Genomic DNA, 57,036 nt, shown 5'->3' with positions numbered 1-57,036 from the left:
CAGTGCGAGCAAACTGTTATGACCCAATTCCAGCAGCAAGATTAAATCCCCGTCATACTTCGTGCTGTAGCGGCGTTGGCTGCGTTTGTTCGCCCCGGTCACTTACTACAGTAAGCTCCCGGGGACTCGCATCCTTGCCGCCTTACCACAGTCCGAATTATTTAGGGGATTAAATCCCCGTCATACTTCGCACTGTAGCGGCGTTGGCTGCGTTTGTTCACCCCGGTCACTTACTACAGTAAGCTCCCGGGGACTTGCATCCTTGCCGCCTTGCCACAGTCCGAATTATTTAGGGGATTAAATCCCCGTCATACTTCGCACTGTAGCGGCGTTGGCTGCGTCTGCTCACCCCGGTCACTTACTACAATAAGCTCCCGGGGACTCGCATCCTTGCCGCCTTGCCACAGTCCGAATTATTTAGGGGATTAAATCCCCGTCATACTTCGCACTGTAGCGGCGTTGGCTGCGTTTGTTCGCCCCGGTCACTTACTACAGTAAGCTCCCGGGGACTCGCATCCTTGCCGCCTTGCTACAGTCCGAATTATTTAGGGGATTTCACTACTGAGCCGATAAACAGGTCTCGGGATTTCACTACTAAGCCGATAAACAGGTCTCGGGATTTCACTACTGAGCCGATAAACAGGTCTCGGGATTTCACTACTGAGCCGATAAACAGGTCTCGGGATTTCACTACTGAGCCGATAAACAGGTCTCGGGATTTCACTATTGAGCCGATAAACAAGTCTCTGGATTTCACTATTGAGCCGATAATCAGGTCTCGGGTAGGTGCTATGAGATGGCGGCAAAAGTTATGCAGATTAACGATAAAATAAGCGCCTTTTTAGGCGCTTTTTTAATGGATCTTTTGTACAAAATGCGTACATAATCGCCAGCGTTGAAATTCGACACATATCACATAACGAGACGCAGCCCACAAGGCTGACATGTTTATTTCAATACTGGCTACTGGGCATGAAACTTACACGGCGTCACTTTTTGTTGGCAACCGGGGCAACCGTCCTTTCGATGACCACAGGCAAACTGTTTGCCCGTGATGACATCATCCCATTATGGCCTGACGATCCGCCGGGTGGCGGCGGGCCGTCTGGACTCTTGAAAGTCAGTATGAACGGCTCCTGGACAAACATTGTTTCTCCAGCCATTCAGCGCTTCCGGCCAGAAAATCCGAATGGCGAAGCGGTGATTGTGGCTGCTGGTGGCGGCTACCGCTTTATCGGCATGGGGCGCGAAGCCTGGCCCGTCGCGCGTTGGTTAAATGCTAATGGCTATACCGTTTATGTGTTGAGTTATCGCTTGCCGGGGGAGAAGTGGCAGGCGGGCAACCTCGCACCCTTGCAGGATGCGCAGCGCGCCATTCGTCTGGTGCGTTCAATGGAACGTAAAGTGCACTTGCTCGGTTTCTCTGCCGGCGGACATCTGCTGGGTATGGCGGCGGCACGCCCTGATTTCACCACCTATCCTGCGCAGGACCCGCTTGACCAGATCCGTCCAACGGCCGATAGCGTTGGCCTGATCTACCCGGTCATCACCCTTGAAGCGCCGTATCAGAACACCAAGACGCACCTGATGATGGTAGGCGATCACGCGACACCCACTCAGGAAGCGAACTGGTCAGTGCAGAATTATGTCACCCGACAATATCCACCGACGTTCCTCGCTCAGGCGGAAGACGATCACACCTCAAATCCCCATAACACTGAGATGATGCGCGATGCCTGCCGTCGTATGCAGGTGCCGGTAGAGTTAATTGAACTCAGCAGCGGCGGGCACGGGTTTGGTTTGGGTAAAGCGGGTTCGCCTGCCGCACTGTGGGATCAGGCGTATGTGCGTTGGCTGGATCTGCACAGTTAACCGGGCAGAAGAACATATTATCCGAAGAGACTGACCACAAAAGAGTTACCTGGTGGTCGGCCAGATCTGCTGGTCCTGTGCCCGGTTGTGCCTTTATGCGCGTCTCGCAAATGGGCGCATTACGTCAAATTAAAATACCGGTCCGGCTGATGCGGTTCCGGCAGCGGGAAATCGTTATTCATCGCCTTCAAATTACGCTCGATATTGACGCAAAGCGCATCCAGCGGCAGATGATTAGGCGCAGTGCCGAACGGATCTTCCAACTCCTCTGCCAGTGACTCCAGCGACAGGAAGGTGTAGGAAATAAACACCGACACCAGCGGCGTCATCAGATGCAAATCCGCCACCAGCGCAAACGGCAGCAGGGTACAGAACAGATACACGGTGCGGTGCAGAATCAAACTGTAGGCAAACGGGATAGGCGTGCTGGCCAAACGATCGCAGCCTCCCAGATATGCCGACAGCAGATTGAGATTCTCATCAATGCTCTGCCAGACAATATCCGAGACTAATCCTTCATCGCGCCGCTGCGCTAACCACTCGCCCATACATAACAGCGTCTGCGATGTCGGCATGGGATGGCCCAGCACCGCGCGTTGCCATTTTTCCGGTAGCAGCCTTGCTAAGTCAGCCTGCGCATCGGTTTTGCGCAATCGGTGTTTCAACGCCCAACTGAATGCCAGCTGCAATCCAATAAACTCCTGCACCTGTTCTTCACTGACGCCACGAATCGTTTTTATCTGACGCAGCAGCGAGCGTTGGGCGATATGCATATTGCCCCACAGCGTGCGCGCCTCAATAAAGCGCGCATAGCTGGCGTTGTTGCGGAAGCCAAGAAACACCGCAATCGACACACCAATCAAGCTGAACGGTGCCGTGGTGAGGTGAATGCCGAAAGTGGAATACCAGGGATAACCGATGATGGCGATCACCGACATCAGCAGGTTGAGTGACAGGCGAAATATAATGCTTACCAGTACCGAGCCATGCCAGTCGAACAGCCGGAGGAACCAGTGTTGATGAGGACGTACGATCATTTTTGCGATGGTGTTTTTTATGATTTAGTCGGGACAGGTTACGCCCGTCATTGCTGTATAAGCAATGCGAAAATCAGGTGTTTTCACCACAAGCATAGGCGATATAAGTAGTTTTTATCTTTATAAATCAACCTTCTAAAAACACTTTGAACAAGTTGTAAAATTCTTTGCGTTATCTCTTCGCGGTCCCTTTCTCTAAAGTTCATTCCAGCAGCACAACACACAAATTTAAAAACACTTTAGAGGAATACATCATGTCTAAACTCGACCTGCTCGACCCACAGAACTCAACCCTGATCTTTATCGACCACCAGCCGCAGATGGCCTTCGGCGTCGCCAATATTGATCGCCAGCAGCTCAAAAATAACACCGTCGCTTTGGCAAAAGCGGGCAAAGTTTTCGACGTGCCGGTGATTTATACCTCTGTAGAAACCGAAAGTTTTAGCGGCTACATTTGGCCAGAACTGTTGGCGGTGCACCCGGAATCGAAGCCGATTGAACGTACCTCGATGAACTCGTGGGAAGATGCCAAATTCGTGGAAGCAGTGAAGAAGACCGGTCGTAAGAAATTGATTATTTCAGCGCTTTGGACGGAAGTTTGTCTGACTTTCCCGGCCCTGATGGCCTTGAAAGAGGGCTTTGAAGTGTATGTCGTGACTGACACTTCAGGTGGTACCAGCGTCGATGCCCACGAGCGTTCGATTCAGCGCATGGTGCAGGCCGGTGCGGTGCCAGTGACCTGGCAGCAAGTATTGTTGGAGTATCAGCGCGACTGGTCACGCAAAGAGACTTACGATGCGGTGATGGATCTGGTGCGTGAGCACAGCGGCGCATACGGTATGGGCGTGGATTATGCCTACACCATGGTGCACAAAGCGCCACAGCGTCAGGCTTGAATTACGACCGGCGCGGCAGGCTGTTTTTCAGGGCATCGATAAACAGCCGCAGTGCCATTGATTGATGCTGGTTAGGCGGGAACCACAATGCCATCCCCGCCGACTGCACCCGCCAGTCGGCGAGCAGTTCCACTAACTGACCCGATTGCAGCGCCGCTTCGGCGTAAAGCGACGGTACATAAGCAATGCCCAATCCGCTGATGGCCGCGCTGGTCATCAGCGCGTTATTGTCCAGCGTAACTAAGCCCGGCACATCGATCTCACAGCTATCTTCCGCCTTTGCATACTCCCAGCGATAGCGCTTGCCGCTTGGCAGACGATGGCGAATGCACTGCTGTTGCAGCAAATCCTTCGGCTGTTGCACTGGCGGGTGCGAGGCCAGATATTCGGGGGAAGCGATAGTGATAAAGTGCAATGGACCTCCCAGCGTAATCGCCACCATATCCTGCGGCACATCTTCCATTAACCGAATGCCGGCATCGAAACTGGCTGCGGTGATATCCACCAGCGCACCCTGTGCGGCGAAGTCGAGCTGGATATTGGGGTAGTCGCGACAGAAATCTGGCACCACTTTTTCCAGTAGGATGCTAACTGCCGCATCGCTGGCGCTGATGCGCAGGGTGCCTGCGTGCTGCTGGCGGCGAGCGCTGACATCGTGCAGCACTTCATCCATTTCATTCAGTAGTGGAGCGAGGCGATCGATTAACTGTTGCCCGGCATCGGTGAGCGATACGCTGCGGGTCGTGCGCTGAAAAAGCTGTACCCCCAGATTCTGTTCCAGCGTTTTCACCAGATGGCTGAGTGAAGAGCGCTTCAGGCCGAGCATCTCAGCGGCACGCCGGAAGCTGCGCTGCTCACCCAGCGTTTTGATGGCCTGTAGTTCATGCCAGGAAGGTCTTCTCATTGGTGGATTTTCCTCACCAGGTCATGCGCGATTAGGGAGATTATGACCACCAGTAAAGCGATCTATTATCGGGTTTTCAACCGGAGGACGACAAAATGAAAACCTGGTTAATTACCGGTGCCAGCAGTGGGCTGGGCCGTTTAATGAGTGAAGATTTGCTGGCCCGTGGCGATCGCGTGCTGGCCTGCGTGCGCCGCACCGAGGCAATGACAGATCTTCAAGCGCGATACGGCAAACAGTTACAGGTCATAATGTTGGATTTGGCGAACACCGCCAGCATCGCGCCAGCCATCGCGCAGGCATTTGCCAACGTTGAGCGCGTCGATGTGGTGGTGAGCAACGCTGCTTATGGCCTGTTTGGTGCCGCGGAAGAGCTGAGCGATGCGCAGATTGATCGCCAGATCGCCACTAATCTTACGGGCTCCATTCAGCTGATTCGCGCCGTGATTCCATTGTTGCGCCAGCAGGGCGGCGGCCGCATCGCGCAGATTTCCTCGGAAGGTGGGCAGGTGGCTTATCCCAACTTCAGCCTGTATCACGCCAGCAAGTGGGGCATCGAGGGATTTGTTGAGGCGGTACGGCAGGAAGTAGCCAGCTTTGGCATCGATTTCCTGCTGGTGGAGCCGGGGCCAACCGCCACGAATTTCGGTGCCGGGTTGGATATTGCCGAGCCGCTGAATGCTTATCACGACTCGGCTTCAGGGCAGCTGCGCCGCGCGATCTTGTCGGGTGATTTCGCGATTAAGGGGGATGCCGCGAAATCTGTCTCAGCCATGATCGCCACACTGGATCAGCCTGCCATGCCGCTGCGTTTAGCGCTGGGCAGCACAGCGTATGACAACATTGAGGCCGCACTGGAACGGCGTCTGGCTGAGTTACGCGCGCAAAAAGCCGCCGCATATGGGGCGGATGTTTAATCCAGCAGTTTCTGCAATACGGTAATGTGGCTCTGCTGATCGAGTTGGGTGGCGGTCAGCAGTGTCACTTTTTGCTTTTCCATCCGCTGTTTCAGCTCGGCGAGTACTTCGTTTTGTTGTAACTCGGCACGGTACTGCTTTTCGAAATGGGCGAAATCAATGGTTTCGCTGTGTAGCGCTTTACGTAATGCGGCAGAAGGCGCGATCGCCTTCAACCACGCATCGCAGTGCAGATCGGCTTTTTTCATGCCGCGCGGCCACAGCCGATCGACCAAAACCCTGTAGCCATCCTGCCTGCTGATCTCGTCGTAGACCCGTTTCACATCAACCATTATTGCGCTCCTTTACCGCACATTGTAGCAGGCAGGGAGTGCGCATCGCTGCCACACTTAGCGCACATTCCAGCTATGCACCGACAGTAGCGGCGCAATGTATTGCGCATCTGCCGCGATAACTGATGAACATCTAGATAAGGAGAACAGCAATTATGCAAGCGATGATCCTGAAACAGCCTGGCGGTTTAGAGCATTTGCAACTGGCGGATCTGCCCGATCCGGGTAAACCCGCCGCCGGAGAGATCCGCGTGGTGATCCACGCGACGTCACTCAACTTCCACGATCTGCTGGTGGCAGATGGATCGATTCCCACCGAGCAGGATCGCATCATGATGGCAGACGTTGCGGGCGTGGTCGAAGAGGTCGGGGCAGGCGTCACGGAATTTAAGCCCGGTGACCACGTGGTGTCTTGCTTCTTCCCGCAGTGGCAGGACGGCTTACCCTTTGTGCGAGTGGGCAATTTCGCGCGCACGCCCGGCGATGGTGCAGACGGCTTTGCCGCCGACGTGGTGGTACGTCCGGCCCATCACTTTACGCTCGCCCCGCGTGGCTGGCGCCATGCTGAAGCGGCAACCATCACCACGTCCGGGCTGACGGCCTGGCGCGCATTGGTAGGGGATGCACAAATTAAAGCGGGCGATACCATCGTCACGCTGGGTACTGGCGGCGTGTCGATCACCGCACTGCAAATCGCCAAAGCGATGGGTGCACGGGTGATTGTCACCTCTTCGTCGGATGAGAAGCTAGCAAGGGCGCAAGCGCTCGGTGCCGATGCGGGCATCAACTATCGCAGCACGCCAGAGTGGGGCAAAGCCGTTCAACAGTTGACAGATGGCAAGGGTGCAGATGTGGTGATTGAACTCGGTGGACCGGGCACCATGGCGCAGTCGATAGAGGCGGTGCGCGTCGGCGGTCATATTGCGCTGATTGGTGTACTGACCGGGCGCGAAGGGGTGATCCCCACTTCATTATTGATGGCAAAACAGGCGCGTATTCAGGGCCTGATTGTCGGCCATCGTCGTCAGCAGCAGGACTTTGTGCGTGCATTAGAGCAAACCGGTATTCATCCAGTGATCAGCGACAGCTACGGCTCGTTGAGCGACCTGCCTGCGGCGTTTAAACATCAGCAGTCAGCAGGACATTTCGGGAAGATTACGGTGGAGTGGTAATAAGGTGAGCCTGTTTCCTCTATGAGGAAACAGGCTTCAGCACATCAGTAGTAATCACCGTGGCGGTAATCCCATGACGGGAAGATATCCGACAGCAGCGCCATGATTTTATCGACATCAAGGCCTTTGCGGATCAATACCGGGCACGGCGTGATTTTACGCTCGCCGTTTTGCTGCGGGATCAAACGACCTTCGCTATCCACCATCGACACCATTACGCCCTGCTCGTAGCGCACTTTATTTTCGTCGTTGGGCTGAATAGACTTCACGTAATCATTGGCTTCAATAATTAAATCAGCACGCGCTTCAATACGTTCGCCAATACCCTCAACCAGACCACGGTTTCCCTGACCCGATGGGTTGGCGGAACTGGCGAAAGAGAATTTCCCGTGCTCTTCCCACAGCGCTTTCGCAATATTTTCGCCTGGGCGGCCGAATTTAATCACGAAGCAACTGGTCTGGCGGCCATCCATCATCAGCTCTTTTGAACCGTCAGCCGGAATACGCGCCAGCGCATCTTCGCGCCACGGTAAAATACAGCCCAGCAAAATATCCTGATCCCAATGCTGTTGATAAAGCTGATCAATTTCCGGTGTCAGTTGTGCCAGAGAACGCAGCTGCTCAAGCGAGCCACACAGCACTACGCCTGGCTTGTTGCGCTTGCGCTGCTTGGCTTCGAACTTACGCTCTAACCCGGCTTTATCGGAGGTCATGATGATATAACCCACTTTGGTTGGGCTGACGATCATACCGCCGTCCTGGGACAAAATCTCGATGGCTTCAGGTTGTAACCCGCCATTCCACGTTATTTGTTTACCGCTCATGGATCTACCCTATCTGCGTATCAATAGATGACGTACAGGAATATTACCTGCAATGAAATTAAGGAATTAATTAACCGGGTATTAAGTCTGGGTTAATTATTTTTGCAAAACCATGCTGGCGATAATAGTACGATATTTAAAAGGTTTGCAACTGATGAAAATAACGATGGAATGTATAGGGTTAATTTAAAATAACACGCGGGAATTGTAGTGTTATTTAAACAAGGCGCTGAATAAGTCTTTCAGCGCCAGGGTTAATTAAAATATCAGAGCGTGTGCCACACCGCGCAGCGCAATGCCGAGGATGATGCCCGGCACGGCGAAACGGAACAGACGCGGGAAACGACTCGACAGGCCAAGGAAGATACCAATCCCCGGTAAATCAAAGGTCTGAATAAACCAACCCGCCGAGGCGTTGATGTTGTGCGCACTGTATAAACCTTTTTCGACCAGCCCGGCTACCACGCCGTAGTAGGCGGTGCCGCCTGCCAGGCATTTGGTCAGTGCAGGCAGAATATACACTTCAGAGATGTTGAATCTGTCCAGCAGCGGAGAAACCAGCCGGGTAAGCATCTCAATGCCACCGGATTCTTTCAAAATCCCCACCACCGACAGTGAGAGAATCAGCATCGGCAGCGATCCCAGCGCCAGACGAATCGCGTCCGCACCCGCGCTGTTGATGATGGCGATCAGTCCCATTTTGCTTTCATTATTCGCAACGGCTTCATCTTCATTGAGCAGCGCTGCATCCGAGAGCTTGCGCCCAAAGAAATGATAAGTGGCTGCTGCGGCCAGCACGCCGCCGCAGATGGAGATGAGTATTGCGGCACTCCAGTTGAGCCCGGCAGGAATCAACGGATAAAAAGCGTTGGCTTGCCCCATGGCAAACAGCATCGCCAGCGTGGCCGCCATATGGCGATCGGAAGTGCCGCGTTTTTCCATAATCGCTAATGCCGCTAACGGCGCGGCGAAACTGACAAAGTTCAGCTGGATCAGCGCAAATAACGCCAGTCCGGTAATACCTAAAGGTTTTAATAACGGTGTGGAATGACGTACCACAAAATCCAGCACGCCTTTCACTTCCAGATATTTCATGATGAATAACATCACCACCATGATAGGAATAAGCGTGTACAACGCGACATCCACCGAGGCTTTGCCTGCAGACATAATTATGCTGATGATATTCATGCGGTTGCCTGAACCTCGAACCACGGCTTAATACCGGTAAACATGTTGCTCCCCTTGCTTTAAAAACGCATAAAAATGCCAGCGCGAAGGGCGCTAGCTAAGGGATAAATAGTATCCCGGTGGTGTAAACTTGAGTAGTGAAGAAATTAAATTTTATCTTGCAGGAAATGGCAGGGTGAAATAACCGTGCGCCGACGTTTGTGCGGCGCACAGAAATATTATTCGACGTTTATTCGCTTATCTGACGAATATTACGCGCGGTGCTCTGCAATAATTTAAATGCATCATAACGGTGCTGATGCAGCGGCGAAACTGACGGCTCAGGATGCCAGCGCTTTTCATCAGTGGTCATGTTGGCCATCGCCGAGGTGACGTCGGAATATACGTCACTGGCGGCAGCGGCAAGAATCGCTGAACCCAGTAATACCGGCTCAGGGCAGTGGGTGGATTGCACAGGAAGCTGGCAGCTGTCCGCCAGCAGTTGGCGCACCAAAGAGTGTTGCCCCGCACCGCCGCTGATGACAATCGACCGCGTGACGATACCCTTGCTGGTTTGCGCCTCAATGATTTGGCGCAGACCGTAGCCGAGGCTGCACAAGCCGGCGATATACAGTGCGATCAGACTCGCTTCATCGTTGTCCATACCCAGACCGCAAATCACCGCTCGCGCGTAAGGGTCGCCAAAAGGTGCACGATTACCCGCAAATTCCGGCACGATATGCAGACCTTCGACTAAATCCACCGTTGCTGATTCACTGCGAGATTGCTGCAAAGCCTGTTCCGCAAGGTACACCGGCAGTGAAAGGCCAGCGGCATCGGCGGCCTGCTGTGCACTCGCGGCGGCTGGATGCATCTCCAGCAGGCGATCGATGGCGGCGCCTGCCGCGCTTTGTCCGCCTTCACTCAACCATAAACCTGGCACCATCGCCGAGTAATACGGACCCCACACACCTGGCACAAACGCGGCTTCACGCGTCGGCGTCATGGTGCAGGACGAGGTGCCAAACACATAAGCGAGTTTATCTTCCGGGCTGCCATCTGCGCCCAGCGTACCGACGCCGCCTGCATGGGCATCGATTAACCCGGCGGCCACTGGCGTGCCTGCGGGTAAGCCAAAGTCGGCGGCGGCCTGCGCGGTTAAACCTGTGCCGCACGGTGTGCCTGGCTCGACGATCTGCTGTCCGATACGCGCAAATTTCTCCTGAGCGAATTCCGGCAGGCCAATGGCACTGAAGTAGTCGGCATCCCAGCGCTGCTCATGCGCAAGATAGTTCCATTTGCAGGTGACGGTGCAGGATGAGCGCGCCGTATCGCCTGTCGCGCGCCAGCTGAGGTAATCGGTGAGATCGAAAAAGTGTGCGGCGTTCTGGAACGTTTGCGGGTTGTGGGCTTTCAGCCACAGCAGTTTTGGCATTTCCATCTCCGGTGAGATGCGTCCGCCCACGTAGTCGAGCACCGGATGTTTCGTCGCGTTGATGGCATCGGCCTGCTGCGTCGCGCGGTGATCCATCCACACAATAATATTGCGTTCTGCCTCTCCGTTTGGGCTGACAGGCAACGGTTGCCGCTGTTCATCGATCACCACCAGCGAGCAGGTGGCATCGAAGCCAATGCCAGCCACCGCAGCGGGATCGATAGCGGCAGTGGTCACCGCCTCGCGCACGCAGTGACTGACCGCCTGCCAAATCTCATTGGCGGATTGCTCAACCACATGACCGTGGGCACGGAAGGTGGTGATGGACTGTTTTGCATGGCCTAACAGATTTCCCGCGCGGTCAAACACGCCCGCGCGAGCGCTGGCCGAACCAACATCGACACCAATCAGATATTTTTCGTTACTCATGCTGCTGCACCTCGGTTGGTTACAGGTCAACGCTGTTGGGGAGGATAACAATATCGCGCACTGTGACACCCGGCGAACGTGTCACCATAAACAGCACCGATTCCGCCACTTCAATGGGCTGCATCAGGCTGCCATTGGCCAGCGCGTCCTCCAGTTTCTCCTGCGGCCAGTCATCGAGCAGGGCAGTGACCACCGGGCCCGGCAGCACCGCACCGACGCGCACACCATGCTGCGCCACCTGACGACGGGTTGAATGCACAAAAGCCTGCACTGCAAATTTGGATGCGGTGTAGATCGGTTCCCAGACCACGGGCACCACGCCCGCAATCGAACTGGTGAAAATGATGTCACCCGATTTCTGCGCGATCAGATGCGGCAGCACCGAACGCACGCAGCGAAAGGCCGCGCTGGTGTTGAGTTTCAGTACGCGATCCCAGATATCGGGATCGCCTTCCGCCACTGGCCCGCCAATGTAGGCACCGGCGTTGGCGTGGAAAATATCGAGGCGGCCCGCCAGCTTGAGAATGTCGTCGAGAATCCCGTCAACCTGTTTGCCGTCCATCAGGTCAATTTGCAATGGCAATGCCTGAGGACCCAGTTCCGCCACCAGCTGCTGCAACTTGTCGCCATCGCGATCGATCAGGACGACTTTAGCCCCGGCCTGCAGCAGCACTTTGCTGCATTCCAGACCGATACCGGAGGCAGCACCAGTAATGGCGGCAACTTTTCCGTTGAGTGGGTTATGCATGGAGAAGAGGTTCGTGTTCATCTTATAATCCTTTATCAATGGCGTTTTAGGTGGTGCTCAATCGATGAAGCACAACTATCACCCCGACTTTTAACCAGCAACAAAAAGCGCAATTATGGGATGGGTTCTGTGACGGGGATCGGCAAAAACAAGAAAACCACCATTTATGACCTGGCGGAACTCACCGGGGTTTCGGCGAGTGCGGTGAGCGCGATTTTGAGTGGTAACTGGAAGAAGCGACGCATCAGCGCCAGCACCGCGGAGAAGGTGAGTCGGATTGCGCAAGAGCAGGGCTATGCGCTGAATCGACAGGCCAGCATGCTGCGCACCACGCGCTCGAAAACCATCGGCATGATCGTGCCCAAATACGACAACCGTTATTTTGGCTCAATCGTGGAAAGTTTTGAGCAGATGGCGCGCGATCGCGGCCTGTTCCCGGTGATTACCTGCACGCAGCGCGATCCTGATTTGGAACTCGAAGCGGCGCGCACCATGCTCTCCTGGCAGGTGGATTACATGGTGGTGACCGGGGCCACCGATCCAGATCGTATCACTGCACTTTGTCAGGCCGCGGGCGTTCCCTCGCTGAATCTTGATCTGCCCGGTTCGCTGGCGCCTTCAGTGATTTCGGATAACTTCAATGGCGCATTGAACCTGACGCGTAGCCTGCTGGAGAAGTGCCCGCAGCCGCTGATTTTTATCGGGGGGCGTGCCAGCGATCACAACAGTAAAGAGCGCCTGCGCGGCTTTTTGGCGGCACATCAGGAACGAGGCATTTCTGTGCCGGAGGAAAATCTGCTGCTGTGTGGCTACGAGCCAGAAAAAGCGCAAACGGCGTTGAAAAATCACTTTCAGCAGTATGTAACGGGCCAATTTGGCCTGTTTGTGAACTCAACCATTTCGCTGGAAGGGGTGGTGCAGTTTCTGCGTGCTGAGGATCTGTTATCTGATGATAAACATCCGGCGATTGGCTGTTTCGACTGGGACCCGTTCGTCGCGCTGCTGTGTAAAGACATCAGCATGGTGAAACAGGATGTGGCAGGCATGATGGAAACGGTGTTCCGCCTGATGGAGAGCGGCGAGCAGGAAGTTACAGTCGTGGAAGTGCCGGTGCTGCAGATGTAGTAAAAAAGGCGGCTTTTCTTATGCACGCCTGAGTGCGGGCCACAGCGCCTCTGCTGCTGCCGGGCCGTCCTCGCGCCGCTACGCGGTGCCTTCGGCTGCAACATTGTGCCGGCCGGAACGTTCGGGTACGGCCGTCCTGGCCTACCCGAACTGCCTGTCGCATCCCTGCGCCTGGCTCCTGGCACAACGTCTCCGCCTCAGCGCTGCGAATAGCCCGTTGCAGCAGCAGAGGCGCTGTGGCCTCAGACACTGTGCCCTTTGTGGCAGTAAAAGCGCTATCGCCTGAGTCATCGTGCCCTTTCAAACAGCGTACACGGATGTTAGCAAGCAGGCTGGTGCCGCTCTGGGGCTGGCATTTCGCAGCGCTGAACGGAATAAGGAAGCCAGGAGAGCCAGCATGGATGCTGGCGAAAGGTGCAGCCGGGACAGGGAAAGTCCCGTCTGCGCCGGTCCGTCAGGCTGACGAGTGAAGTGAAGGTGCCGCGTCAGCGGCGCGAGGACCGCCAGCCCCAGAGCGGCACCAGACTGCGTTATCACCACATGCTTAACTGACAAGCATTACGGCAAATGCCGCCCCATTCATCAACGCATGGTAACAAACTCTTCCGCCGCCGTCGGATGAATCGCCACGGTGTTGTCGAAATCTTTCTTGGTAGCGCCCATCTTCAGTGCCACTGCGAAGCCTTGCAGCATCTCATCCATACCGTTACCGATACCGTGAATGCCGACAATCTTCTCTTCCGGGCCGACACATACCAGCTTCATGCGGCACGGCTGGCGATGCTGGGTGACGGCGGTGTACATCGCGGTGAAGGAAGATTTATATACTTTCACCTGGTCGTCGCCGTACTGCTCACGTGCCTGTGGTTCGGTCAAACCAACGGTACCAATCGGTGGATGGGTGAATACCACGGTTGGCACATTGCTGTAATCCAGATGCTCGTCGGGCTTGTTGTTGAACAGGCGCTCTGACAAACGACGCCCTGCGGCGACGGCCACTGGCGTCAACTCCACGGCACCGGTGTTGTCACCGACGGCATAAATGCCTTTCACGTTAGTGTTCTGGAACTTATCAACGTTGATATAGCCTTTTTCGTTCAGCGCCACGCCAGTCACGGACAGATTGAGATTATCGGTAGCCGGTTCGCGACCAATCGCCCACACCAGGCAATCAACGGTTTGATCATGACCGCTTTCCAGTTGCAGCGTCAGGCTGCCGTCGGCGTTCTTGATCACCGCTTTTGGAATCGACTCAGTATGCAGCGTTGGGCCTTCGGCCTGCATCACTTCTACCAGCGTATCGACAATCAGCGGATCGAAGCTGCGCAGCGGCGCGTGTTTGCGTACAAACAGATGGGTTTCGGCACCCAGTGCGTTGACCACACCGGCCAACTCCACCGCGATATACCCTGCGCCCACTACCGCTACACGCTTCGGCAGTGCATCCAGTTCAAAGAAGCCGTCAGAGTCGATACCGTATTCCGCGCCAGGCACTTTAGGATGGCTTGGACGGCCGCCGGTGGCGATCAGGATGTGATCGGCCGTGATGGTTTCGCCGTTCACTTCCACGGTGTTGGCATCAATAAAGCGTGCGAAGCCTTTGATCACTTCAACGTTGTTTTTACCCAGCACGTTATCGTACGAGGTGTGAATGCGGTCGATATAGGCGCTGCGGTTTTTCACCAGCACTGACCAGTCAAAGTGGTTCACGGTGGTATCGAAACCGTAATCGGGGCCATACAAGTGGATGGCTTCGGCAATCTGCGCGGCATGCCACATCACTTTTTTCGGCACGCAGCCGACGTTGACACAGGTGCCGCCCAGCTCTTTGGCTTCAATCAGCGCGCACTTCTGGCCATGCATCGCTGCACGGTTAATCGAGGCGATACCGCCGCTGCCGCCGCCGATGGCGAGGTAGTCAAAATGTCTGGTCATCCGTTGTGTCCATCTGTTGGAAGAAAATTGGCATAGAGTGTAACGCTGCTTGCGTAAGCCGCGCAAAGGTTCAGCCTATGATTATGATAGGGTTAAATCTACGTTCCGCTAACATGGAAGACATTATGCATCTGACTTTTCTCGGCACCGGCGCGGGTGCGCCGAGCCTGCAACGTAACGTCACGGCGATTGCACTGACGCTGTCGAAACGGGGCGACACCTGGCTGTTCGACTGCGGCGAAGCCACTCAGCACCAGTTTATGCGCTCTGCACTCAAGCCGAGCAAGCTGGAAAAAATCTTTATTACCCATCTGCACGGTGACCACATTTTTGGCCTGCCGGGTTTGCTCACCAGCCGCTCAATGGCCGGGCTGCTGGAACCGATGACGATATATGGTCCGAAAGGCATCAAACAGTTTATCGAGACGGCACTCAGCCTCAGTGGTTCTTACACTGGCTTTCCACTGGAGATTGTCGAAATTGAAGCGGGCGAAGTCCTGGATGATGGCGAGTTCCGCGTGACAGCCTATCCAATGAATCATGTGGTGGAGTGTTATGGCTATCGCATTGAGCAGCATGACAAACCGGGCTTTCTTGATGCACCTCGCCTGAAAGCAGAGGGCGTGCCGCGTGGTCCCTGGTATCAGGATTTGAAAGAGGGCAAACGCATCCAGTTGGAGGATGGGCGTGAGATTAATGGCGCGGAGTATCTCGGTCCCGCGACCAAGGGCAAAGTGGTGGCGATATTCGGTGATACTGGCCCCACCGAGGTGGCGCTGCAACTGGCAGCCCAGGCTGATGTGATGGTGCACGAAACCACCCTTGAGGCATCGCTGGCGGAGAAAGCCAATGGGCGCGGCCACTCCACCACTCATCAGGCTGCAGAAGTGGCAAAGCAGGCGGGGGCGAAACGCATGATTGCCACGCACTTTAGCTCGCGCTATGTATCGAGTGACCGGGAGAGATTGCTGGCGGAGTGCCAGTCGGTGTTTGCTGCGACCGAGCTGGCACGTGATTTTGCAGTGTTCGAAATTTAGTGCTGCAACGCCGGATAGGTGAAGAACAGCAGGTGCGTCATGTTGAACAGGAAGTGGACGCCGGTGGCGACCCATACGCGCCCGCTCCAGTGCCACGCCAGGCCGTAAATCAATCCGGCCAGAGTCGCGAAGACCACTAACATCATCCCGCCAGGGAAATGTGCCAGTCCAAACAGCACTGACGCAATCAACAGCGCCGCCACGCTGCCAATTTTCTGGCGCAGGCGCTGTTGCACATAGCCGCGGAAGAACGCTTCTTCTGCCAGCGAGACAAAGAACAGGTTTGCCAGCATAAAACTGCCGAGCCAGTCCGGCCAGTGTGGCTCAATCGCCAGTCCACCCAGTAGCACGGCGACGTACAGCAGCAGCGGGATCGCCGCCAGTAACAGCAGCCACAGAATCTTGTGCGGCGCAGGAAACTTCTGCGTGCGAAACAGCGTGGGCAATGCGGCCAGCAGCACAAAAGGAATCAGCGCTTTATCGAAGTTGTAGTAGAAGCTAAAAGGCTGGCTATGGGGGCCAACCTGCATTTCCTCGATCTGGCGCAGGTTGTTAAAGCCCGGCAGCAGATGCAGGAACAGGCCGCCGGCAATCAGCACCAGCAACGTCTCGCTGATGAGCAGCACGGCACGGTTGGTGGGATTCTCCACGCGTACCCACGCCAGCAAAGCGATGGCACCTAAAATGGCGAGAGCAGGCCAGTCCAGCACATCCTGGAACAAGCCCATTATCGTCGCCAATAACAGCAGTAGTACGGCAAGGCGTTTGGCAGGCGACAGCACAGTGAGTGCGCCAGCCAGAATGATCCACATAAAGAGTGTCCTTAGAAGGGCAACGGCAAAGAGCGGCCCAGGAGCCGCACCCAACAAGCCGGTTATTCTGGAACGATCTGCGTCACGCTGTAGTGGCCGGTGCCAGCTGGAACCAGCTTCTGATGCAGCCACGGCAGCAGCTCTTCCATCTGCGCTTTCAGCTTCCACGGCGGGTTAATGACGATCATGCCCGATGCAGTCATGCCGCGCTGATCGCTGTCCGGACGCACCGCCAGTTCAATCTGCAGAATGTTGCGGATGTTGCTGGCTTCCAGGTCTTTAATCATGTGTTTGATTTGCTGGCGCAGCACCACCGGATACCACAGCGCGTACACACCGGTGGCAAAGCGTTTGTAACCTTCCTGAATGCCTTTCACCACGTCCTGATAATCGCTTTTCATTTCGTACGGCGGATCGATCAGAATCAGACCACGACGGCTCTGCGGAGGCAGTTTGGCTTTCAACTGTTGATAGCCATCACCACGTGCAACGCGTGCGCGCGCATCTTTATTGAACTCATTACGCAGCAGCGGATAGTCGCTTGAGTGCAGCTCGGTCAGCTCCAGCTTGTCTTCTTCGCGTAGCAGGTAGCGCGCGATCAGCGGTGAGCCTGGATAGTAGCGCAGCGTGCCATGCGGGTTGAGGTTGCGCACCGCAGAGAGATACGGTTTCAGCAGTTCAGGCGCGTCCGGCTGCTGCCAGATGCGGCCGATGCCTTCCAGATATTCACCGGTACGCTCGGCGTGCTCACCGCTCAGCTGGTAACGTCCGGCACCCGCATGCGTATCCAGATAGAGAAACGGTTTTTCCTTCTCCATCAGGGCGGTGAGGATCAGGCTTTCAACGGTATGTTTGAGCACGTCGGCATGGTTGCCGGCATGAAAACTGTGGCGATAACTCAGCATAAAAAAGAGGGGTCCGCGGTTGGATCAAGGGAGATAAAAACATCGTGTGTGGCGCGATTATAGCCGCGCTGCGTAAAAATTGCTGACGTTTTGGCGCTCGCGCTTTTTTCTTCGTCGGTCCATCCTTAGTAGCATTGATTTTCCTGCTTTCTGACCGCATGTTAGAAACATTGCGTCGCGCGAAACCTCGCGCCCGAACTCTATGAAGAAAGGACTGCGCTTATGACCAATCCGTTACTCACCCCTTACACGCTACCGCCGTTTTCCGCGATTAAACCTGAGCACGTGGTTCCCGCTGTGACTGAAGCGTTGAACAACTGCCGCGCTGAAGTTGAACGCGTTGTGGCACAGGGTGCACCTTACACTTGGGACAATTTAGTGCAGCCACTGGCCGAAGTGGATGACCGTCTGAGCCGTATTTTCTCGCCGGTGAGCCATCTCAACTCGGTGAAGAACAGCCCGGAACTGCGTGAAGCCTATGAGCAGACGTTGCCGCTGCTGTCCGAATACAGCACTTGGGTAGGCCAACATGAAGGCTTGTATCAGGCTTACCGCAATCTGAAGCAGGGCGACAGCTATGCGGCGCTGGATATCGCCCAGAAGAAAGCGGTGGATAACGCACTGCGTGATTTCGAACTCTCCGGTATCGGCCTCGATAAAGAGAAGCAGAAACGCTATGGCGAAATCGCGGCGCGTCTGTCTGAACTGGGTTCGACTTACAGCAACAACGTGCTCGATGCCACCATGGGTTGGAGCAAGCTGATCACCGACGAAGCGGATCTGGCGGGTATGCCGGAAAGCGCGCTGGCGGCGGCAAAAGCGCAGGCGGAAGCCAAAGAGCAAGAAGGCTGGTTGCTGACGCTGGATATTCCAAGCTACCTGCCGGTGATGACCTACTGCGACAACGCGGCGCTGCGTGAAGAGATGTACCGCGCCTATTCAACGCGTGCTTCTGAGCAGGGTCCAAACGCCGGTAAATGGGATAATGGCCCGATCATGGCTGAAGAGCTGGCATTGCGTCACGAACTGGCACAGCTGCTGGGCTTTGACTCCTTCGCGCACAAATCACTGGCGACCAAAATGGCGGAAAATCCGGCTCAGGTTATCGACTTCCTGACCGGTCTTGCCAAACGTGCACGCCCGCAAGGTGAAAAAGAGCTGGCGCAGCTGCGCGCCTTCGCCAAAAAAGAGTTTGGCGTTGATGAGATGAATCCCTGGGATCTCACCTACTACGGCGAGAAGCAGAAACAGCATCTGTACACCATCAGCGATGAGCAACTGCGTCCGTACTTCCCGGAAGAGCGTGCGGTGAGTGGCCTGTTTGAAGTGGTGAAACGCATTTATGGCATTACTGCCAAAGAGCGTAAAGACGTCGATGTTTACCACCCAGACGTGCGCTTCTTCGACCTGTTCGATGAAAGCGGCGAGCTGCGCGGCAGTTTCTACCTTGACCTGTATGCGCGTGAGCACAAGCGTGGCGGGGCGTGGATGGATGACTGCGTCGGTCAGATGCGTAAAGCCGATGGCAGCCTGCAGAAGCCGGTCGCGTACCTCACCTGTAACTTCAACCGTCCAGTGCAGGGCAAACCCGCGCTGTTCACCCATGATGAAGTCACCACGCTGTTCCATGAGTTTGGTCATGGCCTGCACCATATGTTGACGCGCATCGAAGCACCGGGCGTGTCGGGCATCAGCGGTGTGCCATGGGATGCGGTCGAACTGCCAAGCCAGTTTATGGAAAACTGGTGCTGGGAGCCGGACGCGCTGGCGTTTATCTCTGGTCACTATGAAACCGGCGAACCGCTGCCGAAAGATCTGTTGGATAAGATGCTGGCGGCGAAGAACTATCAGGCGGCGCTGTTTATCCTGCGTCAACTGGAGTTCGGCCTGTTCGATTTCCGCATGCACACCGAATTCAATCCGGAAAAAGGCGCGCAGATCCTCGAAACCCTGCGTGAAGTGAAAAAGCAGGTTGCCGTGGTGCCAAGCCCGGAATGGGGCCGCTTCCCGCATGCGTTCAGCCACGTCTTCGCCGGCGGTTATGCAGCGGGCTACTACAGCTATCTGTGGGCTGACGTGCTGGCAGCAGATGCATACTCCCGCTTTGAAGAAGAGGGTATCTTCAACCGTGAAACCGGCCAGTCGTTCCTCGATAACATCCTGACGCGCGGTGGTTCTGAAGAGCCCATGGAGCTGTTCAAACGCTTCCGTGGCCGTGAACCGCAGCTAGATGCGATGCTGGAACACTACGGAATTCAGGGATAAGCCTGCTTGTGAATATCGGTTTAATCGATGAATCAGGCGCCGGAGACGGCGCCTTATTACATCTGGCGCAGCGCTGGGGTCTGGAGCATGACGATCAGGCGCTGATGGCGCTGGTACTGACGCCGGATCGCCTTGAGCTGCGTAAGCTGGATGAGCCTAAACTAGGCGGTATCTTCGTGGATTTTGTCACGGGTGCGATGGCGCATCGCCGTAAGTTTGGCGGCGGTCGCGGTGAAGCCGTTGCGAAAGCGGTGGGCATCAAAGGCGGTTATCTGCCGGATGTCGTGGATGCGACGGCAGGTCTAGGTCGTGATGCGTTTGTACTAGCCGCACTGGGCTGTCGCGTGCGCATGCTGGAGCGTCATCCTGTGGTCGCAGCATTACTGGATGATGGCTTACGTCGTGGCTATGAAGATGCGGAGATCGGTGGCTGGCTGCGCGAGCGCCTGACGCTGCTGCATGTGGTGAGCCAACAGGCGTTAAGTGATATCACGCCTGCACCGGATGTGGTGTACCTCGACCCGATGTATCCCCATCGTCAAAAGAGCGCGATGGTGAAGAAGGAGATGCGAGTGTTTCAGTCGCTGGTCGGGGCTGATGAGGATGCCGATGCGTTGCTGGAACCCGCTCGCCGTCTGGCGAAGAAACGCATCGTGGTGAAGCGCCCGGATTATGCGCCGCCGTTAGCGGGAGTGGCAACCCAATCGGCGGTGGTCACCAAAAGCCATCGCTTTGATATTTATCCGCCGTTGGTTTAAAAAACAGGGCCATTACTGGTAATGCTTGTCAGTTAAGCATTAGGTGATAACGCAGTCTGGTGCCGCTCTGGGGCTGGCGGTCCTCGCGCCGCTGACGCGGTACCTTCACTTCACTCGTCAGCCTGACGGACCGGCGCAGACGGGACTTTCCCTGTCCCGGCTGCACCTTTCGCCAGCATCCATGCTGGCTCTCCTGGCTTCCTTATTCCGTTCAGCGCTGCGAAATGCCAGCCCCAGAGCGGCACCAGCCTGCTTGCTAGCATCTGTTTACGCTGTTGGAAAGGGCGCTGTGGCCCGCACCAAAACGCGCATAAGAAAAGGCCGCCATTTTTAGAAAATGGCGGCCTCATTAGAACAGGACCTTAACTGCCAGGCATTAGGCCATTACTGACCCTGTTTTTATTCGTCTTCTTCGTCACGCAGCGGCACAATCAGCATATCGATATGCACGGTATTGATCAGCTGGCGCGCGGATGACATCAACTTGCTCCAGAAATCCTGATGGTGGCCACAGACCACTAAATCCACTTCATATTTCTTAATCGCATCCACCAGCACCTGGCCGAGGTCGCCGCTGCCGCTCAGGGTTTCACTGATCGGATAACCGGCATTGGTTGAAAGCTCTTTCAGCGCAGTATGCGTTTCTTCAGAAATACGCTTCTGCATATCACCGAGGTTAACGTCAATCAGCCCGGTGTAGAGGTCTGAATAGTTCACATCAACGTGGATTAACGAGATTTTTGCATCGTAAGGGCGGGCCAGTGAAACGGCTTTATCAACCAGCAACTGGCTTTCCGGGGAGAGGTCTACGGCAATCAGGATATGTTTATAGGCCATGATAAAACTCCTTCTCAAGATTCTGGGGGCAACCCGTTGTTTGCCTTCACGGCAGGCGTTGTCCTTTGCGCACAATGGCGATGAAGCGCCGCCAGCCATAATTTATGCCATCAGGCGTATGTTGTTATGCTTTGAGTATAGCCAGAGTTGTTAACAAATGCTGCAATCTGCGGCTCGCTTGTGAGGAAGATCAAGCGCTATCGCGATATTCACTCGCGGTGAACGAAAACATCGCTGGAAAAAAATTGAACAGATCTCCTACACTGAAAATGAGTGCCACTGCCGTCTGGGTGACGCGCTCGGGTTCGCATAACAACAATGCAATTCGATTCATCTGTGGCTGGTTAATTTCCCGTGGGGCGTCTACAGCATTTCCCCGCTGCATTCGACGTCATTGCGGCTCCAGCTGGGAGGGGAACATGATCAGCACTATCGCGCTTTTTTGGGCTCTGTGTGTGGTTTGTCTGGTGAATATGGCGCGCTATTTCTCTTCTTTGCGCTCGCTATTGGCTGTGCTGCGCGGATGTGATCCGCTGCTGTATCAATATGTGGATGGGGCGGGATTCTTCACGTCTCATGGTCAGCCGAGCAAGCAGGTGCGGCTGGTACGTTATATTTGGGACAAGCGCTATCGCGATCATCACGACGACGAATTCATTCGCCGCTGCGAACGCGTGCGCAGGCAGTTTGTTTTGACCAGCGGACTCTGTTTTATGGTGGTGGTAAGCCTGGTTGGCTTGGCGATCTGGCATTAATCAGCAGCAATAAAAAAGGGCGACCTGTGTTGAACAGTCGCCCTCTTGTTTACCGATGACGGCTTAGATAATTTTCAGCGCGATCCAGTAGAGCGACCCAGACAGCACAATACACACCGGCAGGGTGAACACCCAAGCCATGGCAATGTTTTTGATGGTACGGCTCTGCAATCCACCGCCATCGACCAGCATGGTACCGGCAACCGATGACGACAGGATATGTGTAGTCGAAACCGGCATCCCGGTGTAACTGGCGATACCAATCGACACGGCCGCAGTGACCTGCGCTGACATGCCTTGCGCATAGGTCATGCCTTTCTTACCGATCTTCTCACCAATGGTGGTCGCAACGCGACGCCAGCCAATCATGGTACCGATGCCCAGTGCTAGTGCCACGGCCATGATGATCCAGATGGGAGCGTACTCAACGGTGCCAAGCAGATCGCCTTTCAGCTTGTTGAGGAAGCGCTTATCGTCCGGAGAGGTCTCTGGCAGTTTCGCGGCTTTATCGGCGGTGTCCGAGACGCACATCAGCAGGCGACGCATCTGGCTGCGTTGATCAACCGTCAGTTGGTCATAGCTATTCAGATTAGTTAGCAGCACCTGAGCACGGTCAATGGCTTGCAGCGCACGGCTGCTGTCGCAATGGAACTCGTGAGGACCGCCCACCGCTTCTTCCGGTGCAGGCACAACAGGTGGTGCCATCTGGATGATATGCGTGAGCGAATCGCTGTGTTGCTGGTAATACTGTTCCAGATGATTCACGGCATCGCGCGTCCGGGTGATGTCATAACCGGAGGCATTCATGTTGACCACGAAACCAGCAGGGGCGACACCGATCAGCACGAGCATAATCAGGCCAATACCCTTCTGACCATCGTTAGCGCCGTGGGAGTAGCTCACGCCAATCGCAGAAACAATCAGCGCGGTACGCGTCCAGAACGGCGGCTTCTTCTTGCCATCGATCTTTTCACGGTCAGCGGGCGTCATATGGATACGCGCGCGCTTAGGCGTGTTGCTCCAGTAACGGCGCAGGATAAAGATCAGCGCACCGGCAATCACCAGACCCACGATTGGCGACAGAATCAGAGAAAGGAAAATATTGACCACTTTCGGCAGGTTGAGCGCATCAACCACCGAGGTGCCAGTCATCAGCGCATTGGTGAGACCAATGCCGATAATGGCGCCAATCAGGGTGTGAGAGCTGGATGCCGGCAAACCCAAATACCAGGTGCCAAGGTTCCATATGATTGCCGCCAGCAGCATGGAGAACACCATGGCAAGGCCGTGCGCAGAACCCACATTCAGCAGTAAATCGGTTGGCAGCATATGCACGATGGCATAAGCCACGCTTAAACCGCCCAGCAAAACGCCTAAGAAGTTGAAAACACCCGCCATCACAACCGCCAATTGCGCCCGCATCGCACGGGTATAAATGACTGTAGCGACTGCGTTAGCAGTGTCATGGAAACCGTTGATTGCCTCATAGAACAATACAAACAGCAGAGCTATAACCAAAAACAGGCCGGTACTGAGGTCAAGACCAGCGAACAGATGTAGCATAAACGTTACGCCATTTTTTGGAGGACATGAACGCGGCGCATTATCTGCGACAACCCGCATGATGTGAAAGGAAAATATAGTCCTTTTTTGTCTTAAATTTGTCATTTGAGCGGCTTCAGAAGACAAAAAGACTGAAAAATAAGCAAGTTACAATATGACATATTTACTGCTTTTTTTTGACGCTGGCGCGAATTGCTGCAAATCTCTACAATCAGCGCCTTTCAATCAGGTGGGTTAAGAGCTGTGGACAAGTTTGACGTTATCATTATAGGTGCGGGCGCAGCCGGCATGTTCTGCGCAGCGCAGGCGGGGCAGTTGGGTCGCCGTGTGCTGCTGTTGGATAACGGCAAAAAAGCCGGACGCAAGATTCTGATGTCAGGCGGCGGCCGCTGCAATTTCACCAATATGTACACCGAACCGGCGGCTTACCTCTCGCACAACCCACACTTCAGCAAATCGGCACTGGCGCGATATACCCAGTGGGATTTCATCGATCTGGTGAATCGTCACAAGATTGCCTATCACGAGAAAACGCTTGGCCAACTGTTCTGCGATGACTCGGCGCAGCAGATTGTCGATCTGCTCTTGAAAGAGTGTGAAGCCGGACAGGTGACGGTGCGGCTGCGCAGTGAAGTGCTCAGCGTGACGCGTGATGAAAATGGCTATACGCTGCAACTCAATGGCTCAGAGGTGCAGGCAGAGAAGCTGGTGATCGCCAGCGGTGGATTGTCGATGCCAGGTCTTGGAGCAACGCCGTTTGGCTATAAAGTGGCCGAGCAGTTTGGTTTGAAAGTCTTCCCGACGCGCGCCGCGCTGGTGCCTTTCACGTTACACAAGCCACTCCTTGAGCAACTGAACACGCTGTCAGGTGTGGCACTGCCGACGACGATTACCGCGCAAGACGGCACATTATTTAAAGAGGCAATGCTTTTTACCCATCGCGGCTTGTCTGGCCCAGCAGTTTTGCAAATCTCCAGCTACTGGCAGCCGGGTGAATTCGTCACGATTAACCTGTCTCCTGAAACCTCGCTGGATGATTTCATCAACGTGCAGCGCGACGCGCATCCCAACCTGAGTTTGAAGAACAGTCTGGCGAAAATTTTGCCGAAGCGCCTGGTCGAAGTGCTCCAGGAGTTGAAGCAGATCCCGGATGTCACCCTGAAGCAGCTCAACAGCAAGCAGCAGGCCGAGTTGGTCACCACATTGCATCAGTGGCGCGTGCAGCCGAATGGCACCGAAGGTTATCGTACCGCCGAAGTGACGATGGGCGGTGTTGATACCACGCAACTTTCCTCCAAAACCATGGAAGCCCGTGACGTACCGGGTCTCTATTTCATTGGTGAAGTGGTGGATGTCACCGGTTGGCTGGGGGGATACAATTTCCAGTGGGCGTGGAGTTCAGCCTGGGCGTGCGCGCAGGCGCTGTAAATCCATGGGCCGCCTTCAGGGGGGCCGAAAATCGCGATATCTCTTTCTTAGTTGGCCAATTTCAACATGTTAAAAATCAAGTTCCTTCTGCCCCTTCTCATTGTGATAAGCGCCATCGTCTGGTGGCTGATGCCGCACTATAGCGACGAAGACAAAGGTTATTACATCGCCATGTTCTGCACCTTGACGCACGACGGGCGCGACAATTCGCCGCAGGCTATGCAACAAATTATTGAAGGCAGTAACTCAGATTACGCATTGCAGAAAATTCATTTCCAGTCGGGTCTTGCCGCTCATCTGCAAACAGTGTGGCAGGATTTGTCGCCAGAGCAGCAGCAAAAGGCACGACAGGAGAGCCTCTCCTGTCGCCAGGCCATGTCAGAGAAATTGCTCCCGGGCAAAGCGGTACAGTGATCAGTGCACCGGCAGCGCTAATACCGCGTCGGTGGTTTTGATCTCAGCGAAGACATCGGCCACGGCTGCCAATGCGTTTTGTTGCAGTATCTTGTGGTCGACGACCTTATTGTCCCAGGTTGCCAAGTCACGCGTTGCGGTGGCATCTTCAGGTATGATCACGGAGTAACCGAGCGGCACGGCATCACGTGCGGTTGATGAGACACACATGTGTGTCATCAGGCCGGTCACGATCAGCTGCTTAATGCCCAGCGCATCCAACTGCTGTTGCAGGTCGGTGCCAACGAACGAGCTGGGGGTGGCTTTGCTGATCACCCGGTCATTTTTGCCCGGTTGCAAATCCTTGTGGAACTCAGCAAAGCGACTGCCTTTGGCAAACAGCGGACCGTCTGCGGCACCAAGATGCTGCGCGAAGAACACCGGCATGCCGTTTTTGTGGGCGAACTCAAGGATACGCTTGCTGTTTTGCAGCGCTTTCAAGCCATCCGGGATCGGCATTTTCCCGCCGGGGAAATACTCGTTTTGGATATCGATAACGATCACGGCGGTCTGTTTGGCGCTAAGCTGCGTGGTGGCGGTTGCACCGCTCATTGTGCGAATGGTTGGCGCGTTATCAATTTTACGATCGTCAGCAACGGCAGCACCTGAAATCGCCATTGCCAATGCTAAGGTTCCTGAAGCAAAAATGTTTCTCATGGCTAATAATCCTTGGTGATTAAGAAGTCAGGGTGACTTCCGATGCCAAGCAGTATGGCGATTCCACCCAGAGTGAAGGAGTACCCTGCATGACAAATAACGTTCACTTTGCGCCAAAGATTGCGCGCGCGGATGCGCCAATTAAGGTCGGAATCGTCGTGTTTGACGACATCATTCCGTTTCACCTTTCTGTGCCTTGTGCGGTGTTTGAGAAGGCGGAACGCGAAGATGGCAGCGCGTTCTACCAATTGCTGATCTGCGCGACACATGACGGGCCGCTGAAAACTAACAGCGGTTTTTCGATTGTTGCCGAGCATGGCCTGGCCAAACTCGCCGAAGCGGATATGGTGGTGGTGCCCAGTTGGAGCGATCCGACAATTGCACCACCAGAGGCTCTGGTGCGAGCATTGCAGCAAGCTGCACAGCGCGGTGCGCAGATTGTAGGCTTATGTCTCGGTGCGTTTGTGCTGGGGGCCGCTGGTTTGCTGCAACAGCAGCGAGCGACCACGCATTGGCGCTGGATGAGTGATTTCGAGCGACGTTACCCTGATGTGGCGATTGACCGTGACGTGCTCTATATCGATGAAGGGCAGATTGTGACTTCAGCGGGTACGGCGGCAAGTATCGATTGCTGCCTGCATCTGGTGCGTGAGCAGTGTGGCGTGGACGTAGCGAACAGCGTGGCACGTATGCTGGTGGTTCCGCCGCATCGGCAGGGTGGACAGGCGCAATATATTGAACAGCCGGTGTATCACTCAGCAGGCAATGACCGTTTTATGTCGGCATTGAGTTGGGCAACAGAAAATCTGCAAAAGGCGCTGACGTTGGAGCAACTGGCGGAAAAAGCGTTGATGAGTCGCCGTAGCTTCACGCGCCGTTTTAATCAGACCACGGGCAGTTGTTTCAGTGATTGGTTGGTGAATCAGCGTTTGGCACTGGCGCAGCGCTTTTTAGAGAAAACCGATCAACCCATAGAATTAATTGCCGAAAAGGCCGGGTTCTCTTCACCCTTGATGTTACGAAGACATTTTAAAAAACATCTGAATACCTCACCATTACAATACCGAAAAACATTTCGTGGTCGCATCTGATATCTGTGTGTTAAATAAAACAATATTGCTCAGGCGTTGAGTTTAAAAATTAGCGTGTGGGTAGTGATATTTTTCTGCATGGGAATGATTCCTGTTACAAACGGGTGGCGTATCACCCGTTTGTAATGTGTTTATATGCACGTTGCATGGATTGAATTAATTATCTTAGTAATAAATGTGCGAAAAATAATCCCCTACTTTATTAACGCATTTCACATTCAATACGCGCGGGGAATTTTCCGCGGTGTGTCACAGGCGCACGAACTTCTTTTTCATGTTCGGTGCGATTAAATCCCTGCTTTCGGCAAATTGAGCAAGGGTCGTCACTCAGCTGGAATACCTGCTGTGTTTCTGCGCTCAGCTGACGCTTACGGCAAAAGAGCGGCGTGCATCCCATGACCTGCTTGAAGGAGCGAGTGAACGATTGCTGGCTTTCAAAATGGTATTTTACGGCCAGGCTGATAATCGGCGCGTTGCTGTATTTCAACTCGCTGACACAGCTCACCAGTTTCTTTTTACGTATATAACGAGCCAGCGTCTCATTGTGATAGCGGGCGAATAATTTCTGTAAATACCATTTTGAATAACCCGATTTTATGGCGATATCATCAATGCTTAAACGCTGATCCAGGTTTTCCAAAATCCATTTTGTCACCGAATCAATAACCCCTTCGTTGTATTTTTGCTGCATCATTGTGGTCCTCCATTAACTGGATACAGTGTAAAATAATTAATCTTTCCAATCATCCGATTAACGTAAAGTTTTATAAGGAAACAACGTTTTTATTATTTGTCATCAAGAACGGTCTTGCTTATCGTGAAAAATAACCCTTTTATGTTGTACTGATGTTGAATATTCCGACTAATACCGCACTTTATTTTTAACTCAAATTCCCCATCCCTTTGCCTGGCTTAACAGTGTGAAATCGAACGGCGACTGGCACAGCGCATCAATACGCCACAGCGACTACCATGCCAAACTGATGGTTTTTCTCAGGCTCAGGAGAGTTCGCATGGCGTTTCGTTTCCCTGTAAAACAGTCACTTGCTGTTATTTTGGCATCAATGGCGCTACTCCAGGCTGCCCCCGCGCTGGCGGCCAACGTCTACGGTGAGCAGTTGGAAGGTTTTCAGTATCCTCATCCCTTGCAGCACTTTAATTTTTCCTCTCAGCAACAGCCGCTAAGCATGGGCTACATGGATGTCAAACCTACCCAGCAGGCCAATGGTCAAACCGTGGTGTTATTGCATGGCAAGAATTTCTGTGGTGCGACATGGGATGACACGATTACCGCACTCAGCCAAAAGGGTTACCGCGTGATTGCGCCGGATCAGATTGGATTTTGCAGCTCGAGCAAACCGGCCAATTACCAATACAGCTTCCAGCAACTGGCCTTGAATACGCATCAGCTATTGCAGCAGTTGGGTATTGATAAGGCCGTGATTGTGGGTCACTCCACCGGCGGTATGCTGGCTACGCGTTATGCACTGATGTATCCACAACAGACGCAGAAACTGGTACTGGTGAATCCGATTGGGCTGGAGGATTGGAAAGCCAAAGGCGCACCGTGGCGCTCGGTGGATCAGTGGTATCAGCGTGAACTGAAGCTCAGTGCGGCTGGCATTAAAAAGTATGAGCAAACTACTTACTACAGCGGTCAGTGGAAGCCGGAGTATGACAAATGGGTGGATATGCTGGCGGGGCTGAACAGCGGACCGGGCCACAAGAAGGTGGCATGGAACTCGGCGCTGATTTACGACATGATTTTCACCCAACCGGTCTATTACGAGTTTAAAGATCTGAAGGTCCCGACGACCTTGATGATTGGCACGGCTGACACCACCGCGATTGGCAGTGATATCGCTCCGCCTGCCATCAAGGCGCAGCTCGGCCATTACAACGTCCTGGGCAAGCAGGTCGCTAAAATGATTCCGGGGGCACGACTGATTGAATTCCCAGGCTTAGGGCACGCGCCGCAGATGGAAGAACCGAAGAAATTTAACCAGATGTTGATGAGCGATCTGGCGCGTCCCCTCTCATCAGCAACTTCTCGCTAATGGGTCGGGGAGCATCACACCAGTAGGGATATGCACGAGATTTAAGGGGGCGTGCTTAGCGCGCCCACAAAATTAGCGTGCCTGCTGTTTCTTGCCGTTCTTGGCTTCATACATGCGCGCATCACTGCCTTCCAGCAGCTGTTCCAGCGATTGCGGGTGATCGGGATCGAACTCCACAATGCCGGAAGAGAAGTGCAGCGCATAGCGACGATCAAGGTCGTTGGTTTGCTGTTGCAGGAAGCGGTCAAAGCGCGCCAGGACACCCTCGGCATCGCCCTGTTGCAGGCCGTTAAACAGCACCACGAACTCGTCACCGCCCAAACGGGCAAAGATATCGGCATGACGGAAGCTCACCTTCATCGCATCAGCAAAGTCCATCAGGGCGCGATCCCCCTCGCGATGCCCCAACGTATCGTTGATGACTTTAAACTTGTCGAGATCGAGGAAGGTCAAACTGGCAGGCAGTTGCTTCACCTGACACTCATTCAACGCGAGTTGGCCAAGCGTCATAAAGCCGCGACGATTGGTGATTTGTGTCAGTTCATCCGAGGTCGCGGTCTGGAATGCCACCAGCTCGGCTTCTGCCATGGCCGCCAAATCGCGCAGCGTATGCATATCATCAGCATTAAATTCACGTGCGTGATGATCGACGATACACAGCGTACCGACTTTAGCGCCAGCGGGTGTACGCAGCGGGCAACCGGCGTAGAAGCGCACGGGATGGTCGGCGGTATTCACGAGTGGATTATCGTGGAAGCGCTCATCTTCGAGGGCGTTCTCCACCACCATCACATCATCTTGCAAGATGGCATGGCCACAGAACGAGGTGTTGCGCGGGGCGGTCGCGCCACTTTGACCAGCGATAGATTTGAACCACTGATGGTCCTCTTCCAGCAGGCTGACGAGCGCCACCGGCACGCCAAATAGACGACGGGCAAGGCGGGTTAAACGGTCAAAACGCTCTTCTGCAGGGGTGTGCAGAATGTTGAGCGCACGTAACTGGGCCAGACGATGTGACTCGTCCGCAGGCAGTGCAGGTGCTTTCATCGCGTTACTCTTTCTTTTGAATTATTCGGGTACGACAACACTGGTGTTTTGGTGCCAGAAAGGCATAAAGCGCTTAGCAGCGATTGCGATGTTCACTGCTAAGCGTAACGAATATCAGAGCACTTTTTGCTCGGCGAGATCAAGGGCAAAATAGCTGAAAATCAGGTCTGCACCGGCACGTTTGATCGCGCCGAGGCTTTCCAGAACCACATTTCGTTCGTCGATAGCACCGGCCTGTGCGGCAAATTTAATCATCGCGTACTCACCACTCACCTGGTACGCAGCCAGCGGCAGAGTAGTGCGCTCGCGGATATCACGCAGGATATCGAGGTAAGCACCCGCCGGTTTCACCATCAGTGAATCGGCCCCTTCGGCTTCATCAATCAGTGACTCACGAATCGCTTCACGACGGTTCATCGGATTCATCTGATAAGTTTTACGGTCGCCTTTTAACGCCGTTCCTGCGGCTTCACGGAACGGGCCGTAAAACGAAGAGGCAAACTTAGTGGAGTAAGACATGATTGCCGTATCGGTAAATCCGGCCGCATCCAATGCCTGACGAATCGCTTTCACCTGACCATCCATTGCAGCTGATGGCGCGATAAAATCCGCACCCGCTTGCGCGGCGACAACAGCCTGTTTGCCGAGGTTAATCAGCGTCTGGTCATTATCCACGCCATGATCGCACAGCACACCACAGTGGCCGTGGCTGGTGTATTCGCAGAAGCAGGTGTCGGACATCACGATCATTTCCGGTACGGTGTCTTTGCAGATACGCGACATACGTGCCACCAGGCCGTTTTCATTCCAGGCATCGCTGCCGGTGGCATCGGTGTGATGGGAAATACCGAAAGTCATCACTGAACGAATACCGGCTTTAGCAATACGCTCGATTTCATACGCCAGACGTTTTTCTGGAATACGCATCACACCCGGCATGGCATTGATAGGAACGTAGTCATCCACACCTTCTTCAACGAAGATGGGGAGAGCCAAATCGCTCAGGCGGAGGTGGGATTCCTGGAACATTTCACGCATCGAGGCGCTTTTACGCAGTCTTCTTGGACGCTGGGTGAGATTGAATTCAGACATGCTCATACAACTTATGCTGGTGAAAAAAGTGGCGACAGTTTACTCCTTTTCGCCGTGCGGGATGAAGGATTGTGTGCGGAAATGAAAACTCCCGCCGGGTGGCGGGAGTGGGGAGCATTACTCGTTGATGTCCGGGTGCTGCTGCACCAGGTTTTTACGTTTCGCTTCTAGCTTGGCGATCTCTTCATCAATATCTTCGATTTTCTGCTCAATATTGTCGTGATGTTCCTGCAGGATTTCGCGCGCTTCTTCAATGTCTGAAGCGGCTGGTGTTGCCCCGCGCAGCGGCTTGTTAGCGGTCTCTTTCATGTAGATACCGGTAATCAAACCAATCACTGCCACCACCATCAGGTAGTAGGCTGGCATATACAGATTGTTAGTGGACTCAACCAGCCACGCAGCGAAGGTTGGCGTCAGACCCGCAATCAATACCGAGATATTAAAGGCGCTAGCTAAGGCACTGTAACGAATGTGCGTCGGGAACATAGCTGGCAGCGATGAAGCCATCACGCCGGTGAAGGCATTGAGGATCACGGCCAGCAACAGCAGGCCAGCAAAAATCAGGCCCAGCACGCCGCTGTTAATCAACATAAACGCCGGAATCGAGCAGGCAAACAGCGCGATACTACCGATGATGATAAACGGACGACGACCAAAGCGGTCACTCAGCATGCCCATCACCGGCTGCACAAACAGCATACCCATCATGATGGCGATAATAATCAGCACGCCGTGATCTTCCGAGTAGTGCAGGTTATGCGACAGGTAACTCGGCATGTAGGTCAGCAGCATGTAGTAGGTCACGTTGGTGGCGATCACCAGACCGATACAGGCCAGCAGGCTTTTCCAGTGCTTGGTCGCGATCTCTTTAAATGACACTTTAGGACCGTCACGTAGACCTTCACGATCGCCTTGCTCAAGCTTATCAACGTGCTGCTGGAAAGCGGGGGTCTCTTCCAGAGCATGACGCAGATAAAGGCCGATGATGCCTAACGGCAGTGCGAGGAAGAACGGCAGACGCCAGCCCCACTCAAGGAATTTCGCTTCACCAATGACGGTGGAAATCAGTACCACCACGCCCGCACCCAGCACGAAGCCGGCAATCGAGCCGAAGTCGAGCCAGCTGCCCATAAAGCCACGTTTACGGTCTGGCGAGTATTCCGCAACGAAGATGGATGCGCCGGTATATTCACCGCCCACCGAGAAGCCCTGCGCCATTTTCGCCAGCAGAAGCAGAATCGGTGCCCAGATGCCAATGGTGGCATAGGAGGGGATCAGGCCGATACAGAAGGTACTGATCGACATGATGACAATGGTGATGGAAAGGATTTTTTGACGCCCGTATTTGTCACCGAGCATGCCAAAGAACAGACCACCTAACGGACGAATCAGGAAGGGTACGGAGAAGGTACCCAACGCGGCAATCATCTGCACGCTTGGCGAAGCATCCGGGAAGAACACTTTACCCAACGCATAGGCGACAAAGCCATACACACCAAAATCAAACCATTCCATCGCGTTACCCAGAGAGGCGGCGGTAATGGCTTTACGTAAACGGGCGTCATCGATAATCGTGACGTCATCCAGCCCGATAGGTTTTACACGCTTCCTACGTATTTTCATGAGGTTACCCTGTATTTGAATTCAAAAGTCCTCAACGCTGCGGACTAGATCAAGCGGAAAGTCCGCGGCGTTGAGAAAATTAAAGCATAGCCGTGAAAAAGCGTTTTTCCCTGGCCTGCCAAAGTAATAATTAGGGGGGTAATTATTATGTACAGCGACAGAGTATACCGTTTTTGTGTGATATTTGTCATGTTTCAGCCAGTAACCGGTCATTTTTTGGCTGAAACTGTGGTTTTTCTCTGCTTAAAATGCAGCAAATAAAATCATGCTCATCACGCGGAAGGCCGCATAATTCGTGGGTTTGCGCACTTAAAGCGGAGGAGTGGACGCAGGCGGTGAAAAAATATTTTTGCTTTGTGACTTAGGGACAAATGCGTTGACTATCAGAGGTATCAACCAGGGGTTGGCGATCAAACCATCAAATCTGCTGACCTATCACGGCTTTATCACCACAGTTGATTGTTGCGCAAATAAATAAGAAAACCTTATCAATAAGCGAGACGGCAAGCTTTGCTTGCCAGCTTGTCATCATTCAGTAATACTCTGCCGCCTGGCTCAGGTGGAGTGTTCATGTCGAGAAAAAACGCCCAATTGTTTGAGAATCCCTGGCTGTCGCAGATCGACAGTGTAGAAAGGAATCTTATCAATTATGCGCCTGCTGTTCGGCGAACTGCTCCTGTTCCTGTGGTTCCGGTGGGGTGGATTGACTGTGGTGAACGCGCTGATGCGCAGTTGGCATTACTGGCTCAGCAGCCTGATGAACTGCTGAAGCGCCTGAAAACCTGGCGGCAAGCAGGGTTACTGACCAGCCAGGCAGCAGAGAGTTTTCGTCAGCTGCAAAGCCTGACGCAAACCAGCATTGCGCGTAATCAACCCATCACGCAGCTTGAAGAGTATCAACAGCTGGTTGGGCAATTAACGCCGACGCTGGAACGTATTAACCAACGACTCAATGCACAACGTCAGCCCGCCAATATGGCCGAAGACAGTCTTGAGGTGGCGCTGCGTATTGCCGAAAAACGCCGTCGCTCAGAGTAATGACCGCAATGGCGCGCCCGTCACCCATCCCTGAATGTCTTCCACCGCTTGCGTAAAGTAAGTGTGATAGTTGCTATCCGCTACATAGCCAAGATGCGGCGTCGCCAGCACGTTGGGCAGCAGACGCAGCGGATGGTCAGCCGCCAACGGCTCATGTTCAAACACATCCAAACCTGCCCCCGCAAGCTGACCTGATTGCAGTGCGGCAATCATGGCTTGCTGATCGACAATCGCGGCGCGTGAGGTGTTAATCAGCAGAGCACCCGGTTTCATCTGCGCGAGTGCCTGTGTATCGATCAGATGGCGCGAGCGCTCGCTGAGCACCAGATGTACGGAGACAAAGTCACTCTCAGCCATCAGTGCCGCGAGCGATGACATACGCTCTGCGCCACATTCGGCTGCACGAGCTTCCGTCAGATTCTGGCTCCATGCACACACGCGCATCCCAAACGCCTGTGCCACTTTTGCCATCTCGCCACCGATTTTTCCCAATCCGAGTAAACCGAGCGTTTTGCCGTGCAAACCGAGCCCCAACGTCTGCTGCCAAGGCCCGTTACTGCGTAGTGACTGATTCTCTACCCCGATATGGCGGGCGAGGCCAATCAGTAGCCCCCAGCTCAGTTCCATCGGGGCCGCGCTACTGCTGGCGGTGCCGCATACGGCAATGTAGCGCTCGGCGCAGGCGTGAAGATCAATCGACGCATTGCGCATTCCTGAGGTCACGACCAGCTTCAGATTTGGCAATCGCCCAATCAATTCAGCGGTTAATGGCGTGCGTTCCCGCATCACCACCAGAATATCAGCATGCGCGATGTGACGGACCAGTTCATCCTGATCGTCATAATGTTGGGTAAGTGCGGTGGTATGAACAGTGGGTTCAAGCGTTGCCCAGTCGGCTAGCGATAAGGCAACGTTCTGGTAATCATCAAGAATGACGCAATTCAGACTCATGGTGTTCCTCAACGAGAAGCGGCTGGCGCCCTTGCTCATTGAGCCAGGCACGGAGCCGGTCATTATCCATCGGACGGGCATAATAATAGCCCTGAATAAACACCACGCCACGTTGTTTCAGATAGGCAAATTGTAGCGAAGTCTCAACACCTTCACCGAGGACGGCCAGTTCCAGCTTATGGCACAAGTTGATAATGGCATCCAGCACCGGTGTCTCCACCTCTAGCCCTTCAATCGCATTTATGAATCCACGGTCGATTTTCAGATAATCCAGCGGGAAGGTCAGCAAGTAAGAGAGTGAACAGTGGCCTGTGCCGAAGTCATCAATCGCCACTTTCATGCCGTGTGATTGCAGGTAACGCAGTTTGCGCGCCACCAGTTCACCATCATCAATCAGACTGCGTTCGGTGAGTTCCAGCGTAACGACCATCTGCTTGTCTTTGATGCGACGGGCAAAGCGCTGAATATCCTGCACGAAATCGGCATGTTGCAAATGGTCTGCCGCCACATTCAACCCAATATGGAAACCAGGTTCAACCTGCCAGCTCTGAATATCCTCTGCCATCAGCTCCAGCAGATGCTGCGTTAACGGCACAATCATGCCTTCGGATTCCGCATGGCTGATGAAAATATCGGGACGAATCATTTCACCGTTGGGTAACTGCCAGCGTAGTAGGGCTTCAGCCCCACTGGCACGTTGCAGGGCGGTGCTGTAGACCGGCTGATAGTGCACGGAGAACTGGCGATTGCGCATGGCGCGGCGGATCTCGTCTGCCCAGGAAATGCGGCGGCGCAGCCAGTTCGCGGTGAGCACCATCAGCAAAATCGAGAAGATGGCTGCCATGGGCAGGAAGATAAACAGCGCCTGGCGCCAGGCTTTGAGCAATTCGGCAGCGGGCACGGTGACATTGACGGTAATCGGATAACGGCTCGATTCCGCCTGGTACGATTCGCTCTTCAGGTAAAGTTCAGGCTCTACGTCGGTCGGCCCGCTGCTAATCAACGCACCACCGCTAAATTGCAGGCTCATCTGGTAACCGCGTGACTCGCCAATCGCGTGCATAAAGTCCATCAAGTACTGGCCATCGATCACCGCCCAAAAACCGGTGCTGTCAGGGAGTTGTCGCACAAACACAACGGCAGGGCGATTGGGCACACCAGACGTGCCACGCACAGAAATACTCCACCAGGCTTTGCCGGTGACGGGAGGCGGTTGCATCATCATTTCGGCCAGCGGGCCGTGGTTCAAACCGTATGCAGAGGAGCACTCGATGTTGTCACCGCGCAGGGTGCCAATCGAGCGAAAGTAGGCATTGAGGGCGCCAGCGCGTTGCAACTGGTTTTCAATTTGTGAACAAGGTTGATAGTGGTACTGACGCAACTGGGTGATCATATCCCAGGCGTTATCACTCATCTTTTCTGCCTGCGTCAGCAGGGTGTTGGCGGTGGAAATTTGCTGCTGGCTCACCGTGTGGCGCGCTTCAATTGCCGTACAAAGGATGCCCAGTACCAGCGGTAATAACCCGGCACAGACAATTAACAGCCAGCCAAAATCGCGATTTCGTTTTTGCGGTGGCACCTGACTTTCCTCGGTCGGTTTAAGCAGCAGATGGTGGGCGGCCTGCGGCGTCAGCAGCATACCACTTCCAGGGGTCGTGCATGTTAGCGTTTTGATTTTCCACCGAACTGACACAGGTCAATTATCGACCCCGCTTTGCGTTTATTGACAATGATTTGCCGTTATTGGCATTTTCGGGCGGGAAAAGCGCTGTGCCACGATGTTAGGCAAGCATTTTGACCTGAAATGAGGCGTGAAAATGGGCAGGGAAATGCTGGAGGCTGCCTTGCTGCGGCAGCGCGCCATTGCAGGAAGAAGAGGCTACTTTTAACGCGGCCGCGATCCTGGTCGCCCAGTACCGAGCAAGGTGGCTAAGCGACTGCCGCCCGGCGTGGTTTCCATCAAAATCTTGGTCACGCTGGTGAGAGGAACGGACAGCAGCATGCCAATCGGCCCCAGCAGCCAGCCCCAGAATATTAGCGACAGAAACACCACCAGCGTGGATAGCCCCAGCCCGCGCCCCATCAGCTTTGGCTCCAGCATATTGCCCAATACCATATGAATGACGCTAAACAGCGCAACGACGAACAGCGCCTCGTAAGTGCCGTTTAACACCAGCGCCTGAATAAAGGGTGGGATACCCGCAATAATCGGTCCGATGTTAGGGACAAAGTTGAGGATAAAGGCGACCACACCCCAGAAAAGCGCAAATTTCACGCCAATTAACGCCAGTACCAGCCAGACTGCCAGACCGGTGATAAGACTGACCAAGGTTTTCAGTGCCAGGTAGTGGGTCACGCCTTTGAATGCCCTGTGTAACCCCGCAATCCGTATTTGTGGATTGACCATCGCATTGCGCATTTTGTAGGGCAAATGGCGCACTTCAAATAGCATAAACACCACGGTGAGGATCAGCAGCAGCACATTGGTCATGGCGCCGGAGAATTGCTTCAGCAAGGTGGTTGCCATATCCATCATCACATTGGGATCGAGCCGCGCTGCCAGCGCTTCGGTGGAAATATTGATATGAAAGCGGGCGGCAAAATGCTGAACAACGCTGAGTTTTTGTTCTAGCATGCTACGAATTTGCGGATAGGTATCACTGAAGTCACTGGCCGAACTCGCCATTACGCCAACCAGCAATAGGATGACAATGAATATCACGCTGATCACCGCGGTGATCGCCAAACCACGCGGCACGCCACGACGCATCAGCAGTGTGACCAGCGGATTCAGCACAATCGCCAAAAAGCTGGCAAGCAGGAAGGGCACTAAAATCTCTGACGCAGCGCGGATGCCCGCCAGAATAATCACCAGCATCGCCATTTTGACCAGCATATTCTGGCCAATTTTTTCCTGTGGCAGATTGTTCATTCCCTCTCCTGAGTTATTAATGGCTCAGAAGAGTGTAGTTGAATGGGAATAAGTGATTGTTTATTTAGGAATAAGCGAGGCGTCAGTGTGCGCTCATCGGTCAGGTGCGCATGAATGCGTTATCGAATCACGAGCGGTTTGATGCCAGGTGCGAATGAATGCGCACCCTACGGGGGGATAAATGTAGGGGCGCCATTTATGGCGACCGGGGGCGTTATTTTCCCTGGCGTTGCATCAGCACCGTGGCACCCAGCATCAAGGTCAGGCTGGCGAAGAGTGTGATGGTGGCCATCGCCATCCCTTGTCCCACCGAACCTTGCTCGAATTGACGCCAGATAAAGATCGCCACCGTCTGCGTGCCTGCGGGTGCCAGCAGCAGTGAGGTCACTAATTCGCGCGAGGCCACAGCAAACACCATCATCATCGCCGCCATTAGGCTGGGGGCGACCAGGGGCAGCACGATCAAGCGCAGAGCCTGCAAGCGTGAAGCGCCATGGACGCGTGCGGCGGGTTCGAGGGTAGGAGCCAGCTGGCGCAATGCGCTACTGACATAGCGTACCGGCCAGGGAAGCAGCAGGCAGCTATAGGAAAGCAGCAGGATAAACATAGTGTTATACGGGGAGACCGGCCAGAAGCCGCGATTCCACAGCAGAATTAAACCGACACCCACCACCACACCTGGCATCGCTGCTGGCAGCAACGCCAATCCATCCATCACCGCCAGCAAACGGGTTTTGCCCTCTGACACGCGCCAGGCAATCAGAAATCCTAGCAGGCCCGTTAACAATGCCGCCCCAAGCGCCAGCCCTATGCTGGTAGAGAAGGCCGCCAGCGCATCACCCTGTTGACTGAATAGTGCGCCGAAATGGCGCAACGTCAGGTTATCCAGATGCAGGCCGCCGGAGAGGGTATTGAGCAGTCCGCTTAGCGTCATGGAGCCCAGTGGCAGAATCACTGCCATCAGCACTGTGAGTACGAAAGGGAGCAACATCAGAGGTAACCAGCGGCCAGCATGGGCTAACTCCTGCACCACGGGTTTGCCATTGACCGCTGTGACGTCGCTACTGCCGGTCAGTTTACGTTGCAGGAACCAGGCCGTCAGTGCGACCAGGCTTAACATCAAGGAGAGCGAGGCTGCACCCGGTAAATCAATGGGCCAGTCTGCCAGTTTGGTTTCGATACCGACGGTCATCAAGGTTAAATGTGCCTGAGTGCCCAGCGCGGCCGGCACGCCGTACTCTTCGATAGCCAGCGTAAAAGCCAATAATACCCCTCCCGCCAACGCGGGTAGCGTGAGCGGTAGGGTCACCTGGGCAAAGGCACGCCATGCTGAGGCACCATGTACCCGGGCAACCCAGGCAAGGCGCTGTCCGCTAGCCATCAGCGATCGCGATACCGCAAAATAGACCACCGGGAAAATATTCAGCGTCATCACCAGCGTCATGCCGGTACTGCTGAACAGCAGGCTGTCGAAGTTGATCCCCGTGAGTTGTTGGAGATAGCCGTTGCGTTGTAGCGCCAGCGTCCATGAGAGCGCCACGATATAGGGCGGTGTCAGGAAGGGGATCAGGAACAGCAGGTCCCACATCGCCGCACAGGGTAAGCGAAACAGGCCGCGCAGTGCGCCGAGCGGTAAGCCCAGCAGCAAGCTACACAGCGCCACACCGCCGCCGATTTTGAGCGTGCCCAGCCACATGGGTACCAGTTGTGGATCTTCAAACAGCGCCGGTAAGGCACTGAAAGCGCCACTCCAGTTCCCCTCACCAAGCTGCGGAAACAGTGCCTGCAGCACAATAAACAGCAGCGGAAGTGCTACCAGCAGCATCAGCGCCAGCAGAATCAATCCATTCAGGGCACGCGACATCATTTACTGTCCGAACAGGGCGCCAAAGCGCTTCAGCACCGCCGAGCGCTCGCTGCTGCCATCGCTATTTGCGGGCAGCAGTTTGATCTCGGTGAACAACGGGCGCTGCGCTTTGATATCGGTACGTGCGGGCATTAACCACGCCTTAGCAACCTGCTCTTGGCCTTCATCCGACAGCACGTAATCGACGAATTTCTTCGCATCATCGGCATGCTGGCTGCTCTTCAGAATCATCATCGGACGCGGTGCGACGACCGTGCCGTTCTCCGGGAAGATCACTTTCACGCTCTCGCCCTGGGCAATGTTGTTATAGGTGACGTAATCCACCGCACCAAACACGGCGGCTTTAGCCCCCTGCAGGACCGGGGTGACCGCTTGGGCATTCGGGCCGCTCATCACCATACCGTTGGCTTTCAGCTGGTCAAACAGCTGCCAGGCTTTTTCGCCTTCACTGTTTTGCAGGCCAATTAACAGGTCGAGTGAAGCGCCCGACAATGCTGGATCGGGTGTCGTCACTTTGTCTTTAAACGCGGGCGCGGTCAGATCCTGCCAGGTTTTGGGTTCCGGCGTACCGCTTTTGGTGTTCCACACAATGCCGAGTGCGGAAATGCCCTGTGCAACATAGTCCGCTGTTTTGAATTGATCCGGTACTTTCGCTGCGTTGGCGCTTTCATACGGCAGCAGCCAGCCACGATGTTGTAAATCTTCTGCGGTATCCCATGAGGCGGAGATCAACACATCGGCTTGTGGATTGGCCTGTTCCGCCTCCAGACGCGCCATCACTTTGCCGGTGGTGGCCTGGAAGATATTCACTTTAATACCGGTTTGTTTTTCAAATCCGGTGGCAAGACTTTTCGATAGCGAGCCCGGACCGGCGGTATACACCGTCAGCGCCTGGGCATCGTTCATCATTATGGCGGAAGTCAAAATCATCGCGCTGATGGCTCCTGTTTTAACTGACTTGAGAGATGGCATTGCGGTCCCCTGAGAGGTGAGTAACGGAAACAATCTGGCCCTGTGCCAGGTGAATAATGCGGTCGGCGAGCGTGTTGGCTTCCTCGCGGTCATGCGTGACATAAACAGCGGTGATGCCCGCGCTGCGCAGCAGATCGGCCATGGTGTGCACCAGGGTTTCGCGCAGATCGCGGTCAAGGTTGGAGAGCGGTTCGTCGAACAACAAAATCGCGGGTTTGGCGACCAGCGCACGGGCAAGGGCAACACGCTGCTGCTGTCCGCCGGATAACAGTGCAGGTTTGCGATCACCAAAATCAGCAAGGCCAACCTGCGCTAGCGCGGCATCGGCCTGTTCACGGGCATCGGCTTTTTTCATGCCACGCATGCGCAGTGGAAACGCCACGTTCTGCGCCACGGTCATGTGCGGCCACAGGGCGTAATCCTGGAACACCATGCCGAGGTTGCGCATTTCCGGCGCATCGCAATGACGTGCAGAGGCAGCGCAGCGATCGCCAATCCACAACTCGCCAGCCGTGGGTTGCAGCAAGCCCGCCAGCAGTTTCAGCAGCGTGCTTTTGCCACAGCCGCTCGGGCCGAGCAACGCAAGGATTTCGCCTGCGGGAATGGTCAGGGAGAGATCGTGCAGAATCGTCAGGTTATTCACTGACCATCTGAGATTTTTCAGTTCGATAGGCACGGCATGCGTCATTGGCCACCTCCTGTGAAGGAGTGGCACTGTGGCACGCGCGCCTGACAGCAAATCAGGAGCATCATAAATTTTCCTTAATACCCAAAATAATTCGGGTTGTAGCAAGGCGGCAAGCGTGTGAATCCCCCGGAGCTGACTGAAGTCAGTGACTGGGGTGAGCACGCGCAGCCAACGCGGCTACGGCACGAAGTATGCCGGGTATATCCTCTTTGGGATTTAATTGCCGGCGAGTGTAAGTGGGCGATATGACGAAATGATGACCATAAATTAGGGCGATCACCGGATGCAGTCGGCAGGAAAAGGCGTATAGTTAGCCTTCTATACAAATATTCAGTCACCCACGAGCGCAATCACTCATGCCTGACCAGCCTGCCGCCGCACCTGAACACGGCCGACTTCGCCTTAACCTTCTGATCCTTTCTATCGTGAAGTTTAACTTCGCCAGTTATCTGACTATTGGCCTGCCGCTGGCGGTGCTGCCGGGCTTTGTCCACGATGGGCTGGGCTACAGTGCCTTCTGGGCCGGTTTGGTGATCAGCCTGCAATACATTGCCACGCTGCTGAGCCGCCCGCATGCCGGACGCTATGCCGATATGTGGGGACCAAAAAAAGTGGTGGTACTGGGATTGGTGGGTTGCCTCATCAGCGGCATCTGTATCCTACTTTCCGCACTCACTGAAGGGCAGGGCGTGCTCAGCCTGATTTTACTGTGTCTGGGGCGCGTGATTTTAGGGGTAGGGCAAAGCTTCTCTGGCACCGGCACTTCACTGTGGGGTGTGGCGCGCGTCGGATCGCTCCATATTGGCCGGGTGATCTCCTGGAATGGCATCGTCACCTACGGGGCAATGGCGATTGGTGCACCGCTGGGTGTGGTGATTTTCCGCAGCGGCGGCTTGCTGCTGCTTTCTGGCATCATTATCGCCATCTGTGTGCTGGCGATTGCGCTGGCGCTGCCGCGTGCGCCAGTGAAAGGCAGCAAAGCCAAACCGCTGCCGTTCCGCGATGTGCTGGGCAAAATTTACGGTTTTGGTTTGATTCTGGCGATGGGTTCTGCGGGCTTTGGGGTGATCGCGACCTTTATCACCCTGTTCTATCAGGATAAAGGATGGGATGGTGCGGCCTTTGCCCTGACGATGTTCAGTGCGGCCTTTGTGGGCACGCGACTGCTGTTCCCCAACGCCATCAACAAGCTCGGCGGGCTGCAGGTCGCCAGCATCTGTTTTGCCGTGGAAGCGGTGGGGCTGTTTCTGGTGGCGGGATCGTTCGACCCGTGGATGGCAAAAATGGGCGCGTTTCTCACCGGGGCCGGATTCTCGCTGGTGTTTCCGGCGATTGGGGTGGTGGCGGTAAAAGTGGTGCCGCAGCAAAATCAGGGTAGCGCATTAGCGACCTATACCGCCTTTATGGATCTGTCTCTCGGCATTACCGGACCGATTGCGGGCTTTATTATGAGTTACGCTGGTGTGTCGTTGGTGTATCTGCTGACCGCGCTGCTGGTGTGCTTAGCGCTGTTCTGCACCCTGAGAATGATCAAGCGTATGCCCGAAGAAGCGAGCGTGGAGATTAAAGAGAATGCGTAGCCGTAATGATTGAAGGAGCAATGTTCGCTGCCTGGCGACAGTATCTCTGAAATAAATGGGTTATGTTGCCAGGTGGCTTGTTGGATCGATGCCGCTCACTTAAGCACAACATAAAATCTTCATGCCCGATGTGCATGAATGTGCCCCTACGAAAACCAGCGTACAATCGTCGTAGGGGGCCATTCATGGCAACCGGTAAGCGCTCAGTTGAGGGGTATCAGGCCTCTTTATTTTCTTTGATATTCCATCCAGACTGCGATTCTGCCCCTTTTCCACCATTGGCCGACTGCTCCCAATACTGGTTTTTGATTTTTGCAGCCTGGAACTGATAGCTGATGCCAATAAGATCGCGCTGTGTCGCTCCGTGAAAAATGACATTGGTGATTAGCACGTCTTCAAGGGTGATGCGGCAGTATTCGATTTGACTCCCGCCCGCTTTGCAAACGGAGACCTCAAGTTTGCTAACGTGTTTACCGTTAGAGAGATAACGCATAATTGCCGGTGTTGCTTTATCAATACTGGCCTGCACGGTGAGATCTCGATACTGAACCTTACCGGCCCCCCCACCGCCACCAACGCCCATATTACCCGGTTGCATGGCACCCCAAGTGAAGGAATCCACATTTATCCAACCTTGATGGTTCGCATCTTGTGATTCACCGGTTATTCCTTCAATCCTTAAAAAAATATCTGTGCTCATAGAGTAATCCTTTCCGTTTTATACAATATCTGATTTAATTCCTTTAATTTCCCGTTCACCTATAGAGGTAATGTTATGGATAACTACTGGGATAATAAAAAATCATCCAGTTATTTCCTCACGATGGCAAATCTGGAAGCGCAGCAGTTATACAACAAAGCGAATGAAGTGTCATTAATTCATCTAAAAAATGGATTCACGCAAATGAATTTCATGAATGATGTGAAGCGATTCATCGAGCATCAGTTAAAAACTATTCGTTCAGTTAATTCCGAGGTAGTTTGTCAGGAATGCCTGACAAATTTGCAGGCAGAGCATAAAAATATTTCCATTCAGGATCAGATGCTGCGTTCTGGTCAGGCTGCACTCCATGCCTCGGTGCAATTTATTAAAAATGATGGCGTTTGGCATTGGATAATTAACGGTGTAGGGATTGTGCTTGGGAGTCTGCAGGTCGTTGCGGGACTCGGAGTGGTTGGTATATCTGCAGCAGCAGGCAATGTTATTGGAATAGGTTTTGGTGCGTTGCTTTCACTTCATGGGTTCAATGGTATTGTCGAAAGTGCGATTAACTTAAAAACAGGAAGGAATGATGCTACTGGACCTTTAAAAAAGATTTACATTGGTGGAGCTGAATTTTTTGGTTTCGACCAGAAAGTAGGAGAGATGGCTTACACGGCCATGGATCTCAGTCTATCGGCCTATGGCATGCTCCGGTTGGTTTTGAAACCTCAGACATACCGCCTTTTCCACTATCTGAGCTCAGATTATGTTAGAGGGATAAAAGATATGAGCCGCTTTAACTTAGGTGTTGAGATTTACAACGACTCACGTGCTTTGAAGTCAATGTATGACAATATGAAGGGCGGTTAATTTTTAAACTTATATATAAATGCCTTATATCCTAGCTTCATTGGCGTCATAAAGTAAAAAATGGGAGCGGTGATGATCATGGCTACCCCATAGCCAAAAAGATAATCACTGCTTTCACACATCAAGCTGTAAGTGAATCCAGTAATGATAATGGCAATAATGATACACGAAATTATAAATCGAACTCGTAACTCACCCAATAATGAAGGATAGGTAGCACCCTCTTTTCCGAGGTATTGTCGCATTGCGGTCAAATCTTTTCCGGTAAATCCACTTTTGACGAGTTCTTCCTCAATCTGGATGCTGTTCATTTTTCATTATCTCCAGCCTGGGAAAGTTTGCGAATTTTCGGCGTCATTGAAATTCCGTAGCCAATACAACCTAATGCAAGAGCGGCCTGAAAAATAGAAATATTCGAGCCTGGATCAGTAACGATATTCAGTAATACTTGTGCTCCCACAGCAAGGCCGCCAATGATGCTCCACCGACGCATTTTTATCATATTGTGCAAAACCTTATCCTTGTCTGCAGGCTTCTGCTTATCCTGTTTCATTACATTCCTTTGTTTGAATAAACGATAACGAGTAATTCTAGAGGCGGGATAATTAGCTGGCAATGTTTTGTGGGGAAATTTCCCCGTGCCTGGCCCACAAAAGAAATAAAAAAAGGCCTCCGACCGAGGCCAACACTAACAAAAGTGTCTTGTTTTAGACACAGATAAGGGTTCGTTTTAGGCCTGCAGCAATTCGATGCTGCGGCGAATTTCGCGTTCAATCTCTTTTGCGCCCCATTTCTCCAATTCGGAGGAGAAGGGCTCAAATGCATAGATGCCTTTATAGCCGAGCATCTCGAGGCGCTTCACCTGCGCCACGCTGTTCAGCACATCGCTGTCGCTCAACATAATGCGTTCTTCATCGGTCAACTGCTCGGTTGGGCGGGTATCCTCCACGCCAGAAAGATGCACCAAACCTATTTGGTTGACGTCAATCTCCTGCGGGAACTCCTGCTCGGCGTTCTCATATAAGTGATGATGGAAAGTATCCAACAACAGCTTAAACGGCACGCCCGCCTGCTTGATCAGCTTCTGCGTTTGCACCGCTGAACGCAGTGAACTCACTGGGAAGCCGAGCGGTTCCACAAAACCTTTAATGCCATATTCGGCAAACAGTGGTGCCAGCTTCTGCATCGCTGCTAACGTCTGTTCCGGCGCAATCGCAATGCCTTCATTGAGCGGACACATCACCAGCGCCTTTGCGCCAATGGCTTTGGCTTCCTGTAGCAGCGCCTCGGCTTTCGCCAGCAATGCCTCATCCGCACGGTTAAACGGGTAGAGCGCGTTTATGGTCTCGATCTCAATGTGGTACTTATCGGTTAATGCCCGCAGCTGCGCCACGCTCAGATCATCGGTTACCTTGCCACTCGACATATCGTTACGTAGCTCCACTTTGCTTAAGCCCAGGCGTTGTACCAGCTGGAAGAAAGTTTCAATTGGGAGCGCAGGCGCAATTTTACGGTTGATACAGAAACGGGTTGGATCGATGGCCATGTGCGGCTCCTGTAATAGTATGCGGGTAAGATGCTGCAAAGAGAACATTTATTTCATTGTTAGTGAATTATGAAATTTAAGATATTGGATCTCACTCGCAAAAATTTCATATTTCGTTTCGCGTAGCATCATGTAAGCGTGATCTCGGTGAGTCTGGAGGGGGCAGATAAGGTTAATGTGTAGGGGGAATAATCGAGCTTGAACGCCTGCCGAGAGAGGGTTACACCCGTATTAGGGCGAAAAGATGAAAAATGCGATCCATGCCGCTAAAAGTAAATTTTCCAAAAAGAAGTATTTGAAAAATTTATTTCATTGTAATAGCTTCATAGCACGCTTTTCGTATTGTCTGATCAGGTGGTGTTGCAGTGTTAACCGACTGCCTGCAGGGAACTTCACATCAAAGAGGCAACGACATGACTATCGTAGGAAACTTTATCGGCGGCAAGATTACCCACAGCGCCAGCAATGAAACTATTCCGGTATATGATCCGGCCACCGGCAAAGTCGTCCGTGAACTGACGCAAAGCACCTCTGCTGAAGTTGAAAAAGCGATTGAAATCGCTCACGCCGCGTTCCCTGAATGGTCTAAAACAGCCCCGCTTCGTCGTGCCCGCGTGATGTTCAACTTCAAAGCGCTGATGGAAAAACATCGCGAAGAGCTGGCTGCGCTGATCGTGTCTGAACACGGTAAAGTCTGGTCAGATGCCTTAGGTGAACTGACGCGCGGCATTGAAGTGATCGAGTTTGCCTGCGGTATCCCACATCTGATTAAAGGTGAGAACTCCCCCACTGTTGGTACAGGCGTTGACAGTTATTCACTGATGCAGCCAGTGGGTGTGGTTGCCGGCATTACCCCGTTCAACTTCCCGGCGATGGTGCCATTGTGGATGTTCCCTATCGCGCTGGCGTGCGGTAACACCTTTATCCTCAAGCCACCGGCGCTGGATCCATCAGCCTCAGTCCGTATGGCTGAACTGCTGAAAGAAGCGGGCCTGCCAGATGGCGTATTCAACGTGGTGCACTCGTCTAACGAAGATGCTGAGCAGCTGTACAAAGCTCCGCGCATCGCAGCGGTGAGCTTCGTCGGTTCATCCGGCGTGGCGGAACACATCTACAAAACCGCCAGTGCCCATGGCAAACGTGTCCAGGCGTTTGGTGCGGCGAAAAACCATGCCATCGTGATGCCGGATGCCGATCTGGATGCCACCGTTAACGCCATCATGGGCGGCGCGTTTGGTTCGGCTGGTGAGCGTTGCATGGCTCTGCCAGTGGTAGTCGCGGTAGGTAACGACACGGCAGATAAACTGATTGCGCGTCTGACGCCGCTGATCAAAGCGCTGCGCGTCGGTCCTGGCATCCAGAAAGGTGCTGAAGAGAACGAGATGGGGCCGGTGGTTTCTGCGGCGCATCAGAAAAAAGTGCTGGGCTACATCGACAAAGGTGAAGCTGAGGGCGCGAAACTGGTAGTGGATGGCCGTGGTATCAAAGTACCGGGCCATGATGAAGGTTACTACGTTGGTGGTACGCTGTTTGATAACGTTACCCCTGATATGGTGATTTGGCGTGAAGAGATCTTTGGACCGGTGCTGAGCATCATGCGTTCAACCGATTTCGACAGTGCGCTGAAGCTGGTGAACAGCCATGAATTCGGCAATGGCAGCGCCATCTTTACCAGCAACGGCCACACCGCACGTGAGTTTGTGCAGAACGTCGAAGCCGGCATGGTAGGCGTTAACGTACCGGTACCAGTGCCTATGGCGTTCCACAGCTTCGGTGGCTGGAAACGTTCGGTGTTTGGTGCGCTGAATGTGCACGGTCCAGATGGCGTGCGTTTCTACACCCGTATGAAAACTGCCACAGTGCGTTGGCCGAGCGGTCAGCAGACGGTTTCTGAGTTCAGCATGCCAACACTGGGCTAATCTCGCTCAAACAAGGAGATCGATGATGTCTTTGATTTCGAAAGCGCAACAGCCAGACAGCAATGGCCGTATCCAGCACGTTACGTCAGAAAGCGCGGGCTGGGAGTACGTGGGCTTTGATGCTTATCTGCTGAAGAAAGGTCAGAGCCTGAAACTGAGCAGCGGTGATAAGGAGCTGTGCCTGGTGCTGGTGGCAGGTTTTGCGTCGGTGAAAACACGCCATGCGGAGTTCCCGAACCTCGGCAAACGTCTGTCGCCGTTCGAGCGTATTCCACCTTACTCGGTGTATGTACCGCATAACGATGAAGTGGAAGTCTATGCGGATAGCGATCTGGAGCTGGCGGTATGTAATGCACCGAGTAAAGGTAACCTGCCTGCTCGCCTGATTGCGCCGGAAGATGTGGGTGTTGAGCACCGTGGTAAAGGACGCAACCAGCGTCTGGTGCACAACATTCTGCCGGACAACAAAGAAGCGGACAGCCTGCTGGTGGTGGAAGTGTATACCGACGAGGGCGCGACCAGTTCGTACCCAAGTCATAAGCATGACCAGAAAACCAGCCCGGACGAAACCTATCTGGAAGAGACTTACTATCACCGTTTCGATCCAGAACCCGGTTTTGCCATGCAGCGTGTTTATACCGACGACCGTTCACTCGACGAGTGCATGGCACCGTATAACCGCGATGTGGTGACCGTACCGCGTGGCTACCATCCGGTGGCGACCATCGCAGGTTACGATAACTACTACCTGAACGTGATGGCGGGTCCGGTACGTTTGTGGAAGTTTACCTGGGAAAAGGATCACGCCTGGGTGAACAGCGATAAGTATCCGCGCAGTAAATAACGTAGCAGGTCGCCATCATGGCGGCGCTTCCGGATAGCAGTATGATTGTCGTAGGGTGCGCAGAGATGCGCACTTTGCAGATCATCGCAGGATATGAATGACAAATGTAAGAAGGGCAGCCAAGTGGCTGCCCTTTTTTGTGCGCGAGATCTGGCGAGGTTACTCGCCGTTGTTGGTGTTATTCAACGCCAAAGAGACCGCCAGCGTCTGCGCCAGGCACAGAGAGGCGACCTGTGAACGGAAACCATCCACCTGCGCTTCACGTACCACAAAACACACATCGCTGAAGGCGGCCAGCGGGCTGACCTGGCTATCGGTGATGGCGATCAGATGCGCACCGCGCTTGGCACCCAGCTCAACCAGTTCCACCGCTTCACGGGCGTAAGGTGAGTAACTGATGGCAATCACCACATCTTTTGGGTTCACCATGCTTAACTGCTCAGTAAACATGCCGCCCAGACCGTCGATCAGGAAGGCTCGGCGTTCCAGATGGCGCAGTGCGTACACCAGATAAGAGGCAACGCTAAATGAACGACGCAGACCTATAATGTAAATGTTCTCGGCTTCATTAAGCATCTTCACCGCTTTATTAAGCTGGTCTGGATTCGTCTGCATCGCCAGCTGCTGTAGCGCCTGGCTGTTGACCATAGTGAAGACGTTAAGGATTTCTACCGGGCTTTCCGGTGAGCTGGCGCTGTCATCTGTGGCGGTTTGACGGAACAGACGAGCGCGCTCGGTGTAGTTCACCGTTTCTTCCATTAGGTGTTGACGGAAAACCTGTTTCATTTCGTTGAAACCACTGAAGCCAAACGCATTGGCAAAGCGGATCAGCGTTGAAGGCGGTACGTCGGCTTGCTGCGCGATGGAGGCGACGGTATCAAAGGCGATGCTGTTGCTGTTATCAAGAATATAACGAGCCACCTGCTTCAGGCGTTTACTCAGCGTCTCATAGCGACGACGTATATCGTCCTGTAACAAGGTGAGTTGGGTTGGATTATTGGTCATTACTTCGGCCCGTTAACAAAAAATATGGCTGGATAATGAGCGCTATAGTACCAGATGGATGGAAAATTTCATTTGTTTGACGTTATCGTGACGCTTATTTCATCGGTTTATGAAATGCCTCACAAAATAAGGTGGTTAACAGCGGGGAGGCAAACGGAGCAGAGGCGGCCTTGTGGGCCACCTCTGAGAGGGCGCATTCATTCGCGCCCCAATGAAGAACATAACCTGTTAGCCGCGCGCTGCGCGCCAGTAGCCGATCAGTCGCAGATAGTTGCCTTTCACCGTCTCAATTAGCGCTTTGTCATCCAGCTCACCGTTGAGCCACTGACGTGAAGGCTGACCAAAGATGGTACGGCCAACAGCAAAACCTTTTACCCAAGGTGCCTGTGCTGCGTCGGCGAAACCGGCTTTCAGTCTCTCTTCCGGTGCGTCGAGGCCGAGCAACAGAATGCCGCGGCAGTGGGGATCGTTCTGTTCGATCAACCCGCTGATGGACTGCCAGCTCTCTGGTGACAGCGGTGGCAGCTTCCACCAGTCCGGCTGAATACCGAGGCTATAGAAGTGGCTCAGCATATCGTAGTAATACGCCTCGTTACGATCCGGATTGCTCTCCGGCAGAATCACTTCCAGCAGCAGTTCGTGTCCGCTCTTGTTACAGCCGTTCCACACGTCGAGAATCAGCTCATCCTGCTCTTTACGCAGTTCGGCGCTGTCGTGCGGATGGTAGAACACCAGACACTTCACCACGTGCTCTGCGGGCCAGTCGACCAGCTGTGAGCCGATATTGCCGTGCTCCAGGCGTAGAGGGCGCGAACTTGGTAGTTCGATCGGGCGGCCAATCCACCAGTTTTTGCCGGTAATCGCATTCAGCGCTTTCTGACCGTAGGTGGTATCCGCCAGAATGCCGCTTTTCTCATTTAAACCGGCCTCGTTTGCCGCTTCTTGTGCTGCCTGCAATAGCAACAGTTTCAGCTGCGGGATCAGGTCTTCGCTCACACCGGCTTCGCGCGCCATATCGGCCAACTGCTTACGGTGGTCAAAAGCGAATACGTTCAGCTCTGGCCACTGCTGCTTACGTGTGGTGACGCGATGCAGGTGGTTCAGTCGTGCATCCAGATCCGGACGTTTCACGTCTTTGTCGCGGCTGAGGAAATCGTCCAACTCTTCTTTGGTTGGCATCGCAGGGGCGCAACCGTGGCGTGAGACCACCAAAGCGCCACAGGCATTGGCGTAACGGCAAGCCTGCTCCCAGCTCTCATCATTCAACCAGCCACGCAGCAGGCCAGACATAAAGGCATCACCTGCGCCCAGCACGTTCAAGACTTCGACGCGCACGCCGGTTTGTAGCTTGGTTTGCTCCCAGCTATCCGGGATATCCCCTTCGAACACCACACAACCCAGTGGGCCGCGTTTGCACACCAGGGTGGCTTTGCTCGCCTGACGTACATTTTTCAGTGCGGTCAGTGTATCGGTGCTGCCACCGGCAATATGGAACTCTTCTTCCGTTCCTACCACTAAATCGAAATAGTGCAGCACTTCCTGCAGTTGTTTAGTCACTTCACCAGACTCAACAAAACGGGTTTCGCCGTCGCCGAGTGAGGTCAGACCCCACAGCACGGGGCGATAATCGATATCCAGTGCGGTACGCAGCCCATTACGTTTGGCGATATCCAGCGCTTTCAGTACTGCTGCGCGTGTTTGCGGATGCGAAAGATGCGTACCGGTCACCGCGACAGCGCGAGAAGAGGTAATGAACTCTTCTTTAATGTCTTCCGGCACCAGGCCCATATCGGCACAGTTGTCGCGGTAGAAAATCAGTGGGAAGGTGTCCTCATCCTTAATACCGAGGATCACTAATCCGGTCAGACGGTTTTTATCGGTGATCAACCCCTCGGTGTTACAACCCACGCGTTGCAGTTCTTCACGCAGAAAACGGCCGTTGTGTTCATCCCCTACGCGCGCCAACATGGCCGATTTCAGGCCCTGAATGGCCGTACCGTATGCCACGTTGCCAGAGGACCCGCCCAGATACTTATTAAAGCTGGTCATATCTTCCAAGCGTGATCCGATTTGCTGACCGTAGAGGTCGACGGCGATGCGTCCAATACAAATCACATCAAGCCGTTTCTGTTGTGTACTCATACCTATTGTTTCCTTCTGTGATAAGCAGACACTGCGGGCGATGCCGCCCTACATCGAGCGCTATGCTTCCGGGTTCTCAAGGTGCCTGATTGGCTTTGGTGGCAGTATGAGGAATAAAAATTCCAAATACAATATGAAATGAAACATTCATCGCGATTTTGTGAGCCAGGTAAAACTCTGGCCTGTGCGGGATTAAGGTATCCCCTAGAGTGTGAGTTTCGCGGATGCTCTGGCTTGTGAGCCAGGTCGCAGGAAACTCAGCAGAAATAAAGGAAGCTACTGAAGTGAAATGAAATTTCTTTATTATCCTTAAATGACAACTTGCTGTTCCACTTCCTTCCTTATTGCCATGGCACTGGCCCGCGTTTCATCTCCGAATTTGATCTCCATCGCAAAATGAAATGTTTCTTCTGTAATCGTGTTTAATGAAAAAAATATTTGTTTATAATCGCCACACGTTTCACTTATCCGCGGGTGCCATTTATGGCAGCGAAACCCGAACCGCGTTGTACTCATCCTCTGAGTACCAGCAAGTAAAGGAAGAAGCATATGGGCACAATCAGACTTACCACGGCACAGGCGCTGGTGAAATTTCTTGATAACCAGTACCTGAACGTTGACGGCGTTGAAACCAAATTTGTGAAAGGCATTTTCGCCATTTTCGGTCACGGCAACGTGTTGGGACTGGGACAGGCGCTGGAACAAGACAGCGGCGATCTGGTCGTGCATCAAGGGCGTAACGAACAGGGCATGGCGCATGCGGCGATTGGTTTTGCCAAACAATCACTGCGCCGCCAGATCATTGCCTGTACGTCTTCTGTGGGACCTGGCGCGGCGAACATGATTACCGCTGCTGCCACCGCGACCGCTAACCGTATTCCTTTACTGCTGCTGCCTGGCGATGTTTTCGCTACGCGTCAGCCCGATCCCGTATTGCAGCAGATTGAGCAGAGCCACGATCTCAGCATCAGTACTAACGACGCCTTCCGTGCAGTGAGCAAATATTGGGACCGCGTGAGCCGTCCAGAGCAGCTGATGACGGCCTGTATTAACGCCTTGCGCGTACTGACCGACCCAGCCGAAACCGGTGCAGTGACGATTGCACTGCCGCAGGATGTGCAAGGTGAGGCTTGGGACTTCCCGGAATACTTCTTCCAAAAGCGTGTGCATCGTCTGGACCGTCGTCTGCCGACAGCGGCACAGTTGGAAGATGCGCTGGCGCTGATTGCGCGTAAACATAAACCGCTGATCATTGTGGGCGGTGGCCTGAAGTATTCAGACGCGGGCGCTGCGCTGCTGAAATTTGCTGAGCGTTTTAATATTCCGTTCGCGGAAACCCAGGCGGGTAAAGGCACCATCGTTTCTGACCATCCATTGAATGTCGGTGGTGTGGGTGAAACCGGATGTCTGGCGGCAAACCTGTTGGCGAAAGAAGCCGACCTGGTGATCGGTATTGGCACGCGTTACACCGACTTCACCACCGCGTCGAAATGGATTTTCCAGAATCCAGAAGTAAGTTACCTGAACCTCAATGTCAGCAATTTTGACAGCTACAAACTGGATGCAGTGCAGCTATTAGCGGATGCGCGTGAAGGTCTGACGGCGCTGGAAAGCGGCCTGAAGGGCTTTGAAAACCATTGGGGCGGCCAGATTGAGCAGGCACAAAGCAAACTGTTGAAAGAGACGCAGCGCGTTTATGCCGCCACCTATAACACTGACGATTTCATTCCAGAAATCGCCGATCACATCGACCGTGAAGCGCTGTTTGCTGAGTTCGAGCGCCTGACCAATTCGGTGCTGACGCAGAGCAGCGTGCTGGGCACCTTAAACGAGCAACTCCCAAAGGATGCAGTGATTGTCGCGGCAGCGGGCAGTCTGCCGGGCGACCTGCAGCGCATGTGGCGTACCAAAGATTACAACTCGTACCACGTTGAGTACGGCTATTCGTGTATGGGCTATGAAGTCAACGCCGCGCTGGGCGTGAAGCTGGCACAGCCGCAGCGTGAAGTCTATGTCATGGTCGGTGACGGCTCGTTCATGATGTTGCACTCCGAGCTGGTGACCTCGATTCAGGAAGGAGCCAAAATCAACGTAGTACTGCTGGATAACATGACCAACGGCTGTATCAACAACCTGCAGATGGAACACGGTATGGACAGCTTCACCACCGAGTTCCGCTTCCGTAACCCGGAAGGTGGCAAGTTGGATGGCGGTTTTGTTCCGGTGGATTTCGCTGCGATTGCAGGCGGTTATGGTTGCAAAACTTACCGCATCACCACCTTGGAACAGTTAGAAGCCGCGCTGATTGACGCACAGAAGCAAACCGTTTCAGTGCTGTTCGACATTAAAGTGCTGCCAAAAACCATGATCCACAAATACTTCAGCTGGTGGCACGTCGGTGTGGCTCAGACCTCAACATCAGAGCGCACGCAGGAAGTAGCAGACAAGCTTAACGTGCATATCGAACAAGCGCGTAAGTACTAACACCCTTTTTAGGCCGGCGTTCGTCGGCCTTGATTGACTCTTTATACCCAAAATAATTCGAGATGCAGGAATGCGGCCAACGAGATGATCCCGATGAGCGGTTAAGTCAATGAATCGGGTTAACGAGAGCAGCCAACGCATCTGCATCTTGAAGTATGAAGGGGATACTTATCCGACTCTACAGGTGTAATTATGACGCTCAAACTCGGTGTAATTGGTACCGGTGCAATTGGTCAAGACCACATTCGTCGCTGCAACAATGTGTTGCAGGGCGCGAAGGTGGTGGCGGTTTCAGATATCAACGTGGAAGGAGCCCGTGCGGCGCTGCAGCGTTTAAATATCGAAGCTGAGGTGTATCAGGATGGCCATCAGGTGATTAACTCGCCGAACGTGGATGCCATTCTGGTGACGTCATGGGATCCGACCCACGAAGAGTTCACGCTGGCCGCGATTGCTGCCGGTAAGCCGGTATTTTGCGAGAAGCCACTGGCGATGAGCGCCGACGGCTGCCGTCGCATCGTCGATGCTGAAATCAAATATGGTAAACGTTTGGTGCAGGTGGGCTTTATGCGCCCTTACGACTCGGGCTATCGCGCGCTGAAGAAGGTGATCACTGACGGTGAAATCGGCGAGCCGCTGATGCTGCACTGTGCGCACCGTAACCAGAGCGTCGGTGAAAATTACACCACGGATATGGCGATCACCAACACCCTGATTCACGAGCTGGACGTTCTGCGCTGGCTGACCGAAGACGATTATAAATCGGTGCAGGTGGTGTTCCCGCGTTCCACCTCGAAGACCCACGCCAAATTGAAAGATCCGCAAATTGTGCTGTTCGAAACGCAAAAGGGCATTCGTATCGATGTCGAGATCTTCGTGAACTGTGCTTATGGCTATGACATTCAGTGTGAAGTGGTGGGCGAAGAGGGCATTGCCAAACTGCCTGAGCCTTCATCCATTCAAATGCGCAAAAACGCGCGTCTTGGCAATGCGCTGCTCACCGACTGGAAAGACCGTTTCATCGAAGCCTATGACGTCGAGCTGCAAGCTTTCATCAATGACGCCACGGCGGGCAAGCTCACTGGACCTTCCGCCTGGGATGGTTTTGCTGCTTCCGTTGCGGCGGATGCCTGCCATAAAGCCCAGAAAAGCGGTGCCATTGAACCGGTAGTCATGCCAGAGCGTCCGGATTTTTACGCCAAATAACTGAGCCCGTGGGCTAACACTTCTCTCAGAATCAGGGAATTGAAATGAACAAAGACAATGTAAAACTGGCGATTGCGCCAATCGGCTGGACCAACGATGACATGCCAGAGCTGGGCAGCGAAAACACCTTCCAGCAGACGGTAAGCGAAATGGCGTTGGCAGGTTTCACCGGCAGTGAAGTCGGCAGTAAATACCCGAAAGATCCCGCAGTGTTGAAACCGATGTTGGATATTCGTGGTATCCAAATCTGCAATGCCTGGTTCAGCACTTTCTTCGCCAACGGTGACAAGGCGAAAACCATCGACGAGTTCACCAATCACATGAACTTCCTGCACGCGATGGGCGCGCGCGTGATTGGCTGCTCTGAGCAGAGTAAAAGTATTCAGGGCACCACGCTGGCGGTGCTGGAGCAGAAGCCGATCTTCACTGATGAAGAGTGGCGTCTGACGGCTGAAGGCTACAACGAGTTGGCGGAGATCGCCGCGAAGAAAGGTATGCGCGTTACACTGCACCATCACATGGGCACCGGCATTCAGACACCAGCAGAAATCGATCGCTTTATGGAATCGACCAATGAGAACGTCGGCCTGTTGTATGACACTGGCCACATCTACTACTCCGAAGGTTCACAGCAGGTGATGCTGGATGTGCTGACCAAATATCTGCCACGTATCTTCCATGTGCATTTAAAAGATGTGCGTGACAGCGTGGTGGCAGAAGTGCGTCAGAAATCACTCTCCTTCCTGGACGGCGTGAAGAAAGGCACCTTTACTGTGCCGGGCGACGGCGTGATTGATTTCAAACCAGTGTTCAAAATCCTCGATGATTACGGCTATAAAGGCTGGATGGTGGTGGAAGCGGAGCAGGATCCGGCGCTGGCCAATCCGTTCGAATATGCGGTGAAAGCACGTAAATATATTCGCGAGAATACGGGGCTGTAAGATCAACTGCGCGCGATTCATCGCGCTCTTTTGACCTTCAGACATAAAAATCTATGGTCACCTCCATTTTTGCAACCCTGATTTTGATTAATGACGAGAGGCTTGCTTAAATCTATACGGCGTCTGATGGGATATTGTCCCGCGCCACGATGAAGTTCGCACCTGTGGAACC

52 protein-coding genes (1 of these 52 only partly in view) are annotated in these 57,036 nt (G+C 53.8%); 22 read left to right on the top strand and 30 right to left on the bottom strand.

All coding sequences use genetic code 11. The annotated features are described in order from the left end of the window. Positions 1 to 45, top strand: the end of a protein-coding gene (locus F3J38_RS22185; RefSeq protein ID WP_167142136.1) for a YaeQ family protein. The gene continues 303 nt to the left of window position 1, outside the view; the window shows 45 of its 348 coding nt (coding positions 304–348); the start codon falls outside the window, past its left edge; it ends in the stop codon at positions 43 to 45. 496 nt (positions 46 to 541) lie between these two features. Here F3J38_RS22185 and F3J38_RS22180 read toward each other — a convergent pair whose 3' ends face one another. Beyond that, positions 542 to 724 carry a hypothetical protein gene (locus tag F3J38_RS22180; protein ID WP_167142133.1) on the bottom strand — a complete coding sequence of 61 codons (183 nt, stop codon included), beginning with the start codon at positions 722 to 724 and terminating at the stop codon, positions 542 to 544. A gap of 302 nt (positions 725 to 1,026) precedes the next feature. On the opposite strand from F3J38_RS22180, the gene F3J38_RS22175 reads away from it, so the two are divergent. After that, positions 1,027 to 1,872, top strand: a complete 846-nt coding sequence (locus F3J38_RS22175) for an alpha/beta hydrolase (RefSeq protein ID WP_038649806.1) — start codon at positions 1,027 to 1,029, stop codon at positions 1,870 to 1,872. Positions 1,873 to 1,991: 119 nt separating this feature from the next. On the opposite strand, the gene F3J38_RS22170 is transcribed toward F3J38_RS22175, so the two are convergent. Next, positions 1,992 to 2,909 carry a bestrophin family protein gene (locus tag F3J38_RS22170; protein WP_167142130.1) on the bottom strand — a complete coding sequence of 306 codons (918 nt, stop codon included), beginning with the start codon at positions 2,907 to 2,909 and terminating at the stop codon, positions 1,992 to 1,994. A 254-nt stretch (positions 2,910 to 3,163) separates the two neighbouring features. Between F3J38_RS22170 and F3J38_RS22165 the strand changes: the two genes are divergently transcribed. Then, on the top strand, positions 3,164 to 3,805 hold the full coding sequence (locus tag F3J38_RS22165) for a hydrolase (RefSeq protein WP_034819796.1): 642 nt from the start codon (positions 3,164 to 3,166) through the stop codon (positions 3,803 to 3,805). 1 nt (position 3,806) lies between these two features. Here F3J38_RS22165 and F3J38_RS22160 read toward each other — a convergent pair whose 3' ends face one another. Further along, complete coding sequence (locus F3J38_RS22160; RefSeq protein WP_167142128.1) at positions 3,807 to 4,709, bottom strand: LysR family transcriptional regulator; 903 nt, start codon at positions 4,707 to 4,709, stop codon at positions 3,807 to 3,809. Between the two features lie 95 nt (positions 4,710 to 4,804). On the opposite strand from F3J38_RS22160, the gene F3J38_RS22155 reads away from it, so the two are divergent. Further along, positions 4,805 to 5,626: an SDR family oxidoreductase gene (locus F3J38_RS22155; RefSeq protein WP_167142125.1), complete on the top strand. Its 822-nt coding sequence runs from the start codon at positions 4,805 to 4,807 to the stop codon at positions 5,624 to 5,626. On the opposite strand, the gene F3J38_RS22150 is transcribed toward F3J38_RS22155, so the two are convergent. Continuing rightward, entirely contained in the window at positions 5,623 to 5,958 is a 336-nt protein-coding gene (locus F3J38_RS22150) for a DUF488 domain-containing protein (protein ID WP_205298374.1), read from the bottom strand. The genes F3J38_RS22155 and F3J38_RS22150 overlap by 4 nt on opposite strands. 155 nt (positions 5,959 to 6,113) lie before the next feature. Between F3J38_RS22150 and F3J38_RS22145 the strand changes: the two genes are divergently transcribed. After that, positions 6,114 to 7,130, top strand: a complete 1,017-nt coding sequence (locus tag F3J38_RS22145; RefSeq protein WP_167142122.1) for a zinc-dependent alcohol dehydrogenase family protein — start codon at positions 6,114 to 6,116, stop codon at positions 7,128 to 7,130. 44 nt (positions 7,131 to 7,174) lie between these two features. On the opposite strand, the gene F3J38_RS22140 is transcribed toward F3J38_RS22145, so the two are convergent. The 4 genes from F3J38_RS22140 to F3J38_RS22125 form a co-directional block, all read right to left on the bottom strand. Beyond that, entirely contained in the window at positions 7,175 to 7,954 is a 780-nt protein-coding gene (locus F3J38_RS22140; RefSeq protein WP_167142119.1) for an L-threonylcarbamoyladenylate synthase, read from the bottom strand. 258 nt (positions 7,955 to 8,212) lie between these two features. Continuing rightward, positions 8,213 to 9,145, bottom strand: coding sequence for a nucleoside recognition family protein (locus tag F3J38_RS22135; protein ID WP_167142116.1), 933 nt, complete (start codon positions 9,143 to 9,145; stop codon positions 8,213 to 8,215). Between the two features lie 229 nt (positions 9,146 to 9,374). Continuing rightward, positions 9,375 to 10,988, bottom strand: coding sequence for an FGGY-family carbohydrate kinase (locus F3J38_RS22130; RefSeq protein WP_167142113.1), 1,614 nt, complete (start codon positions 10,986 to 10,988; stop codon positions 9,375 to 9,377). Between the two features lie 19 nt (positions 10,989 to 11,007). Further along, complete coding sequence (locus tag F3J38_RS22125; RefSeq protein WP_160869207.1) at positions 11,008 to 11,757, bottom strand: SDR family oxidoreductase; 750 nt, start codon at positions 11,755 to 11,757, stop codon at positions 11,008 to 11,010. Between the two features lie 108 nt (positions 11,758 to 11,865). On the opposite strand from F3J38_RS22125, the gene F3J38_RS22120 reads away from it, so the two are divergent. After that, positions 11,866 to 12,861, top strand: a complete 996-nt coding sequence (locus tag F3J38_RS22120; protein WP_369411035.1) for a LacI family DNA-binding transcriptional regulator — start codon at positions 11,866 to 11,868, stop codon at positions 12,859 to 12,861. 582 nt (positions 12,862 to 13,443) lie between these two features. On the opposite strand, the gene gorA is transcribed toward F3J38_RS22120, so the two are convergent. Continuing rightward, entirely contained in the window at positions 13,444 to 14,796 is a 1,353-nt protein-coding gene (gene gorA, locus F3J38_RS22115) for a glutathione-disulfide reductase (protein ID WP_167142109.1), read from the bottom strand. A 125-nt stretch (positions 14,797 to 14,921) separates the two neighbouring features. Here gorA and rnz point away from each other — a divergent pair, with 125 nt between their 5' ends. Further along, complete coding sequence (rnz, locus tag F3J38_RS22110) at positions 14,922 to 15,833, top strand: ribonuclease Z (protein WP_167142107.1); 912 nt, start codon at positions 14,922 to 14,924, stop codon at positions 15,831 to 15,833. On the opposite strand, the gene F3J38_RS22105 is transcribed toward rnz, so the two are convergent. Continuing rightward, positions 15,830 to 16,645 carry a CPBP family intramembrane glutamic endopeptidase gene (locus F3J38_RS22105; protein ID WP_167142104.1) on the bottom strand — a complete coding sequence of 272 codons (816 nt, stop codon included), beginning with the start codon at positions 16,643 to 16,645 and terminating at the stop codon, positions 15,830 to 15,832. The two genes, rnz and F3J38_RS22105, sit on opposite strands and share 4 nt — an antisense overlap. A gap of 62 nt (positions 16,646 to 16,707) precedes the next feature. Then, positions 16,708 to 17,550, bottom strand: coding sequence for a 23S rRNA (adenine(2030)-N(6))-methyltransferase RlmJ (locus F3J38_RS22100; protein ID WP_167142101.1), 843 nt, complete (start codon positions 17,548 to 17,550; stop codon positions 16,708 to 16,710). A 222-nt stretch (positions 17,551 to 17,772) separates the two neighbouring features. Here F3J38_RS22100 and prlC point away from each other — a divergent pair, with 222 nt between their 5' ends. Together prlC and rsmJ are read left to right on the top strand one after the other, a co-directional pair. Then, positions 17,773 to 19,815 carry an oligopeptidase A gene (gene prlC / locus F3J38_RS22095; protein WP_167142099.1) on the top strand — a complete coding sequence of 681 codons (2,043 nt, stop codon included), beginning with the start codon at positions 17,773 to 17,775 and terminating at the stop codon, positions 19,813 to 19,815. An 8-nt stretch (positions 19,816 to 19,823) separates the two neighbouring features. After that, entirely contained in the window at positions 19,824 to 20,573 is a 750-nt protein-coding gene (rsmJ, locus tag F3J38_RS22090) for a 16S rRNA (guanine(1516)-N(2))-methyltransferase RsmJ (RefSeq protein WP_167142096.1), read from the top strand. A gap of 399 nt (positions 20,574 to 20,972) precedes the next feature. Here rsmJ and uspA read toward each other — a convergent pair whose 3' ends face one another. Beyond that, a complete protein-coding gene (uspA, locus tag F3J38_RS22085) occupies positions 20,973 to 21,410 on the bottom strand; it encodes a universal stress protein UspA (RefSeq protein ID WP_045814098.1) in 438 nt (145 codons plus the stop codon). A 419-nt stretch (positions 21,411 to 21,829) separates the two neighbouring features. Here uspA and uspB point away from each other — a divergent pair, with 419 nt between their 5' ends. Further along, positions 21,830 to 22,165, top strand: a complete 336-nt coding sequence (gene uspB, locus F3J38_RS22080; RefSeq protein ID WP_167142093.1) for a universal stress protein UspB — start codon at positions 21,830 to 21,832, stop codon at positions 22,163 to 22,165. A 63-nt stretch (positions 22,166 to 22,228) separates the two neighbouring features. Here the strand turns inward: uspB and pitA are convergent, their stop codons facing one another. After that, positions 22,229 to 23,728 (bottom strand): inorganic phosphate transporter PitA, encoded by a 1,500-nt coding sequence (gene pitA / locus F3J38_RS22075; protein ID WP_167142090.1) that lies wholly within the window; start codon positions 23,726 to 23,728, stop codon positions 22,229 to 22,231. Positions 23,729 to 23,938: 210 nt separating this feature from the next. On the opposite strand from pitA, the gene F3J38_RS22070 reads away from it, so the two are divergent. Both F3J38_RS22070 and F3J38_RS22065 read left to right on the top strand, forming a co-directional pair. After that, entirely contained in the window at positions 23,939 to 25,156 is a 1,218-nt protein-coding gene (locus F3J38_RS22070) for a BaiN/RdsA family NAD(P)/FAD-dependent oxidoreductase (protein ID WP_369411034.1), read from the top strand. Positions 25,157 to 25,285: 129 nt separating this feature from the next. Then, positions 25,286 to 25,570 carry a hypothetical protein gene (locus tag F3J38_RS22065; protein ID WP_240156061.1) on the top strand — a complete coding sequence of 95 codons (285 nt, stop codon included), beginning with the start codon at positions 25,286 to 25,288 and terminating at the stop codon, positions 25,568 to 25,570. Here F3J38_RS22065 and F3J38_RS22060 read toward each other — a convergent pair whose 3' ends face one another. Next, entirely contained in the window at positions 25,571 to 26,266 is a 696-nt protein-coding gene (locus F3J38_RS22060; RefSeq protein WP_167142082.1) for a cysteine hydrolase family protein, read from the bottom strand. An 89-nt stretch (positions 26,267 to 26,355) separates the two neighbouring features. Here F3J38_RS22060 and F3J38_RS22055 point away from each other — a divergent pair, with 89 nt between their 5' ends. Next, positions 26,356 to 27,357: a GlxA family transcriptional regulator gene (locus F3J38_RS22055; RefSeq protein ID WP_167142079.1), complete on the top strand. Its 1,002-nt coding sequence runs from the start codon at positions 26,356 to 26,358 to the stop codon at positions 27,355 to 27,357. A gap of 202 nt (positions 27,358 to 27,559) precedes the next feature. Here the strand turns inward: F3J38_RS22055 and F3J38_RS22050 are convergent, their stop codons facing one another. Then, on the bottom strand, positions 27,560 to 28,051 hold the full coding sequence (locus F3J38_RS22050; RefSeq protein ID WP_167142076.1) for an AraC family transcriptional regulator: 492 nt from the start codon (positions 28,049 to 28,051) through the stop codon (positions 27,560 to 27,562). 319 nt (positions 28,052 to 28,370) lie between these two features. On the opposite strand from F3J38_RS22050, the gene F3J38_RS22045 reads away from it, so the two are divergent. Next, complete coding sequence (locus tag F3J38_RS22045) at positions 28,371 to 29,414, top strand: alpha/beta fold hydrolase (protein WP_167142074.1); 1,044 nt, start codon at positions 28,371 to 28,373, stop codon at positions 29,412 to 29,414. 72 nt (positions 29,415 to 29,486) lie between these two features. On the opposite strand, the gene F3J38_RS22040 is transcribed toward F3J38_RS22045, so the two are convergent. From F3J38_RS22040 to proP, 3 genes are all read right to left on the bottom strand, one after another. Then, a complete protein-coding gene (locus tag F3J38_RS22040) occupies positions 29,487 to 30,461 on the bottom strand; it encodes a GGDEF domain-containing protein (RefSeq protein ID WP_167142071.1) in 975 nt (324 codons plus the stop codon). A 114-nt stretch (positions 30,462 to 30,575) separates the two neighbouring features. Then, the gene (hemB, locus tag F3J38_RS22035; RefSeq protein ID WP_039328399.1) at positions 30,576 to 31,553 is read right to left on the bottom strand and encodes a porphobilinogen synthase; all 978 of its coding nucleotides are present in this window, start codon (positions 31,551 to 31,553) and stop codon (positions 30,576 to 30,578) included. 117 nt (positions 31,554 to 31,670) lie between these two features. Continuing rightward, positions 31,671 to 33,176 carry a glycine betaine/L-proline transporter ProP gene (gene proP / locus F3J38_RS22030; RefSeq protein WP_167142068.1) on the bottom strand — a complete coding sequence of 502 codons (1,506 nt, stop codon included), beginning with the start codon at positions 33,174 to 33,176 and terminating at the stop codon, positions 31,671 to 31,673. Between the two features lie 570 nt (positions 33,177 to 33,746). Here proP and F3J38_RS22025 point away from each other — a divergent pair. Beyond that, positions 33,747 to 34,214, top strand: coding sequence for a hypothetical protein (locus F3J38_RS22025; RefSeq protein WP_167142065.1), 468 nt, complete (start codon positions 33,747 to 33,749; stop codon positions 34,212 to 34,214). Here F3J38_RS22025 and F3J38_RS22020 read toward each other — a convergent pair. The 6 genes from F3J38_RS22020 to F3J38_RS21995 form a co-directional block, all read right to left on the bottom strand. Next, positions 34,206 to 35,165, bottom strand: coding sequence for a D-2-hydroxyacid dehydrogenase family protein (locus F3J38_RS22020; protein WP_167142062.1), 960 nt, complete (start codon positions 35,163 to 35,165; stop codon positions 34,206 to 34,208). The two genes, F3J38_RS22025 and F3J38_RS22020, sit on opposite strands and share 9 nt — an antisense overlap. After that, positions 35,140 to 36,744 carry an EAL domain-containing protein gene (locus tag F3J38_RS22015; RefSeq protein ID WP_167142296.1) on the bottom strand — a complete coding sequence of 535 codons (1,605 nt, stop codon included), beginning with the start codon at positions 36,742 to 36,744 and terminating at the stop codon, positions 35,140 to 35,142. Before F3J38_RS22015 ends, F3J38_RS22020 begins: the two co-directional genes overlap by 26 nt. A gap of 306 nt (positions 36,745 to 37,050) precedes the next feature. Next, positions 37,051 to 38,097 (bottom strand): AI-2E family transporter, encoded by a 1,047-nt coding sequence (locus F3J38_RS22010; RefSeq protein ID WP_167142059.1) that lies wholly within the window; start codon positions 38,095 to 38,097, stop codon positions 37,051 to 37,053. 214 nt (positions 38,098 to 38,311) lie between these two features. Further along, positions 38,312 to 39,964, bottom strand: coding sequence for an ABC transporter permease (locus tag F3J38_RS22005; RefSeq protein WP_205298372.1), 1,653 nt, complete (start codon positions 39,962 to 39,964; stop codon positions 38,312 to 38,314). Then, positions 39,965 to 40,936: an ABC transporter substrate-binding protein gene (locus F3J38_RS22000; RefSeq protein ID WP_205298371.1), complete on the bottom strand. Its 972-nt coding sequence runs from the start codon at positions 40,934 to 40,936 to the stop codon at positions 39,965 to 39,967. It abuts the gene before it with no gap. Next, positions 40,914 to 41,624 carry an ABC transporter ATP-binding protein gene (locus F3J38_RS21995; protein WP_167142053.1) on the bottom strand — a complete coding sequence of 237 codons (711 nt, stop codon included), beginning with the start codon at positions 41,622 to 41,624 and terminating at the stop codon, positions 40,914 to 40,916. Before F3J38_RS21995 ends, F3J38_RS22000 begins: the two co-directional genes overlap by 23 nt. Before the next feature lie 356 nt (positions 41,625 to 41,980). Between F3J38_RS21995 and F3J38_RS21990 the strand changes: the two genes are divergently transcribed. Beyond that, positions 41,981 to 43,204, top strand: a complete 1,224-nt coding sequence (locus F3J38_RS21990) for an MFS transporter (protein WP_167142050.1) — start codon at positions 41,981 to 41,983, stop codon at positions 43,202 to 43,204. 217 nt (positions 43,205 to 43,421) lie between these two features. On the opposite strand, the gene F3J38_RS21985 is transcribed toward F3J38_RS21990, so the two are convergent. After that, positions 43,422 to 43,904, bottom strand: a complete 483-nt coding sequence (locus F3J38_RS21985; protein ID WP_167142047.1) for an Hcp family type VI secretion system effector — start codon at positions 43,902 to 43,904, stop codon at positions 43,422 to 43,424. 75 nt (positions 43,905 to 43,979) lie between these two features. Here F3J38_RS21985 and F3J38_RS21980 point away from each other — a divergent pair, with 75 nt between their 5' ends. Beyond that, complete coding sequence (locus tag F3J38_RS21980; RefSeq protein ID WP_167142044.1) at positions 43,980 to 44,777, top strand: DUF4225 domain-containing protein; 798 nt, start codon at positions 43,980 to 43,982, stop codon at positions 44,775 to 44,777. Here the strand turns inward: F3J38_RS21980 and F3J38_RS21975 are convergent. The 3 genes from F3J38_RS21975 to F3J38_RS21965 all read right to left on the bottom strand — a co-directional run bounded on the left by F3J38_RS21975 (position 44,774) and on the right by F3J38_RS21965 (position 46,323). Then, positions 44,774 to 45,088: a hypothetical protein gene (locus F3J38_RS21975; RefSeq protein ID WP_167142040.1), complete on the bottom strand. Its 315-nt coding sequence runs from the start codon at positions 45,086 to 45,088 to the stop codon at positions 44,774 to 44,776. The genes F3J38_RS21980 and F3J38_RS21975 overlap by 4 nt on opposite strands. Then, positions 45,085 to 45,330: a hypothetical protein gene (locus F3J38_RS21970; RefSeq protein WP_167142037.1), complete on the bottom strand. Its 246-nt coding sequence runs from the start codon at positions 45,328 to 45,330 to the stop codon at positions 45,085 to 45,087. The genes F3J38_RS21975 and F3J38_RS21970 overlap by 4 nt, the downstream gene beginning before the upstream one ends. Positions 45,331 to 45,507: 177 nt before the next feature. Further along, positions 45,508 to 46,323: a TIM barrel protein gene (locus tag F3J38_RS21965; RefSeq protein WP_167142034.1), complete on the bottom strand. Its 816-nt coding sequence runs from the start codon at positions 46,321 to 46,323 to the stop codon at positions 45,508 to 45,510. A gap of 413 nt (positions 46,324 to 46,736) precedes the next feature. Between F3J38_RS21965 and F3J38_RS21960 the strand changes: the two genes are divergently transcribed. Both F3J38_RS21960 and iolB read left to right on the top strand, forming a co-directional pair. Further along, positions 46,737 to 48,242: a CoA-acylating methylmalonate-semialdehyde dehydrogenase gene (locus tag F3J38_RS21960; RefSeq protein ID WP_167142032.1), complete on the top strand. Its 1,506-nt coding sequence runs from the start codon at positions 46,737 to 46,739 to the stop codon at positions 48,240 to 48,242. Positions 48,243 to 48,267: 25 nt separating this feature from the next. After that, positions 48,268 to 49,086, top strand: a complete 819-nt coding sequence (iolB, locus tag F3J38_RS21955; RefSeq protein WP_167142290.1) for a 5-deoxy-glucuronate isomerase — start codon at positions 48,268 to 48,270, stop codon at positions 49,084 to 49,086. Between the two features lie 159 nt (positions 49,087 to 49,245). Here iolB and F3J38_RS21950 read toward each other — a convergent pair whose 3' ends face one another. Further along, positions 49,246 to 50,091: a MurR/RpiR family transcriptional regulator gene (locus tag F3J38_RS21950; protein WP_167142029.1), complete on the bottom strand. Its 846-nt coding sequence runs from the start codon at positions 50,089 to 50,091 to the stop codon at positions 49,246 to 49,248. Positions 50,092 to 50,319: 228 nt separating this feature from the next. Next, a complete protein-coding gene (locus F3J38_RS21945; protein ID WP_167142026.1) occupies positions 50,320 to 52,233 on the bottom strand; it encodes a bifunctional 5-dehydro-2-deoxygluconokinase/5-dehydro-2-deoxyphosphogluconate aldolase in 1,914 nt (637 codons plus the stop codon). A 549-nt stretch (positions 52,234 to 52,782) separates the two neighbouring features. Between F3J38_RS21945 and iolD the strand changes: the two genes are divergently transcribed. From iolD to iolE, 3 genes are all read left to right on the top strand, one after another. Beyond that, positions 52,783 to 54,717 carry a 3D-(3,5/4)-trihydroxycyclohexane-1,2-dione acylhydrolase (decyclizing) gene (gene iolD, locus F3J38_RS21940; protein ID WP_167142023.1) on the top strand — a complete coding sequence of 645 codons (1,935 nt, stop codon included), beginning with the start codon at positions 52,783 to 52,785 and terminating at the stop codon, positions 54,715 to 54,717. Between the two features lie 192 nt (positions 54,718 to 54,909). After that, positions 54,910 to 55,923, top strand: a complete 1,014-nt coding sequence (iolG, locus tag F3J38_RS21935; protein WP_167142020.1) for a bifunctional inositol 2-dehydrogenase/D-chiro-inositol 1-dehydrogenase — start codon at positions 54,910 to 54,912, stop codon at positions 55,921 to 55,923. A gap of 44 nt (positions 55,924 to 55,967) precedes the next feature. Next, positions 55,968 to 56,864, top strand: coding sequence for a myo-inosose-2 dehydratase (gene iolE / locus F3J38_RS21930; protein ID WP_167142017.1), 897 nt, complete (start codon positions 55,968 to 55,970; stop codon positions 56,862 to 56,864). Positions 56,865 to 57,036 lie beyond the last annotated feature (172 nt).

The organism is Candidatus Pantoea formicae (assembly GCF_011752625.1).
Classification (GTDB): Bacteria; Pseudomonadota; Gammaproteobacteria; order Enterobacterales; family Enterobacteriaceae; genus Pantoea; species Pantoea formicae.
The sequence above is the reverse complement of the archived record's forward strand: the minus strand, read 5'-3'. Positions and strand labels throughout refer to the sequence as shown.

What these genes read in the sequence shown, in the direction of transcription:
- F3J38_RS22175 (WP_038649806.1), top strand. Translation starts at nt 1,027, where the DNA reads ATGACCACAGGCAAACTGTTTGCCCGTGATGACATCATCCCATTATGG.
- F3J38_RS22170 (WP_167142130.1), bottom strand. Translation starts at nt 2,909, where the DNA reads ATGATCGTACGTCCTCATCAACACTGGTTCCTCCGGCTGTTCGACTGG.
- F3J38_RS22165 (WP_034819796.1), top strand. Translation starts at nt 3,164, where the DNA reads ATGTCTAAACTCGACCTGCTCGACCCACAGAACTCAACCCTGATCTTT.
- F3J38_RS22160 (WP_167142128.1), bottom strand. Translation starts at nt 4,709, where the DNA reads ATGAGAAGACCTTCCTGGCATGAACTACAGGCCATCAAAACGCTGGGT.
- F3J38_RS22155 (WP_167142125.1), top strand. Translation starts at nt 4,805, where the DNA reads ATGAAAACCTGGTTAATTACCGGTGCCAGCAGTGGGCTGGGCCGTTTA.
- F3J38_RS22150 (WP_205298374.1), bottom strand. Translation starts at nt 5,958, where the DNA reads ATGGTTGATGTGAAACGGGTCTACGACGAGATCAGCAGGCAGGATGGC.
- F3J38_RS22145 (WP_167142122.1), top strand. Translation starts at nt 6,114, where the DNA reads ATGCAAGCGATGATCCTGAAACAGCCTGGCGGTTTAGAGCATTTGCAA.
- F3J38_RS22140 (WP_167142119.1), bottom strand. Translation starts at nt 7,954, where the DNA reads ATGAGCGGTAAACAAATAACGTGGAATGGCGGGTTACAACCTGAAGCC.
- F3J38_RS22135 (WP_167142116.1), bottom strand. Translation starts at nt 9,145, where the DNA reads ATGAATATCATCAGCATAATTATGTCTGCAGGCAAAGCCTCGGTGGAT.
- F3J38_RS22130 (WP_167142113.1), bottom strand. Translation starts at nt 10,988, where the DNA reads ATGAGTAACGAAAAATATCTGATTGGTGTCGATGTTGGTTCGGCCAGC.
- F3J38_RS22125 (WP_160869207.1), bottom strand. Translation starts at nt 11,757, where the DNA reads ATGAACACGAACCTCTTCTCCATGCATAACCCACTCAACGGAAAAGTT.
- gorA (WP_167142109.1), bottom strand. Translation starts at nt 14,796, where the DNA reads ATGACCAGACATTTTGACTACCTCGCCATCGGCGGCGGCAGCGGCGGT.
- rnz (WP_167142107.1), top strand. Translation starts at nt 14,922, where the DNA reads ATGCATCTGACTTTTCTCGGCACCGGCGCGGGTGCGCCGAGCCTGCAA.
- F3J38_RS22105 (WP_167142104.1), bottom strand. Translation starts at nt 16,645, where the DNA reads ATGTGGATCATTCTGGCTGGCGCACTCACTGTGCTGTCGCCTGCCAAA.
- F3J38_RS22100 (WP_167142101.1), bottom strand. Translation starts at nt 17,550, where the DNA reads ATGCTGAGTTATCGCCACAGTTTTCATGCCGGCAACCATGCCGACGTG.
- prlC (WP_167142099.1), top strand. Translation starts at nt 17,773, where the DNA reads ATGACCAATCCGTTACTCACCCCTTACACGCTACCGCCGTTTTCCGCG.
- uspA (WP_045814098.1), bottom strand. Translation starts at nt 21,410, where the DNA reads ATGGCCTATAAACATATCCTGATTGCCGTAGACCTCTCCCCGGAAAGC.
- uspB (WP_167142093.1), top strand. Translation starts at nt 21,830, where the DNA reads ATGATCAGCACTATCGCGCTTTTTTGGGCTCTGTGTGTGGTTTGTCTG.
- pitA (WP_167142090.1), bottom strand. Translation starts at nt 23,728, where the DNA reads ATGCTACATCTGTTCGCTGGTCTTGACCTCAGTACCGGCCTGTTTTTG.
- F3J38_RS22065 (WP_240156061.1), top strand. Translation starts at nt 25,286, where the DNA reads ATGCCGCACTATAGCGACGAAGACAAAGGTTATTACATCGCCATGTTC.
- F3J38_RS22060 (WP_167142082.1), bottom strand. Translation starts at nt 26,266, where the DNA reads ATGAGAAACATTTTTGCTTCAGGAACCTTAGCATTGGCAATGGCGATT.
- F3J38_RS22055 (WP_167142079.1), top strand. Translation starts at nt 26,356, where the DNA reads ATGACAAATAACGTTCACTTTGCGCCAAAGATTGCGCGCGCGGATGCG.
- F3J38_RS22050 (WP_167142076.1), bottom strand. Translation starts at nt 28,051, where the DNA reads ATGATGCAGCAAAAATACAACGAAGGGGTTATTGATTCGGTGACAAAA.
- F3J38_RS22045 (WP_167142074.1), top strand. Translation starts at nt 28,371, where the DNA reads ATGGCGTTTCGTTTCCCTGTAAAACAGTCACTTGCTGTTATTTTGGCA.
- F3J38_RS22040 (WP_167142071.1), bottom strand. Translation starts at nt 30,461, where the DNA reads ATGAAAGCACCTGCACTGCCTGCGGACGAGTCACATCGTCTGGCCCAG.
- hemB (WP_039328399.1), bottom strand. Translation starts at nt 31,553, where the DNA reads ATGTCTGAATTCAATCTCACCCAGCGTCCAAGAAGACTGCGTAAAAGC.
- proP (WP_167142068.1), bottom strand. Translation starts at nt 33,176, where the DNA reads ATGAAAATACGTAGGAAGCGTGTAAAACCTATCGGGCTGGATGACGTC.
- F3J38_RS22025 (WP_167142065.1), top strand. Translation starts at nt 33,747, where the DNA reads ATGTCGAGAAAAAACGCCCAATTGTTTGAGAATCCCTGGCTGTCGCAG.
- F3J38_RS22020 (WP_167142062.1), bottom strand. Translation starts at nt 35,165, where the DNA reads ATGAGTCTGAATTGCGTCATTCTTGATGATTACCAGAACGTTGCCTTA.
- F3J38_RS22010 (WP_167142059.1), bottom strand. Translation starts at nt 38,097, where the DNA reads ATGAACAATCTGCCACAGGAAAAAATTGGCCAGAATATGCTGGTCAAA.
- F3J38_RS22005 (WP_205298372.1), bottom strand. Translation starts at nt 39,964, where the DNA reads ATGATGTCGCGTGCCCTGAATGGATTGATTCTGCTGGCGCTGATGCTG.
- F3J38_RS22000 (WP_205298371.1), bottom strand. Translation starts at nt 40,936, where the DNA reads ATGCCATCTCTCAAGTCAGTTAAAACAGGAGCCATCAGCGCGATGATT.
- F3J38_RS21995 (WP_167142053.1), bottom strand. Translation starts at nt 41,624, where the DNA reads ATGACGCATGCCGTGCCTATCGAACTGAAAAATCTCAGATGGTCAGTG.
- F3J38_RS21990 (WP_167142050.1), top strand. Translation starts at nt 41,981, where the DNA reads ATGCCTGACCAGCCTGCCGCCGCACCTGAACACGGCCGACTTCGCCTT.
- F3J38_RS21985 (WP_167142047.1), bottom strand. Translation starts at nt 43,904, where the DNA reads ATGAGCACAGATATTTTTTTAAGGATTGAAGGAATAACCGGTGAATCA.
- F3J38_RS21980 (WP_167142044.1), top strand. Translation starts at nt 43,980, where the DNA reads ATGGATAACTACTGGGATAATAAAAAATCATCCAGTTATTTCCTCACG.
- F3J38_RS21975 (WP_167142040.1), bottom strand. Translation starts at nt 45,088, where the DNA reads ATGAACAGCATCCAGATTGAGGAAGAACTCGTCAAAAGTGGATTTACC.
- F3J38_RS21970 (WP_167142037.1), bottom strand. Translation starts at nt 45,330, where the DNA reads ATGAAACAGGATAAGCAGAAGCCTGCAGACAAGGATAAGGTTTTGCAC.
- F3J38_RS21965 (WP_167142034.1), bottom strand. Translation starts at nt 46,323, where the DNA reads ATGGCCATCGATCCAACCCGTTTCTGTATCAACCGTAAAATTGCGCCT.
- F3J38_RS21960 (WP_167142032.1), top strand. Translation starts at nt 46,737, where the DNA reads ATGACTATCGTAGGAAACTTTATCGGCGGCAAGATTACCCACAGCGCC.
- iolB (WP_167142290.1), top strand. Translation starts at nt 48,268, where the DNA reads ATGTCTTTGATTTCGAAAGCGCAACAGCCAGACAGCAATGGCCGTATC.
- F3J38_RS21950 (WP_167142029.1), bottom strand. Translation starts at nt 50,091, where the DNA reads ATGACCAATAATCCAACCCAACTCACCTTGTTACAGGACGATATACGT.
- F3J38_RS21945 (WP_167142026.1), bottom strand. Translation starts at nt 52,233, where the DNA reads ATGAGTACACAACAGAAACGGCTTGATGTGATTTGTATTGGACGCATC.
- iolD (WP_167142023.1), top strand. Translation starts at nt 52,783, where the DNA reads ATGGGCACAATCAGACTTACCACGGCACAGGCGCTGGTGAAATTTCTT.
- iolG (WP_167142020.1), top strand. Translation starts at nt 54,910, where the DNA reads ATGACGCTCAAACTCGGTGTAATTGGTACCGGTGCAATTGGTCAAGAC.
- iolE (WP_167142017.1), top strand. Translation starts at nt 55,968, where the DNA reads ATGAACAAAGACAATGTAAAACTGGCGATTGCGCCAATCGGCTGGACC.